The following is a 57,671-nucleotide window of genomic DNA, read 5'->3' as shown; positions in this document are numbered from 1 at the left end:
TCGACTGGCAGAGCAAGGTCGCGTTCAGCAAGAAGTTCACGCTGACCGCCGGTATCAAGAACCTGTTCGATATCGCGCCGCCGTTCACCATCCGCAACGCTGGCGGCGGTAACCAGGCCGGCTACGATGGCCGCTACGCCGACCCGCTGGGCCGCCAGTTCTACCTGGTAGGTTCCTACAAGTTCTAAGCCCCAGGCCAGCGGCTGAACGCCGCCGGCCTTGCCGCCCCGTCTTTTTCGGAAGACGGGGCTTTTTGCGTTCTGGGCGGCGACAACTGTGGCGTTAATGTAACGCTCTGTATCATCATGCAAGCAGATTAACGCCAGCGCTCCCGCACCAGCTTGTTGCATGCCCGCGACGCCGGCGCCGTACTTTCCCTTCTTTTTAAAACTTAAACAATGTTTTATTACTAAGCGTGCCGCATGCACCAAATTAGAGCGCTTTTCTGCGCGGAAATGGGGGGCAGTTGTCCAGGCCGAATCCGGCGTCTTTTTGTCCATTCATAAATGTTTGCAACATTGACAGTAAAGACGGGCAGATGCTTTGATGAAGAAGTGAAGAACAAATGGTTCTTTTCACAAGACACTGAAGACACTTGGGTGTTCATCGTTTTTACATGGGAGAGCAAGATAATGATGGTTGAAACAGTATTGGCGCGGTCGGTGCGTCTGATGTGCGCCGGCGGCCTGGCCTTGGGCATGCATGCGGCGATCGCGCAAACGAGCGACACCAGCAACATCGCCCGGGTCGAGATCACGGGTTCGTCGATCAAACGTATCGCCAAAGAAGGTTCGCTGCCGGTCCAAACGCTGACCCGCGCCGACATCGATCAAAGCGGCGCCAACAACGTGGCCGACCTGGTCGCGCAACTGCCGTCGATGCAGGGCTTCATCACTTCCTCGACCTCGGTCAATGGCGGCGGCAACGGCGTGCAGACCGCGTCGATCCACGCCATCGGCACCCAATACACGCTGGTGCTGCTGAACGGCCGCCGCATGGCGCCTTACGGCACCGGCAGCGCGGTCAACCTGGCCAGCATTCCGCTGTCGGCCGTCGAGCGCGTCGAGATCCTGACCGACGGCGCTTCGACCTTGTACGGCTCGGACGCGATCGCCGGCGTGGTCAACTTCATCCTGAAAAAGAATGTCCAGGACCTGACCATCGAAGCCAACTTCGACGCGCCGCAGAAATCCGGCGGCAAGAGCGGCAACATCGCGATCACCAAGGGCTTCGGCGACCTGGAAAACGACGGCTACAACGTGCTGCTGGCCTACAGCCACGACGAGCAGAAAGAACTGAACTCGATCCAGCGCGACTTCGCCAAGACCGGCGCCCGCCGCTTCACCGAGAAAGGCAAGCAGTACGCGACCTGGCAAACCAGTATCAACTCGACCCCGGCCAACGTTGAAGTGCTGAACCCGAAGCTCGAAATCGACGAGGTACTCAACACCGACCTGCTGAACAAGGGTTCCTGCACCCAGACCAACACCTTCTCGCGCGGCGGCGCCTGCCGTTTCGACTACCCGGCCACCGTGCAGCTGCTGCCTGAGCTCAAGCGCGACAGCCTGTTCGCATCGGGCAAACTGCGCCTCAACAAGGAGACCACGCTGTCCGGCGAACTGGTGCTGTCGAAGTTCGTCAGCACCGCGCGCTACGCGCCGGCCGCCCAGCCGCTGACGGTGTTCAGCACCGACCCGGTCACCGGCGTCAAGACCACCAACCCGAACTACATCGGCGCCTACAACGCGAGCATCGTGCCGCTGCTGGGCCGCGTGGGCGTCAACCCCGCCGACGTCAGCGACGCGCTGTGGTTCTACCGCGGCGCCGACGCCGGCGGCCGCACCGATGAATTCCGCACCGACGCCGCCCACCTCGTGCTGGGGATCGACAGCTCGTACGCCGGCTGGGATGTGGGCGCGTCCTTCACCCATTCGCAGAACAAGCAGACCGACGAGGCGCTGGCCGGCTACATGAGCGGCGACAAGTTCGAGGAGCTGGTCCGCACCGGCGCCTACAACCCCTTCGTCTCCAACAGCGGCGCCGCCGCCGTGCTGGCCCCGGCCGTGCTGCACCAGCAGCTGGGCGCGATCAAATCCAAGCTCGACGTGATCGGCGCGCACGCCTCGCGCGAAGTGTTCGAGCTGCCGGGCGGCGCCGCCTCGCTGGGCCTGGGCGCGGACTTCACCAAGCAAACCTACCAGGACACGCCATCGAAGATCGCCATGGGCCCGGGCCCGGGCAATCCGGGCTGGACCGACGTGGAAATCGGCGGCGGCACCGGCGCCCAGGCGCTCGACGCCAGCCGCACCAACTGGGGCGCGTTCGGCGAGCTGCTGATGCCGATCGCCAAAAACCTGGAGGCGACCACCGCCGTGCGCTACGACAGCTACTCCGCCGTCGACAAGCACAACCTGAGCTACGACTCCAACAACAAGCCCGCGCCTGCGGGCAAGGTCGGCGAGGACGTGGCCAAGGCCACCTACAAGCTGTCGGTGCGCTACACCCCGACCTCGCAACTGCTGCTGCGCAGCTCCTACGGTACCGGCTTCAAGGCGCCGACGATGAACAACATCGCCGACCCGCTGAAGAACGCCGGCTCGTCGAGCGCCTTCCCCTGCCCGGTCAAAACACCTGATCCGCGCGCGGTCTACTGCCGTCCCGGCTCGTCCGAGTACGCGCTGCTCGACGTCGGCAACCCGGCCACCGGCGCCGGCGCGCTGAAGGCGGAGGAATCCAAGCAGGCGACCGTCGGCTTCCGCCTGGAGCCGACCAGCATGCTGTCGTTCGGCCTGGACCTGTGGGACGTCAAGCTGAAGAACCAGATCCGCACCTACTCGCAGGACCAGCTGTACACCAAGCCTGAGCTGAACCAGTACATCGCGGTGTACGCCGACCCTATCCAGAAGAGCAATGTGCTGGTGGCGGTCCGCAAGCCGCTGAACCTGTCGACGGCGCACTTCCAGGGCCTGGACTGGGACACCACCTTCCGCGCCGCCACGCCTATCGGCAAGGCCAGCGTGAACTGGACCGGTACCTACATGCTGAAAGCGGAGCAGGATGTGCCGCTGGTCGGCACCGAGAAGAGCATCGGCCGCTTCAACTCCTACGACGACGTGGTGTTCCGCGTGGTGTCGAAAATGGTGTTCTCGCTGAAGACCTCGGAGAAGCTGACCAACTCGCTGACCGTCAACTACCGTTCCGGCTACCATGACAAGCCGCTGACGGCAGACGACGCCGCCGTGCGCGAGATCAAGGCCGACGGCAGCATCGGCGACCCGGTCGCCATGGTGCGCGACGTCAAGTCGTACACCACGGTCGATTACCAGCTCAAGGCCAACTACATCAAGAACCTGACCCTGACCGGCGGCATCAAAAACCTGCTGGACCAGGACCCACCGCTGTCCGTGCGTAACTCGGGCGGCGGCAACCAGGTCGGCTACGACGGTCGCTACACCGACCCGCTGGGCCGTACCTTCTACGTCAACGCTTCGTACAAGTTCTAACCGTAGCTGCGTAATTAGAGCATCCAGCCCCCGGCCTGCGCCGGGGGCTTTTTTATTAGAACTTGTAGTTGCCGGTCAGGTAGAACGAGCGTCCGGCCGGATCGGTGTAGCGGCCGTCGTAGCCCAGCTGGTTGCCGCCGCCGGCGTTCTGCAGGGTCAGCGGCGGATTGCGGTCGAACAGGTTCTTGATGCCACCGGTCAGCGTGAAGCGGCCGAAGTCATACTTGCCCTGCCAGTCGACGGTGGTGTAGGACGGCGTCCACAAGCCGCCGAAGGCCACTGAATCGCCCACGCTGCCGTCCGGGTTGACGGCGAAGACGGCCGTGTCCAGCGGATAGGCCTGGTCGTGGTAGCCCGACTTGTAGTGCGCCGTCAGGGTGTTGGTCAGCTTGCCGTTGGTCAGGCTCAGCGCCAGGTTGCTCTGCACGCGGAACACCACCGCGTTGTCCGGGCCGAAGCGGCCGAGGTCGGAATTGACGTCGCCGCCGGCCTGGGTGGTGTAGTTCTGCTTGAGCATATACGTGCCGGTCCAGGCCGCCTTCCAGTCGCCGAACGGCGACTTGTTGCGGTAGCTGAAGTCCCAGTCCACGCCGCGGTAATTGGCCACGCCGCCGTTGATCGGCGCCTGGATGTAGCCGATGGTGGTGTAGCCGGCCGGGTCGGGATAGGGATTGACGAACAGCCGCTGGTACTGCTGCGGATTGGCGAAGCCGACCTGCTCCGGCACGCCGGCCGACAGCACCTGGTTGCGGATCTGCACATTCCACAAATCCAGTCCCAGCGACAGGCCGCGCAGCGCTTCGATGCGGCCGCCGAAGGTCCATTGCTTGGATTTCTCCGGCTGCAAACCCTCGCTGCCGCTGGCGCCGTTCGGGCCGGTCAGCAGGTCGTACTGCGCCTGGCCGACCAGGCAGCCGGGCGAGCCGGGGAACGGGCAGGCATAGCTGCCGGCGGTGCTGCCGGAGAAGGTCGGCGCGCCGGCGATGTCGCTGATGTTGGGGGTCTTGAAGCCGGTGCCGTAGGCGGCGCGCAGCAGCAGCGACTCGACCGGGGTCCAGCGCGCGCTGACCTTGTAGGTGGCGGCGCTGAAGGAGTTGCCCACCTCGCCCGACGGCAGGCGCGGACGCAGGCCGCTGGCGTCGGCCAGCTTGGCGAAGATGTACTCGCTGTGGGTCTTGTCGTAGCTGTCGTAGCGGCCGGAGACGGTCGCCTCGAAGGTCTTCGCCAGCGGCAGCAGCACCTCGCCGTAGACGCCCCAGTTGTCGCGGCGGGCGTCGAACGGCACCTGGCCGTAGTTGCCGCCCACCGGATAGTTGGCCGAGGCCGGCTGGGTCACGTAGCCGGAGTTGGCCAGGATGGTCGGATGGTAGGCGATCTGGTAGTGCGTCTTGGAATAGTCGCCGCCCAGCGAGATGATGGAGCTGCCGCCCGGCAGGCTGAACAGGTCGTGCTGCGCGCCCGCGTGCAGCGTGTTCAGCCTGGAGGTGCTGGTCGAGAAGGTGGTGCCGTTGACCAACGCGCCGCGCAGCTGGTCGGCGCCGCTGCCCATCACCGGATCGTAGGCGCCGGAGGCGACCAGCGCGTTGAGCTTATCGAAGTCCGAGTAGCCGCCGGCCGCGTTGTCCTTGATCTTGTTTTGCGACAGGATCAGGCTGGCGTTGTAGTTCCAGCCCCAGGCGTTGCCGTCGACGCCGACGGCGAAGTGGCGGGCGTCGGTGACGTACTCGTCGGCGCGGCCGCCGATCAGCACCGAGCGGTAGCCCAGCGTGCCGTCGCCGGTCGGGTTCTCCAGGTTGTTGGCGTCCAGGTAGGGCTGGATGTAGCGCTGGTACAGCTGCGGGAAACGGTCGGTGGCATTGACGCCCATCGGCTGCGCCGACGGCGCGTACTGCGCGGTCATCGAATAGCTCGACAACACCAGTTCGCTCCACAGTTTGGTGTCCTCGTTGAGCTGCCAAGTGCCTTTCAGCAGGCCGCTGTCGCGCCGCGAACCGGGCACGTCCTCGACGGTGGCGCCATAGTTGAAGCGGCACTGCGTGCCCAGCGGACCGGCCAGCGGACCGCCGCAATTGCCGTTGGCGGCCAGGTAGGGATTGATCGCCACGCCGCTGGTCTCGACCGTGCCGGCCGAGCCGCGCGGCCGCACATTGAAGGTGATGTTGGCCGGTTCGGTGTTGCCGGTGCGCTGGTCGAACCAGTACTGCTTGCCGCCGCTGCCGAACTTGAAGAAGGCGCCCTGCGCCGAGAAGGGGCGCTGCAAGGCCGTCAGGCGTTGCTGCTCGTCGTGGCTGTAGGAAAACAGCAGGTTGAATTTGTCGGTGTCGAGATCGCCCCAGCCCTTGGTCAGGCCGGCGCTCGACCAGCGCCCGCCGGACTTGCGCGGCTGGCCATAGGTGGCGTAGGCCTCGCCCTTGGTCAGGTTCTTTTTCAGGATGAAGTTGACCACGCCGGCGATCGCGTCCGAGCCGTACAGCGCCGAGGCGCCGTCGCCGAGGATCTCGACCCGCTCCACCGCCTCCAGCGGGATGCTCTCGATGTTGACGGCGTAGCCGCCGCCCTGGCCGGTGCCGAGCAGGCTGGGCGCCAGGCGCTGGCCGTCCAGCAGCACCAGCGTGTACTTCGACGGCAGCGAGTGCAGCGCCGCCGTGGTGACGCCGGCGCCGCCGCCGTTGACCGAACTGGACGACGGCACGAAGCCCTGCATGGCCGGCAGCATCTGGATCAGCTCGGTCGCGGAGGTGGCGCCGCTCTGCTTGATGTCGGCGCTGGTCAGCACCTGCACCGGCAGCGCGCCTTCCTTGGCGATACGCTTGATCGACGAGCCGGTGATCTCGACCCGCTGCATGGGCTGCCGGTCGGCCACGCTGTCCTGCGCGATGGCCGGCAAGGCCAGCCAACCCAGGCCGGCAATGGCGCCGCCCGAAAACATCCATCGCAAGGAACGCGACAACACTCTTTCTTTAATCATGACTTACCTCCGCTCTTATTTTTGGCTACACCGGTCCCACGCCCGCCGCCGGGATGGCAACAGGTCGCTCTAAAAACAGGACAGGTGAATTAACGAAGGAAGGTGTTCAACGACACCCCCCATGCCTTATATAAAAACATGCGAGGAAGTTAAGGTCAATCGAACTTGTATCACATTCGGGGTTCTTACAACACTCTCGATCGCCATCCGCAAAAACAAAGGGACCCATATGGCGATTGGGTCCCTTTGTATCTCGAGTGTAACGGCGCGACGTTGTGTTACTTGGACGCGGCCTCGGCCGCCTGGGTGGCGAGGCGGCGCTGGCGCACGGCGGCGGCCAGGCCGTGCAGCACTTGCACGCTGCTGTCCCAGTCGATGCAGCCGTCGGTGACCGACTGACCGTAGGTCAATTCCTTGCCCGGCACCAGATCCTGGCGGCCCGCCACCAGGTGCGATTCGACCATCACACCGACGATGCGGTTGTCGCCGCCCGCCACCTGGAGGCCGATGTCGGCGCACACCGGCACCTGGTTTTCCGGCTTCTTCGAGCTGTTGGCGTGCGAAGCGTCGATCATCAGGCGCGCCGCCAGGCCGTGCGCGGCGATCGCCTTGCAGGCTTCGTCGACGCTGGCGGCGTCGTAGTTCGGCGCCTTGCCGCCGCGCAGGATGATGTGGCAATCCTCGTTGCCGTTGGTGGACACGATGGCCGAGTGGCCGCCCTTGGTCACCGACAGGAAATGGTGCGGCTGCGAAGCCGCCTTGATCGCCTCGACCGCGATCTTGACGTTGCCGTCGGTGCCGTTCTTGAAGCCGACCGGGCACGACAGGCCGGAAGCCAGTTCGCGGTGCACCTGCGATTCGGTGGTGCGGGCGCCGATCGCGCCCCAGCTGATCAGGTCGGCGATGTATTGCGGGCTGATCACGTCCAGGTATTCGGTGCCGGCCGGCAAGCCCAGTTCATTGATGTCGCGCAGCAATTCGCGCGCCATGCGCAGGCCGTCGTTGATGCGGAAGCTGCTGTCCATGTAGGGGTCGTTGATCATGCCCTTCCAGCCGACCGTGGTGCGCGGTTTTTCGAAGTAGACGCGCATCACGATCTCCAGGTCGCCCGCCAGTTCGCGGCGCAGCAGCACCAGCCGGCGCGCGTATTCCATCGCCGCCTTGGGATCGTGGATCGAACACGGGCCGACCACCACCATCAGGCGGTCGTCCTGGCCGTGCAGGATGCGGTGCAGCGCGACGCGGGCGTCGGCCACGGTCTGCTCGGCGTTTTCAACGCAGGCGAATTCGCGGATCAGGTGGGACGGCGGCGTTAATTCCTTCATTTCACGGATGCGCAAATCATCGGTACGGGGCATGCTGTTCTCCAGTTAATGAATCTAAAAGTCAGGGTAAAAAAAAACCGCCTCGGGAGGCGGTTTTTCAGGAATTTGCGGGAACTCGTCTTTGCTTCTACGTGCACCGGCCGCTACTCCACCGCCTCGAGGTTGGAATCGCTAAAGTAAAAATAGGTGGTAAAGAAGAAGCGGCTCATGATGGTGTTCCGAAAGTATTGGAATGACTATAACGCTATTGCTAACGGCTTGGCAAGTAGTTTATGGCTATAAGCTAATACGGGGGTCAAGTCTGACATTCGGACACGAGCTCTGCCGTAACATGCCGTTACGGCAGAGCTCGTGTCCGAATGTCAGACTTGACCCCCGTGGTTTTTAGGCGGTGCCGCCGACGGTCACGCCGTCGATCCGCAGGGTCGGCTGGCCGACGCCCACCGGCACGCTCTGGCCTTCCTTGCCGCACACCCCCACGCCCGGGTCCAGCCGCATGTCGTTGCCGATCATGGAGACGCGGTTCAGCACTTCCGGACCGTTGCCGATCAGGGTGGCGCCTTTGACCGGGTAGGTCACCTTGCCGTCTTCGATCATGTAGGCCTCGCTGGCCGAGAACACGAACTTGCCGTTGGTGATGTCGACCTGGCCGCCGCCGAAGTTGACCGCGTACAGGCCGTTCTTGACCGAGGCCAGGATTTCCGCCGGGTCCTGGTCGCCGCCCAGCATGTAGGTGTTGGTCATGCGCGGCATCGGCAGGTGGGCGAACGATTCGCGGCGGGCGTTGCCGGTCACCGGCATCTTCATCAGGCGCGCGTTCATGGTGTCCTGGATGTAGCCTTTCAGGATGCCGTCCTCGATCAGCGTGGTGCACTGGGTCGGGTTGCCTTCATCGTCGATGTTGAGCGAGCCGCGGCGGTCGGCCAGGGTGCCGTCGTCGACCACCGTCACGCCCTTGGCGGCGACGCGCTGGCCGATCATGCCGGAGAAGGTCGACGAACCCTTGCGGTTGAAGTCGCCCTCGAGGCCGTGGCCGATCGCCTCGTGCAGCAGGATGCCGGGCCAGCCCGGTCCCAGCACCACGGTCATCGGACCGGCCGGCGCCGGCCGCGCGTCCAGGTTGACCACCGCCGACTTGACGGCGTCGGCCGCGTATTCTTCCAGCAGCGCGTCGCTGAAGTAGCCGTAGTCGTAGCGGCCGCCGCCGCCGGACGAACCCATCTCGCGGCGGCCGTTCTGCTCGACGATCACCGTCAGCGACACCCGCACCAGCGGCCGGATGTCGGCCGCCAGCACGCCGTCGCTGCGCACCACCAGCACCACGTCGTATTCGCCGGCCAGGCTGGCCATCACCTGCACCACGCGCGGATCCTTGGCGCGCGCCATCTTCTCGACGCGCTCCAGCAGCTTGACCTTGGCGGTCGCGTCGAGCGAAGCGAGCGGATCGTTGGGCAGGTACAGCGAGCGGCCGCCGGTCGGCGTCATCGCGCCGGCCACCTTGATCTTGCCGGCGCCGGCGCGGGCGATGGTGCGCGTGGCCGAGGCCGCGTCCATCAGGGCCGCTTCCGAAATATCGTCCGAATAGGCGAAGGCGGTCTTGTCGCCCGAAACGGCGCGCACGCCGACCCCCTGGTCGATCGAGAAACTGCCGGTCTTGACGATGCCCTCTTCCAGGCTCCAGCCCTCGTTCTTGGTGAACTGGAAATACAGGTCGGCGTAGTCGACCTTGTGGGTGAACATCGAGCCCAGCGTTTTAAGCAACTTGGCTTCGTCCAGCCCGAACGGCGTCAGCAGGATGTCGCGCGCCACGGCAAGGGTGGACAGATTCGGTTCAAATGGCTTCATGATGGTGTCTTCTAATAGTGTGGTGCAATTGTAGCGGAGTTCCCCTGCGCCGTTTACATGGTTCTGTGCTTCAGCGCCGGCAGGCTCTGGCGCACGCTGTCCATGAACATCAGGTCGATGTCGCCGTGGACCACGCCCTCGCCCTCGGCCAGCACGCTCTTGACCGCGCCCCACGGGTCGATCAGCATGCTGTGGCCCCAGGTGCGGCGGCCGTTCGGATGGGTGCCGCCCTGCGCCGCCGCCAGCACATAGCACTGGTTTTCGATGGCGCGCGCGCGCAGCAGGATTTCCCAGTGCGCATGGCCGGTGGTGTAGGTGAACGCGGCCGGCACGACGATCAGCGACACCGGCCCCATGGCGCGGTACAGCTCGGGGAAGCGCAGGTCGTAGCAGACCGACATGCCGACCTTGCCGAACGGCGCCTCGAACACGCCGACATGCCGGCCCGGCACGATGGTCTTCGATTCATTGTAGGACTCGGTGCCCTTGCTGAAGCCGAACAAATGGATCTTGTCGTAGCGGCCCACGTGCTCGCCCTGCGGGTTGTAGACCAGCGTGGTGTTGATGACTTTTTCCGGATCCTCGGAGGCCAACGGCAGGGTGCCGCCGATCAGCCAGATCTCCAGCTCGCGCGCCAGCGCGGACATGAAGTCCTGGATAGGCCCCTGGCCCAGCGGCTCGGCGACGGCGACCTTGTCGCTGTCCTGCAAGCCCATGATGGCCCAGTACTCCGGCAGCAGCACCACGGTGGCGCCGGTCGCGGCGGCCTGCCTGACCAGGCGGCGCGCGCTGGCGATATTTTCCGTCACGGACGGCGAGGAAATCATTTGTACTGCGGCGACTGTATTCATGGCTATCCCATTCAATTTAGTGCATGCCCTTGGCGGCGGGCGGCGGTTCAACTTTGGATGCGTCGAGCTTGGTCACCACCGGCGCCTTCCATGGGCCGGTGACCTGCATATGATAGGTCAATGCCTTCATCACCGGCGCACTCAGGAACAGCTGCGCCAGGAAACTGCCCAGGCCGATCACCGGATTGACGGCCAGCGCGTACACCAGCGGCGCCGTGCCCAGATTCACTTCCGGTATCACCACCACATGCAGGTTGGTGGTTTCGTTGGCGATGTCGGCGCTGCCGTCCATCAGCACGGTGGCGGCCACGCCGTGCATTTTCAAATTGTCGGTCTTGGCGATGCCGTGGTTGATGGCGGCGTTGGCGGTGATGCCGTCGAAGGCCAGGCCGTCCGAGAAAACGTCGTGGAAGTCCAGCTTGAGCAGGCGCGGCAAGGCTTGCAGGCTGAGCACGCCGAGCAGCTTGGCGGCGCCCGGGTCCTGCTTCAGGAACTGGCCTTTTTCCACGTTGAGCTTGATGTCGCCGGACAGGCTGGGCAGGTCCAGCGAATACGGCAGGCCCTTCCAGGCGATGTCGCCGTTGAGCGTGCCCTTGCCGTTGCGCAGCGTGCCGACGAAGCCGAAGCGGTCCAGCAGCTTGCCGGCGTCGGCGATGTCGAGATTGAAGTTCAGGCTGGTGGTGTGGACGCCGTCCCTGGTGACCCATTTGCCGGTGCCCTTGAGCTCGCCGTCCGGGTTGGCCAGCGACAGCTTGCCGACCCGCCATTCGCGGGCGCTCGGCAACTGCGCGTTGCTCGCCTGCAGCTCCAGCCGGCCCAGCTGCTTGTTGAACAGTTCGAAGCGGTCGACCACCACGTCCAGCGCCGGAATGGTGGCGGCCGCGCTCTTGCCGTCCAGCAGATCCAGCACATCCTTCGAGGCCGATTCCGGGATCACCAGCGACGACAGGCGCGCCGTCACCTTGCCCAGGCCCTGGCCGGTGGACGGCTCGCTCCAGGTCACATAGCCGTTGGCCTGGCTGGAATCGACGCTGGCCTGCCACACCGCTTTCTGCCGGCTGACGCCGACCACCACGTTCTCCAGCTTGCGGTCGCCGATCACCAGCTCGCCGGCGCGCGCGGCGATGGTGTCGGGCATCACGTATTGGGCGACATCGACGGCGTCGGCGGCGTCGGGCGCGGCGGCCGGCTCGGCCTGGCCGGCGATCTCGCCGCCGAAGTCCAGCCAGGCGTCGACGTTCAGCGCGCGCAGGCTGAGGTTGAAGGCCATGCCGCTGTCCGGCTCCGGCGCCGGCGCGTTGACGCCGATGCCGCCGCGCACCAGCTTCCACGGCGTCTTGCCGATTTTCTGGCGCTGGTAGCGCGCGTTGATGTTGCCGCCGAGGGCGATGCGCATCTCGTCGTGCACGGCGCCGGCGGCGTCCGGCGTCAGCGCGCTGGTGAGCACGAAGCGCACCGGCAGCGCATCCGGCGCGGCCTTTTTGAGCGGCGCCGGCAGTTCGATGCCGAGGCCGTTCAGCGTGGAGTCCACCGCCACCACCACCTGGTGCTCGCGCGCCGTGATCGTGCCGGTGTAGCGGGTGCCGCCCGAGAAGTGGCTGGACAGGCGCTGCATGGCCGGCATCGGATAGGTCTTGCGGAAACCTTCGGCCGTCATCGCGCCGGCCAGCTTGACGACGATGGCGTTGTCCTTCTGGCTGCCGCCGCTGATGCTGACCGGCCCGCCGAGGAAGTTGCCCGACAGCTGGTTCAGGTTGACGCCGTGCTCGTTGAACTCGATCTTGCCCTGCGACGCCAGCACCGGCGGCAGGTCGTTCATCAGCACGATGTCGTTGTTGGCCAGTTGCAGCGCGCCCTGCACCTTGGCGTCTATCATGTGCGACAGTGGCAGGCGCAGGCTCAGCGCCAGCTTGGCGTTGCCGCTGGCCTGGGTTTCGTCGGTGAAGTGCGAGATCCATTCGAGCACCGGGCTGACGCCCATGTACTTGAGGAATTCCTGCATCGGCCCGGCGGCGTTGCCGTCGATCTCCAGCATCGCATCGTGGAGCGTCAGGTCGGGGATCACCGCCTTCACGCCGGCCAGCGCGACGCCGGCGGTGGTGGCGGTGTCGCCGTGGATTTCCATGCGGGCGCGGTCGAACACGAAGCTACCCTTGATGTGCTCGGCCTGCGGCCACAGCGGCAGCGGCTTGCCGTCCTTGCCCAGCTCCTTGCCGTCGTGCAGGAAATTGCCCGGCGAATAATTGAGCTTGCCCTCGGTCAGCTTGCCGGCCACGCGGAATTCGCCGCGCGCCTTGTCGGCGCCCGTGTCGCCGTGGAAGGGGAAGTGCGCCAGGTCGCCGCGCAGGCGCAGCGTGACGTCGCTGGCGACGCCGCCTTCGAGCGCGCCGGTCAGCCAGGCGCGCAGGTCGTGCGGCGTCTGCAGCGGCAGATAGTAGTCGATACGGTTCAGCTGGAAGCCGTTCAGCGTGCCGCTCAGGTCGACCTGGCCGGCGCCCTTGCCGGCCAGCGGCATCCTGTGCGAGCCTTGCAGGGTGCCGCTCAGGCCGTTTTGCAGGAAGTCCATGCTGTCGATCTGGAACAGCAACTGGTGGTCCGGCTCGAACGACCAGCGCGCCTTCAGGTTCAGGCGGTCGAACGGCATCGTCGCTTCGCTGAAGTAGTCCGGCATCTGCAGCACCAGTTGGGTCGAAGCCAGGTTGAAGCTGCCGCCCTTTTCGGTGGCGTCGATGGCGCCGCTCAGGTTGTCGAAGCCGGGGATGGCGGGCAAGGCGGCGCTGGCCGGCGACCTGGCGGTTTTCGGCTGCGCCGGGCGCGGCGGCTGCGGCTTCAGGCCCAGGCCGGCCAGCTCGCCCTTGACGCGGTAGGACTGCAAGGCCGGATAGCTGCCCTGCCATTCGGCGGAAAAGTTTTGCAGCAGGCCGCGCGGCGCGAAATCGGCCAGCAGCTTGCGCTGGTGCTCGCTCAGCGGCAGGCGCTCGGCCAGGCCGGCCATGGTTTGCAGGTCCAGCTGGCGGGCGCGGATTTCATAGCGCTCCGGCTTGGCGCCGCTGGCGACGGTGTAGTGTTCGGACAACGAGGTCGGCGCCATCAGCAGGCCGTCGCTGGTGGTCAAGGTCAGCTTGGTCAGCTCGACGCTGTGGCCCAGCGCGCCGAAACGCGGCCGCACGGCGCCCTGCTTGAGCAGCGGCGCGTTGGCCGGCAGCTCTTCGCGGGCGGCGATGCGGCCGCTGAGCTGGCGCAGGTCCAGCAGCGGCAGTTCCTTGCCGAGCACGGCGGAAACATCGCGCAGGTCGACGTCGGCGGTAAAGCCGGTCACGCGCGACTGCTCGATGCCGACCCAGGCGCGCAGCGAACCGCCGCCGCTGTTGAGCTCGAACGGGAAGTCCAGCCAGGGCTTCCACGCCAGCAAATCGGTGCCGCGCACGTCGGCATACAGCTCGCCCTTCCACATCGACAGGTTGGACACGCGCGCGCCGAAGGCGGGATGGCTGAAGTCGGCGCGCAGGTCGAGCGGCGCGGCCAGCGTGGCCGGCGGCGTCGCCTTCAGCGCCAGCTGGTGATGCAGCCACTGGTTGCGCAGCAGGATGCTGACGCCGTCCAGCGCCAGCGGCGGCGCGCCGCGCTGCAGGTCGGTCCATTGCAGGCGGCCTTCGCGGATGACGATTTCGCGCTGCGACAGCAGCCAGTCGGCGCCGCGGCCGTCGCTCGGCTGGCGCGGGTCGATGTAGATGCCGGCCACCAGCAGGCGGCCGTCGGCTTCGCGCCGCAGCTCGAGGTCGGGCCGCACCAGCTCCAGCGATTCGAAGCGCACCGCGCCGGCCAGCACGCTCCACCACGACAGGGTGGCCGACACGCTCGGCAGGGTCAGCGCCTGCCGGCCGCGCTGGTCGTGCAGCACCACGTCGCCCAGGAACAGGTTGGGACGCAGGCCGGTCCAGGAAGCGTAGATGCGGGAAATGGTGACGCGGTTGCCGACCGCGCCGCTGGCCAGGCGCTCGATATCGCCCTTGTAGTGGTCGATATTCGGCAGCACCAGGTAGCGCAGCGTCAGGAACAGGATGGCGAAGGCGAAATACAGCAGCAGGAACAGCTTCAGCGTGAAGCCCAGCACATGATGGCTGGCCAGGTTGCAGATGCGATAGGCGGCACGCAGCCGGTGCCAGCGCGCGGCCAACGGCCCCTCGTCTGTCACAGTCCCCTCTTCTGGTTTTTGCATCAATAAGCTAATAAATCAGGCCATGCGTCAAATAAATCGCTAAACTCGGTTTCAAGCTTTTATGCCTGCGCAGCAATTCTACCGCATCACCTGTGCTAGCCAGCGCCGCCTAGCGCGGCTGTGCACCGGTTTTACGTGCAATATATGCTGTTACCCATGCTGTTACCGACTAACTGTTCCAGGAAACACGTTGCCCATGATTGCACCAACCGCGTCTCGTTTTTACCAGCGCTGGCTGGCCGCCGCTTCCGACCGCGCCGCCAAGGCTGATGATTTAGCGCAATTATCGCTTGCCCAGATTAATCTTGCTGATTATTTAGCAAAAGAAGCCGCCAACGTGCCGGCAGGCGCCCCGCCGCTGCCGCTGGTGCGCGCCATGCGCCGCCTGCGCAATCTGCTGGTGTGCGTGCTGATCCGCCGCGACCTGGAAGGCAAGGCCAACCTGGCCGAGGTGGTGGAGGCCATGACCCGCTTCGCCGATTTCGCCATCCAGCAGCACATGGTCGAGATTTACGCGGAAATGACGGCGACGCACGGCGTGCCGATCGGCCGCGATTCCGGCCTGGCGCAGGAGCTGATGGTGCTGGGCATGGGCAAGCAAGGCGGCGGCGAACTGAATGTCTCGTCCGACATCGACCTGATCTTCGTCTACCCCGAGGACGGCGACACCGCCGCCGGAGCGGGCCAGCGCAGCCTGTCCAACCACGAGTTCTTCATCCGCCTGGGCAAGAAGCTGATCGCGGCTTTATCGGAGATAACGGAAGATGGCTACACGTTCCGCGTCGATATGGCCTTGCGACCGAACGGCGGCTCCGGCCCGCTGGCCGCCAGCCTGAGCATGGTGGAGCAATACCTGATCGTCCAGGGCCGCGAATGGGAGCGCTACGCCTGGGTCAAGGCGCGCGCCGTGACCGGCCGCCCCGAGGACATCGCCGCGCTCGACGCCATTGTGCGGCCGTTCGTGTTCCGCCGCTACCTGGACTTCGGCGTGATCGACGCCATCCGCAATATGCACGCGCAGATCCGCGCCGAGGTCAACCGCCAGGAGCGGCTGCACCCGGACCGCAGCAACAACGTCAAGCTGGGCCGCGGCGGCATCCGCGAGATCGAGTTCCTGGCGCAGGTGTTCCAGCTGATACGGGGCGGCCGCGACGCCGCCCTGCGCGACCGCTCGACCCGCACCACGCTGCGCATCATCGCCGAGAAGGGCCTGCTAAGCCACGCCATCGTCTATCAACTGCTGGCTTCCTACACCTTCCTGCGCAACCTGGAGCACCGCCTGCAATACCTGGACGACGCCCAGACCCACACCCTGCCGGCCAACGACGCCGACCGCCTGCTGGTGGCGCAGATGATGGGCCTGGCCGACACCGCCACCCTGCTGACCCAGATCGAGGCCCACCGCCAGTTCGTCGCCGGCCAGTTCGATGAAATGTTCTCGGACAAGACCAGCGGCGGCGACCACGACATCAATCCGCAGTCCAGCAACGAGTGCGCCGATCCCGACAACCGCGAAGCGATGGTGTCGCGCTTCGCCGCGCTGGGATTCGACGATCCCGAGGGCGCGGCCAAGCGCCTGATCTCGACCTGGCAGGCGCCGCGCCTGCAGTCGCTGCCGGAAGCCAGCCGCAACCGCCTGCTGGGACTGGTCAACGCGGCGCTGCCGCTGATCGTCCAGTGCTCGCTGGAATCGAGCGGCGGCAACCAGCAGGCCACGCTGGGCCGGCTGCTGGATTTCCTGGAGGCAATCGCGCGCCGTTCGGCCTATCTGTCGCTGCTGACCGAGTATCCGCACACGCTGGCGCGGGTGATCCGCATGGTGCACGCCAGCGGCTGGGCCGCGCAATTCCTCAGCCAGCACCCGATCCTGCTCGACGAGCTGCTGGACGACCGGGTGCGCAACGCCGTGTTCGACCCGGTGGCGCTGGCGGCCGACCTGGAAATCCAGCTGGCCGCGGCGCCCGGCGACACCGAGCGGCAGATGGATATCCTGCGCGAAATCCATCACGCCCAGCTGTTCCACCTGCTGGCCCAGGACCTGGCCGGCGACCTGACGGTGGAAAAGCTGGCCGACCACCTGTCGGCGCTGGCCGACACCATCGTCGCCGCCGCCATCAAGGCGATCTGGCAGATGGTGGCCACGCGCCACCGCGAGGTGCCGCAGTTCGCGGTGATCGCGTACGGCAAGCTGGGCGGCAAGGAGCTGGGCTATGTGTCCGACCTCGACGTGATCTTCCTGTACCACGACAGCGACCAGGAGGCGCCGGCCCAGTACGCCAAGCTGGCGCAGCGCTTTATTACCTGGATGACATCGCACACTTCGGCCGGCATCCTGTTCGACATCGATACCGCGCTGCGTCCGGACGGCGCCAGCGGCATGCTGGTGTCGAGCGTGTCGGCGTTCGAGAAATACCAGAGCAGCTCGGCCTGGGTGTGGGAGCACCAGGCGCTGACCCGCGCCCGCTTCTGCGCCGGCGACGCGGCGATCGGCGCGCGCTTCGAGGAAATCCGCGAGGCGGTGCTGCGCAAGGAACGTCCGGCCGACGGTCCGCTGAAGCAGGAAGTCATTGCAATGCGGAAACGCATGGTCGACGCCAAGCCGAATCACAGCGAGCTGTTCGACCTGAAACAGGATCCGGGCGGCATGATCGACATCGAGTTCATCGTCCAGTTCCTGGTCCTGCAACACGCGGCGGCCTACCCGCAGCTGACCGCCAACTACGGCAATATTGCACTTTTGAAAATGTGCGGCGAGCTGGGTTTGATCGACGCCGGACTGGCGGCGCGGGTCGGCGACGCCTACCGGCAGTTGCGCAAGTTACAACACCAGCTGCGCCTGCAAGGCCAGGACCTGGCGCGGGTCGATCCGCAATTGGTGGCGGTCCACGCGGCCCAGGTATTGGAATTATGGCGTAGTATCTTTGAAGACAACGTTGCCATATAACAACGAACCCTTGGTTCAATTGCCTCGTCTGTGATTTAAAGCCGGCAACTACAGTAATATTGAAATCCACAACAGCAGAGCGCCCAGCGCCATCGCAGTTTTATTCAAAGGAGAAATGATATGAAAGCATTATTCGGTGCCGCGGCGTTAAGCCTAAGCATGTTTGCAATGTCATCGACCGCTGTGGCCGCCGACAAGGGAACGCCTGACGAAGCGGTCGCCATGGTAAAGAAAGCGGTGGCCCTGGTTAAATCCGACGGCAAAGAAAAGGCTTTCGCCGCGATTTCCGATCCGGCCAATACGGATTTCCACGACCGCGATCTGTATATTTATGTGTACGATTTAAATGGGGTCGCCTTAGCCCACGGTAATAATCCCAAGATGGTCGGCAAACCTTTGATTACCCTCAAGGATAATGAAGGCAAACCGATGATTAAAGAAATGGTCGACCTCGCCAAATCCAAGGGCAAGGGCTGGGTGGATTTCAAATGGCCGAATCCGGTCACCAAGGCGGTGGAAGCCAAATCCGGCTATATCGAAAAAGTCGACGACATGTTGGTCGGCTCCGGCATTTACAAATAAAGGCAGCAACGCGACGCGACAACCGGGACGATGTCCCGGTTTTTTTTCGCCTTGATTCTGCGATCGTGCCAAAAATTGGCGCGTAAACGCCAAAAACGAGCTTATAGCCTGGGAAACTCTTCGGCAGCCTGGTCAGTCTTTCAGCGGCGATATTCCACAATAACCGCGACACACCCAAAGAGTTGGACCATGAACAATGAAACGATGATCGCCGGCTCAATTCGCCTGCCGTGCAAATATTAAACTCGGCGGATACTGCCGCGTCCGGCGTCACCAATCCGCAGGATCTTTTTGCAAAAGAATTCGACGATGGGCACGTCGACTATTCGCCGCGCCAATTCAAATTGCCAGACATCGAGCGCCGGCGTTTGCACGTTGTGTTTATGAAACCTCGGCGATTCCCGCACTCTGGTATTAATGAATGAGCGCCGCGTTGTCTCCCGCGTGCATGGAGATACTGCGGTCGATCTCAACGCCATACCCACGGACTTTATCGACCGGGTGGAATTATTAACCGACGGCGCCTTCGCCACTTATGGCTCCGATGCCGTGGTCGACGTGGTCAATGTCATTCAGAAGAGAAACTTTAACGGCACGCTACGCGACGCGCAAACCGGCCGCAGCAGCGAAGGCGACGACTTTAAAAAGAAACTGGCACTGACTTTCGACACCACCAGCGCCGACGGCGCCAGCAACGTCATGGTTATTCCGTAGAATCAAAATGGCGCGACCGGTTTCCACCGTTCGGCCTAGCGCCAGAGCCTCGTGCCGACCAAGCCTTACTGTTTGCCACCAAATGCAACTGGACGTTCAACGACAGCCACAGCGTATTTTTCGAAGGCACTGATGCCTCGCCTAAGGCAGATTTCTTCCGCTCCGCCAAGCGATCCTAGAGATTTTGATCCACATCAATCATTTTTTAGATCGATCTCCGTAGCATGGACAGCGGTTTCCATCGCATCCATTACGATCCGGAGTTCTACCATGGGCAAACTGCATCCATGTCTAATGGCGCTATGTGCATACGCCGTCCTGTTGCCGCCAGCAGTGTCCAGTGCTGCCGCGCAGGAGACCGACGCTGCCATGCCTGGCAAAACCGAGGATAGCCGCACCGTGGCCAAGAAGCCGGTGCCGCCGCATAATCACATGCGCGAGGCCAAGGGCATGTCCATACCCGCGAAGCAGTTGCAAGCGGACCAGAGCGCCATGCCAGTCACCGATAAGGGCGGCGCCGCCCCCGTTCCGGGCGCCAATCAAAAGGCATTGACCAAGAAAAGACCAGGTCCGCACAGCCACCAGCAAGACGGCAAGGGCATGTACCTGCCCGACAAGAGGTAAGCGTCGTGCTGCGGCGCAATCTGCGTGCAGTCGTGTCCATTCAGCCGTCCTGGCGCTTGCCAAGCATATTGCTCGTTGGCACGCTGCTGGCGGCTTGTGTCGGCACCCCGGGTAGCGGCGAGTATGGCGCCCAACAGCAACTGAAAACTGTTGGACGACAATACCGTCCCGGCGGCGTCCGTCTTGTGCTGCCGTCACTCAACGCGAACGGGCAATTCGAACAGTTCGTACTGTACGCCATACTCAACGATCCGCAGGTGGAAGCTGCCTTTCACGCCTGGGCGGCCTCCGTGCATCGTATTACCGTTGAACGTTCACGGCCCGACCCTCGCCTGACACTGCAGGCAAGCATCGCGGACATGGATTTAATGGCGTTGATGGCAGGTGTCATGACTGACGCCCCCGGCGCGGGGAAGCGCGCCGCCGCAGCCGACATCGCTACCGCGGAAAGCCAAGCGAAGTATTCTTCCTTCGAAGCAAGCGTCCTGCAGAGCGCGTTCGCTGTGCGGAAGGTTCGGTATCAGCTTGACGCCCTTGACACAAGAATCATGCTTGTGAGCAAGATGGCACGCCTGCTTGCGCAGCTGGAAAAACTGGCGCTGACGCAAAACGAAGTGGGACGGGCGCCCATGCAAGACGTACTGCAGGCGCGCATCGAACGCGAGCGCCTGACATCCGACATCGCCAATCTGTCCGATTCGCGTGATGCCTTGTTGGCACAGTTCAAGGCATCAATGGGCATGATCGCGAGCGTCGACGCGCCACCATTGCCGGCGATGCCCCCCCCTTACCCACCCGCACTGACCGCCGCGCGCCTGCTCGAGCTGGCGCTTGGCAACAATCCGCGTCTGAAGCTCATGCAAGCGGAAGTTGCGGCGGCTGAAGGATCGCTGCGGCTGGCACGCAAGTCGGCGAAACCTGATTTCAGCGCCGGCATCGAGGTCGATTGGAAATCCAGCCCCATCATGCTGCAGCCATCGCTGGCAGTCAGCTTGCCGCTCTGGCGCGACAAAACCAAGGCGCAGATCGCCGCAGCGCAGGCAGGCAAAGCCGAGGCCGACGCGCGCCTTTCTGCCGAACAGATTTCGCTGGCCGTCGAAGTGGCGGAAAAAATGTACATGGCGAGCGAAGCCACGCGCCAACTAGCACTGCTTGGCGGTAGTTTACCTCACATGGCGAGCGACGCCCTGACACTGGCGCAGTCGGCCTACTCAGGCGGGAAGTCCGACTTCAACAGCGTCATCAATGCACAAAAAATGCTGCTTGATCTACAACTTTCGCATAGCGAGGCAAGTCTCCAGCGCGAACTGGCGCTGGCCGAACTGTCCCTGCTGGTCGTGGCCACTGTGCCTGCCGGTGCCGCTTTTCGCAAGGCAATGCCATGAAATTTAGAACGATGGTCATCGGGTCCGCCGGGATCCTTTTACTGATGTTGCTGGGTGCGCTGCTCGCCATTTCATTCACCAGCGGGAAGCCCGCGGCGATACCCGAGACTCGCCTCTCTGCCCCGCCGGTGCCGGCCGGCATGCTGCAACTGTCGGATCATGCGCGCGCGATGGCCAGTGTCGACACGGTGCTGGTCGGCAAGCGACCTGTCGCGCGACTGCTTCATGCCGTCGGCAAAGTCAACTACAACGAAACCGCGCTGGCCACCATCAGCGCGCGGGTGGACGGCTATGCCGAACGCCTGTTCGTCGACTATACCGGCGTCGAGGTGAAAGCAGGGGCGCCGCTGGTGGAAATCTACAGCCCGGATTTGGTCGTGGCGCAGCAGGAAATGCTGGTTGCTCTCGACAGCACAAACAGTGCCAGCCTGGTCGAATCGGCCACCCGCAAGTTGCTGCGCTGGGGCTTGACACAGCGTCAGGTCGACGAACTGGTCAGCACGCGCAAGGTACATGAGCGCCTGACGCTGTTCTCCCCGGTGGCGGGAACGGTCATCGAAAAGGTCGTCCAGCAAAAGGCGATGATCAAGCCAGGCGAGGTGTTGTACCGTCTCGCCAACCTCGATTCGGTATGGGTCTACCTGGACCTGTACGAAAACGAACTGGCCGCGTTGCAGGCCGGACAAACAGTCGAGATCAGGGCCGAGGCGCTACCTGGCAAGGTATTCGGTGGCAAGGTACGATTCATTAATCCCGTGCTCAGCGAGGAGTCACGTACGGTCAAGTTGGTCGTCGCGATCGACAACGCCGGCAAATTGCTCAAGCCCGGAATGTATGTCAATGCCACAATCCAGACGGATTCACCTGGCGCCGGCAAGGCCGCCAACTTGCAACTGACGGTGCCGCTTACCGCAGTACTCGACAGTGGAACGCGCAAGATCGTCTATGTGGAAAAGGGGCGCAGTCAGTTCGTCGCAGTGGAAGTGATAACCGGTGAACGCACCGACGACGCTTATCCGGTCATCCGTGGTTTGAACGAAGGCGATCGGGTAGTCACACGCGGGAATTTCCTCCTCGACAGCCAATTCCAAATCCGTGGATTGCCCAGTCTGTTTTACAAGGAAGGCGCCGCGCCTGCGGCGGGACACCAGCACGGCGGCTCGGCCACGCCATCCTCGCCTTCGGCTCCCGCGCCAGCGCCAGCGCCAGCGCCGCAGCATCAGGGGCACTAGGCCACACATATGATCGACGCTCTCATAAAATGGTGCCTGAGCCACGTTTTCATTGTGTTGCTGGCAGTCGGCGCAACTATCGCCGGCGGCTACTACGCGCTGCAGGAAACGCGCGTCGATGCCATCCCTGACATTGGCGAAAAGCAGGTAATCGTCTTCGCCGACTGGCCCGGCCGATCGCCGCAGGACGTCGACAACCAGGTGACATACCCGCTCACGACCAGCCTGACCGGCACGCCCGGCGTCAAAAGCATCCGTTCGATGTCCGGTTTTGGTTTCGCGATGGTGTTCGTGGTATTCAAGGACGACGTCGATTACTACTGGGCACGTTCGCGCGTACTCGAACGCATGAACGTGGCCCAGCAGCGGCTGCCGGCCGGGGTGACGCCGGTGTTGGGCCCCGACGCCACGGCCCTCGGCCAGGTGTTGTGGTACACGGTCGAGGCGGAAGGGTTCGACCTGGCGGAGTTGCGCTCGATCCAGGACTGGTTTGTACGCTATCAGCTCAACTCGGTCGAAGGTGTGAGTGAGGTCGCCAGCATCGGCGGCCACGTCAAACAATATCAGATCGATGTCGATCCCGCCAAGCTGCGGGCGCACCGGGTGACGTTGATGGATGTCTACGAAGCGGTGCGCAAGTCGAACATTGACGTCGGCGCTAAAGTGCTGGAAAAGAACGGCGTTGAATTCTTCATCCGCGGAATCGGCTTCATCAAATCGCCCGACGACCTGGGCAAGGTCGTGATCAGGCAGGAAAAAGGAACGCCGATCCAGGTCCGGCATGTGGCCACCGTGCAGCTGGGTCCTGAATTCCGGCGCGGTGCGCTCGACAAGGCCGGGGTCGAGGCGGTGGGCGGCGTGGTGTTGATGCGCTATGGCGAAAATCCGCTGCAAGTGGTGGAACAGGTCAAACGCAAGATCGCCCAGCTCGAACCGGGACTGCCCCAGAAGGTTCTGGCGGACGGGCGCAGCTCCAAGGTGAGAATTGTGCCGTTCTATGACCGCACCGACATCGTCAACCAGACCGTCGCGACGCTCAAGGACGCGCTGCTGGAAGAGTCGCTGATGGCAAGCGCCATCATCTTCATCTTCCTGCTGCATTTGCGCAGCACCGTTTCAGTTGTGCTCACGCTGCCGCTGTCGGTGGCCATGTGTTTCATGCTGATGTATGGCTTCGGAGTGGACGCCAACATCATGTCGCTGGCCGGCCTTGCCATTGCGATCGGCGACGTCGGCGACATGGGTATCATCATGACCGAGAACATCTACCGCCACGTCGCCAGCGGTGACAAGGAAAAAAGCCATTTCCAGCGAATTTACGATGGCGCCAGCGAAGTGGGAGGCGCCATCTTCACCGCCGTTTCGAATACGCTGGTGTCGTTCATCCCGGTGTTCTTCCTGGCCGGCCAGGAAGGACTGCTGTTCCGTCCACTGGCCTACACCAAGACTTTCGCCATCGGCGCTGCGGTGATCCTGGCGCTGACCGTGGTGCCGGTCGTGTGCTACTTGCTGTTTCGGCCCGCGACCTGGTCGCGGCGCAGCATCTGGACCGGCGCCGCCGCGATCGGCGTGGCCGGCATGTTCGCGGTGCACGCGCTGTTCATGTGGAGCATGCCCGGCAGTCACTACAGCGGCTGGCCGATGGCGCTGGTGGCGGGGCTGGTCGTCATGCTGGCCCTGGTGCGCATGACACGGGAACGTTTTTTGCCGCTTGAGCAAAATCCGGTATCGCGGGCAATCGCCAGCGTCTATACGCCGGTGCTGCGGGCGATCCTTGATCACAAAATGGCGTTCCTCGCCGTGCCCGTGCTGATCCTGGCGGCCGGCACGAGTATCTGGCTCGGCGCCGGCGCGGTCCTGGCGCCGCTCGGGTGGGTCATTAACAGTGTCGCAGGCGCGCCGGATCGTCCCGTGGTCGAATTTGGCCAGTTGCGCTGGCAAACGTTCAGCCAGGCTGGCGCCGGCGAAACCAGCCGTTTGCTTTGGCGGCGCCAGTCCCCCGACGAGCAGGCACAGGAAGCGCGGCGCGGCATAGTCATCCTGGCCGAGCGCCGGGTGATGGTCGGCATAGGCCGTGAATTCATGCCTCCGCTCGACGAGGGCGCCTTTCTCTATATGCCGTCGCTATTGCCGCAGGCGGGTCTGGGGCCGGCGCTGGAGGTGAGCGCGCGCCAGGACCAGGCGATTGCCAGCGTGCCGGAAGTCGAATCGGTTGTGGGCAAGCTGGGGCGGGCGGAGTCCGCACTCGATCCTGCCCCCATCGGCATGATGGAGAGCATGATCATCTTGAAACCGGAAACGCGCTGGCGCAGGATACCCGTGACGCGCTGGTTTAGTGACTGGCCAGCGTCGCTGAAGGCGCCGCTGGCGTGGATCTGGCCGGAGCAGCGAGCCATCACCAAGGGCGAGATCCTCACCGAACTGCAGGCAAGAACGGCGATGCCGGGGGTGTTGCCAACCTTCCTGCAGCCGATCCAGACCCGTCTGATCATGCTGCAGACCGGCTTCCGGGCCATGATGGGCGTTAAGATATACGGCGGCGACCTCAAAGAAATCGGCCGTATCGGTCTGCAGATTGAAAAGTTGCTGGCACAGGTGCCGGGCGCGACCGACATTGTGGCGGACCGCATTATCGGCAAGCCTTACCTGGAATTTGAGATCGATCGCGACCGAATTGCACGCTACGGCGTCAATATACGGGACGTCCAGGACGTTATCGAAATCGCCATTGGCGGCATGAATATCATGGAATCGGTCGAGGGTCGCGAGCGCTATCCGATCCGGGTTCGCTATATGCGCGAACTGCGCGAAGACTTGCCTGAATTGGAAAAAATCCTCGTCCCCACTTCCTCCGACGCGCAAATTCCGCTAAGCCAGGTGGTAACCATCAAGAGTGTTCTGGGCGCGCAGGAAATCAAGGGGGAGCGCGGACTGCTGGTGGGCTACGTAACGATGAACACGCGCGACCGCGACGAGGTCAGCGTGGTGGAGGATGCCGAAGCGCTCCTGCAGGCGGCCGTGGGCGACGGCCGCTTGAAGCTGCCGCCAGGCTATTACTGGGAATGGAGCGGGCAATTTGAAAATCAGGTTCGCGCCACCGAACGCATGCGCATCCTGGTTCCGCTGTGCCTGCTGATCATGTTCGTCATGCTGTATCTTGGATTTAAGCGCTGGTGGATCGCGCCCGTCATCTTCTTTGGCATCATGGTCTCGGCCGCAGGCGGCTTCATCATGCTGGCCTGGTGGGGCGTCAACCTGTCGATCGCGGTGTGGGTTGGATTCCTGGTTCTGTTCGGGGTGGTCGACGACGACGGCGTGATCATGTCAACCCACCTGGAAAACCGCTTCGACAACGCCAGCTTCGCTTCCATCCAGGAAATGCGCAATGCGGTGGTCGAAGTCGGGTTGAAGCGGATCCGTCCGGCATTGATGACAATCGCCACGACCGTCTTCGGCTTGCTGCCGATCTTCTGGGCCACCGGCCGCGGTGCCGATGTCATGCAGCCGATGGCGATCCCGTCTGTGGGGGGCATGGTGGTCAGCCTGTGCGTGACCATCTATATTGCACCCTGCCTCTTTTGCGCAGTCGAAGAATGGAAGTGGCGCCGCGCGCAGCGAACAATGGCAAAGGAGTTACGGCATGAAGTCTGACACAGCATGGCACAGTCTGCCTGCCGAAGCGGCGCTGAAGCGCTACGCATCAAGCGAGGCCGGTCTGACTGCTGCCGACGCGACCAAGCGCTTGCGCCAGGACGGCCCTAACCAGTTGCGCGCAGAGGGTGGCGTTAGTGCCCTTCGCCTGTTGCTGGGCCAGTTCAAGAGCATCATCATCTGGATCCTCATTGCCGCCGGTGTCATTTCGGGTTTGATTGGGGAACCGGTCGACGCGCTGGCGATCCTGTTGATCGTGGTCTTGAACGCGGTCATCGGCTTCTACCAGGAGTACAGCGCCGAGAAATCGATCGCAGCGCTCAAGAAAATGCTGGCCCCCATGTCCAAGGTACGCCGCGACGGCCGCCTGATGGCGATCCCGGCGCGCGATGTCGTCACCGGCGACTTACTTGCGCTCGAGGCGGGCGATCTGGTCGGCGCAGACGCGCGTTTGCTTTCGGCGGCCAGCCTCAAGTGCGTGGAGTCGGCGCTTACCGGCGAGTCCGAGGCGGCGGCAAAACTGAGCACGGCGCTGGCGACGGGCGACATACCGCTGGGTGATCGCAGCAACATGGTATTTGCCGGCACGATGGTGGTGGCCGGCACGGGCCTGGCGGTGGTCGTTTCGACAGGCATGGCCACCGAACTCGGCCAAATCGCTGCCATGCTGGAAGAAAACGCAGGGAACGAAACGACGCCTTTGCAGCGCCAACTCGACGTCGTGGGGCGTATCCTTGCCTGGGCCGCCCTCGGGACTGTCGGCTTGCTGTTCCTGCTTGGCATGTTGCGAGGGACCGCCCTGCTCGAACTGACCATGTCCGCCATCAGCCTGGCGGTGGCCGCCGTTCCGGAAGGCTTGCCCGCGGTCGTCACGGTGGCGCTTTCGCTGGGAGTGTTGCGCATGGCGCGCCGGCGGGCGTTGGTGCGCAGGCTCCCGGCGGTTGAGACGCTAGGGGCCACCACCGTGATCTGCACCGACAAGACGGGCACGCTGACGGCCGGCCAGATGACGGTACGCGCCTTGTACGTGGCGGGACGGCGTTACCGGGTCACAGGCGATGGCTACGGGCCCGAAGGCACGGTCCAGGTTGAAGGAACGCCTCCGGTCGCGCAACGCGCGTCGGCCTTGCTGGACCTGGCGACCGTACTGCTGGGCTGTAACAATGCCCAACTGAGCCGGCAGGAAGGCCAATGGAGTGTGATCGGTGACCCCACAGAAGGTGCGATGCTGGTGGCCGGCGCCAAGGCCGGTGCCGATCGCGCGCACATTGAAAAAACGTCACCCAAGCACCATGAAATTCCGTTCGACTCGGACCGCAAGCGTAGCACCGTGATCCGAACCCTGCCCGGCCAGACGCTGCGCGCCTATACCAATGGCGCACCCGATGTGCTGCTGGCCTTGTGCACCTGCATTCTTGAGGACAGCGGCGTGCGTCCGATGACGGCTACCGACCGTGAGCGCATCGCGACTGAAAATGCCGCGCTGGCCGGACAAGGGCTGCGCGTACTCGGATCGGCCTGGCGTGACCTCGCTGTCGCTGCGCCAGCCGAACTGAGCGGACCCGTTGTCGAGGCCGACCTTGTGTTCATTGGACTGACCGGCATGTACGACCCGCCAAGGCCAGAAGCCAAAGACGCTGTGGCGCGCTGCCACGCCGCCGGCATCCGGGTGGTAATGATCACGGGAGACCATCCGCGCACGGCAATGGCGATCGCGCGTGAGCTTGGTATCGCGGGTGCCGCCGACCTTGCGCTCGCCGGGGGCGACCTGGACCGGTTTGACGAAGCCGAACTGCGTTTGCAGGCGCCACAAATCGCGGTGTACGCACGCGTCAGCGCCGCCCACAAGCTGCGCATCGTCGGCGCCTGGAAGGCCAATGGCGCAGTCGTGGCAATGACCGGGGACGGCGTCAATGACGCACCCGCGATCCAGGGCGCCGATATTGGCATCGCAATGGGCAAGTCAGGAACCGAGGTCACCAAGCAAGCGGCCGACATGATCGTTACCGACGACAATTTCGCCTCAATAGTTGCGGCCGTTGAGGAAGGCCGCGGCGTCTATGACAACATTCGCAAGACCCTACAGTACCTGCTGGCGGGTAATGCCGGCGAACTGTTGCTCATGACGGCCTGCGTCGCCACCGGCCTGCCGGCGCCGCTGCTGCCGATACACCTGTTATGGATCAATCTCGTCACCGATGGCCTCCCGGCCTTGTGCCTGGCCACCGATCCCATCGAAAAGGATGTGATGCAGCGTCCGCCGCGCCCGCGCGATGAACGCATAACCAACAATAGCTTCGTCCTGACGATGCTGCTGACAGCGACCCTGAGCGCCGGCGTTGCCATGGCAGTGTATCTGCACATGCTGCGCGTGAGCGGCGTGGAAGTGGCGCGCACGTATGCGTTCACCGTGCTGGTGTTTGCCGAACTCCTGCGTTCGTTCGGCGCGCGCAGCGAAACGCGGCCGCTCTGGCGCATTTCGCTCAGGACGAATATGGTGCTCGTAGGGGTCGTCATCTTGACCTTCGGCTTGCAGGTCTGGAGTCATCACAACCAAGGGCTCGGTCGCTTGCTGAAGACACACTATGTGCCTTTGGCGGACTGTTTGATACTCTTGGCCATCGGTGCAATTCCACTGGTCCTGCTGGAAGGCGTCAAGCTGTTGCAGCGGACGCGGGAACACCGAGTGTAGAACGCCGGCATGGCGCGGTACGCCGCGTGCGGGCAAGCCCAAATAGCGAATTCACGGCCATTTTGACGTGGATCAAATAATTTTTTACTCCAACGCAATAGCATGGTTGCATGCCCATCGTTATAGCAAGTAGTTTCGTGGGTGTTTTCGAGCCGTGGCCACCGTACTGGTCCGTTGCAGCAAAACCAAACGATCGGGAGAAGAATCATGCGTATCAAACTAGCCTTTGCCGGAATGCTTTTCATCGGACTCGTCGGATGTACGACGGTGGGGCCGGCCGCCAACGACATACCGGCAAACATAGCCACGGCCACCACGCCAGGCGATCACCAGAAGATCGCTGACTACTTCACACAAAAGGCGGTCGACTACGACGCCGAAGCGGCCCGGCATGAGTCGATGGCACGTTCCTACTATGGTCGCCCAAAGGGGGATTCGGGGTCGATGGCCTCGCATTGCCGCGCCCTGCGCGACCAGTTTGCCTCCGCGGCAAAAATGGCCCGCGCGCTAGCGCAGGAACATCGCCAAGTTGCAGCCAACGGTGGCAAGTAGCGCACAGCCGGGGGAGGCTGCGCGGCACGCATCCCGGCGATCGGCACGGACTACTGCAGATCAGGCGTAGCAAGGCCTGCTGAACGCCGTCGCCTGCCGCAGCGTTGCCGCAGGCACCTTCGCGCCCGCCAAGATCTTCCCGCCGTTAAGCGCGCGCGGGACTGTCTGCATTGGGCCGAAACCGCAACCAGTTGTTCAAGGAGCTACGAGAAATTACGGCTTGATCAATTGTGCTCCATCCGGGCGCAGTTCTGCAACAGGCAGACGCAAAGTTTACCGGGTAACGCCAGATTAAAGAGCGTCAGGATACATGCGCACCGTCGCCTTCTGAAAATGACGAGGCGATCGGCCGGCGCTACTACCCGGGCTTGCGCCTCGCGTTGTAGCATAAAAAGAACAGCAACGTTATTTTTTTAGTTATTTTGTCATTTTATGTTTACAAATATACCAACGACCCAATACATTAGCAGATCGGAAAAAATGTTTTTCCGGCAAGTAGCAATGCTAATGAAAAATGGAGGAGTTGGTAATGATCAAGGAAACAACGTTGTCCCGTTCGGTACGCATGATCTGCGTGGGCGGACTGGCGCTCGGCTTACAAGCCGCCCACGCCCAAGAAGCTGCCGTACAAAAAGTCGAAATCACCGGTTCGCGCATTTCGGCCCCTGGCGCCGACTCGCCGTCGCCGCTGCAACTGCTGTCGTCGGCCGACATCGCTGCCTCCGGCGCCGCCAACCTGCAAGAACTGCTGCTGAAAAACCCTACCCTGGGTACGCCGGTTCTGAGCCGCACCAATTCCAATTTCCTGACTTCCGGCGGCGGCGTATCGACCGTCAACCTGCGCAATCTGGGCGATTCCCGCACCCTGGTGCTGGTCAACGGCCGCCGCTTCGTCTCCGGCGTGCCGGGCGACAGCGCAGTCGACCTGAACACCATTCCAACCGACTTCATCGAACGCGTCGAACTGCTGACCGGCGGCGCCTCGGCCACCTACGGCTCGGACGCCGTGGCCGGCGTGGTCAACATCATTCTCAAGCGCAACTTCAACGGCCTGGCGGTCGATGCGCAGACCGGACGCAGCAGCAAGGGCGACGACTTCAAGAAGAAACTGTCGCTGACCTTCGGCACCACCAGCGCCGACGGCGCCAGCAACGTGATGGGCCATTTCGGCTACTCCAAGCAGGGCGCCGTGATGAGCCGCGACCGCGACATCTCCAAGATCGACCAAACCAGCAAGATGGTCGAGACCGGCGAAGCCAATGATGCCTTCCTTGCCGTCAGCCCGCGCTACTCGGGCATCGCGCCGCAGGGCCGCTTCTTCTTCGACAAGGACGCCGCCGGCAAGAGCGGCAGCTACACCTACGACAAAGACGGCAAGGTCATTCCATGGGACGGCAACGGCGACAACGGCCCGGCCACCGGCTTCAACCGCTCGTACTACCGCGCCATCGCCGTGCCGACCGAGCGTTTCCTGCTTGCCACCACCGGCAACCACACCTTCAACGACAACCTCAGCGCCTTCTTCGAGGGTAACTTCGCGTCGAGCAAAACCCGCACCAACATCGAGCCGTTCGCGATGCAGTCGCTCGACGTCTTCAAGGCCGGCGCCGGCAAGACCCCGGCCGAGACCCTGGTCAACGGCGTCGCCGTGCGCAATCCGCTGGTGCCGCAATACCTGTACGACCGCATCACCGACACCGACGGCGACGGCTTGAAGGACTACGTCTTCAGCCGCCGCCTGGCCGAAGTGGGCAGCCGCACCGCCGGCGCCGACCGTGACACCTTCCGCCTGGCTACCGGCCTGAAGGGCACGTTCAAAGAGTGGAACTGGGACACCTACATCGCCTACGGCCGCACCAAGGAATCGCAGTCGTCGAGCGGCCAGGTCAACGTGCTGAACGTGCGTAACGCGCTGGCCGCGATTACCGACACCAAGGACGACAACCACAACGGCAGCACCACCGACGCCATCTGCTCCGACGCCAACGCCCGCTCCCAGGGTTGCGTACCGCTCAATGTGTTCGGCCTGAACACCATTTCGCCGGAAGCGCTGAAATACATCAACGCCCCAGGCTCGCTGGCCACCTCGGTGACCCAGAAACTGGTCGGCGCTTCGGTCAACGGCGAGATCTTCGACCTGCCAGCCGGCAAGATCGGCGTGGCGGCCGGCTTCGAATGGCGCGGCGAATCGTCGAGCTCGGTGCCGGATGCGCTGACCCAGGCCGGCCTGAACGCCGGCAACGCCCTGCCCGCCGTCGAAGGCGATTTCCATGTGCGTGAATTCTTCGTCGAAACCCGCGTACCGGTGCTGAAAGATGCACCGTTCGCCAAGGCGCTGACCTTGAACGGCGCCTTCCGCAACGGTCACTACTCGAGCGTAGGCAACACCAACAGCTGGAACCTGGGCCTCGAATGGCAGCCGGTTGCGGACGTGAAATTCCGCGGCACGCGCGCGCTGTCGACCCGTGCGCCGAACATCAACGAGCTGTACTCGCCGCCGGCGCAAACCTTCCCGAGCGTGACCGACCCATGCGAGAAAGTGACCGCGACCTCGGTCGGCACCAAGGATGACGCCTGCCGCGCCGCCACCGGCGTGATGGCCAACATCGCCGCCAACGGCAAGTTCACCCTGACCCAGCCGGACCGGCAAGGCGTGAGCGGCTATACCAGCGGCAATCCTGGCCTGCATGCTGAAAAAGGCCGTTCGACCACCATCGGCGTGGTGATCACCCCGCGCTCGATCCCGATGCTGAACAAGTTCACCTTCACCGCCGACTACTTCAACATCAAGATCTCGGACGCGATCAGCTACAATGGCCGCGACTATACGCTCGACCAGTGCTACAACCAGGGCAACCAGAACTACTGCAAATTCATCACGCGCCGTAGCGTGGGCGGCGGCGCTATCAGCACCGGCGCACTGCAGTACATCAACAGCACTGCTGGCAACAGCGGCGGCACCGCCACCGAGGGCATCGATTTGACGACCTCGTGGTCCGACAAAGTCGGCCCTGGCCGCCTGAGCGCCAACGTCGCCTACACCTACCTGAAGAACTACTGGGATATTCCTCAGCAAGGCGCCGACAAGGACTACTCGGTCGGTGAAGTCGGCTACGCACGCAACAAGGCCGTCATCAACCTGGCCTACAAATGGCGCGATTTCGGCATCACCTCGACCACCAGCTACACCGGCCGTTCGCGCCTGGACGACCAGTTCCTGAGCGCCTACGACCTGGCGCCGGATGCGGTGATGATCGGTTCGCGCACCATCAACGACTTCCAGCTGACCTGGTCGCCGATCAAGAAGTGGGAAGTTTACCTGGGCATCAACAACGCCTTTGACGTCAAGGCCCCGCGCATCCTGACCGGCCTGAACGGCAACACCACTGGCGCGGAAACCAACGCCAGCGTGTACGACCCGATCGGCCGCCGCGCCTACCTGGGCGTGCGCGGTACGCTGTAATCGTTCGACGCACACAAAAAAAACCCTGCGCGGCGCAAGCTGCGCAGGGTTTTTTTTATCTGTCGCCCTAGCGGGCGAAACTATGCGCCAGGCCGGTGCTATCCGGCTACAAAACGAAAAAGCCTCCATCTGCACTGAACGCGATCTAAATCGCGTTCAGGCGGATGGAGGCTTGTTACTTGAAGACCCGAATTACTTCGCGGTCATCAGTGCAACGGTGGTGTCCAGCATGCGGTTCGAGAAACCCCACTCGTTGTCGTACCACGACGATACCTTGACCAGGCGGCCCGACACTTTGGTCAGGGTCGAGTCGAAGTTCGACGAGGCAGGATTGTGGTTGAAGTCGATCGATACCAGCGGCTCGGTCTGGTAGGTCAGCACTTCCTTCAACGCGCCTTCGGCGGCGGCCTTCATCAGCGCATTGACTTCGTCCACGGTCGTGTCGCGCTTGGCGATGAACGACAGGTCGACCAGCGAGACGTTGATGGTCGGCACGCGGATCGCGAAACCGTCCAACTTGCCGTTCAGCTCAGGCAGCACCAGGCCAACCGCGGCGGCGGCGCCGGTCTTGGTCGGGATCATGCTCATGGTGGCCGAACGGGCGCGGCGCAGGTCTTCATGCATCACGTCCGACAGTACCTGGTCGTTGGTGTAGGCGTGAATCGTCGTCATCAGGCCGGTTTCCACGCCGATCGCGTCGTTCAGCGGCTTGACCAGCGGGGCCAGGCAGTTGGTGGTGCACGAGGCGTTCGAGATCACGGTGTCGGTGGACTTCAGCACGTGCTGGTTAACGCCGTACACGATGGTGGCGTCGACGTCCTTGCCGCCTGGTGCCGAGATGATGACTTTCTTGGCGCCGCCCTTCAGGTGAGCCGAGGCTTTCTCTTTGGTGGTGAAGAAGCCGGTGCACTCCAGCACCACGTCCACGCCCAGATCGCCCCATGGGATTTCCGCCGGGTTGCGCTGCGCGAATACGCGGATCACGTCGCCGTTCACGATCATGTTGTCGCCGTCGACCGTCACGGTGCCGGGGAACTTGCCGTGGGCGGTGTCGTAGCGGGTCAGGTGGGCGTTCGATTTGGCATCGCCCAGGTCGTTGATCGCAACGATCTGGATGTCTTGTTTCTTGCCGCCTTCGTAGAAAGCGCGCAGCACATTGCGGCCGATGCGGCCGTAGCCATTGATTGCAACTTTGATCGTCATACTATGCTCCTGATTAGAAAAATAGGTGATGCAACAAGCAATTATAGATTATGCAATGACAGATTTGACTTTCACCACGACGTTTTCCACCGTGAAGCCGAAGTGCTTGAACAGCACGCCTGCCGGGGCCGATTCACCGAAGGTATCGATGCCGACCACAGCGCCTTCCAGGCCGACGTATTTGTACCAGAAATCGGTCACGCCGGCTTCGATTGCCACCCGTGGCAAGCCTTTGGTCAACACGCTGGCCTTGTAAGCGGCGTCTTGACGGTCAAATACATCGGTCGACGGCATCGACACCACGCGTGCAGCGATGCCTTCCGCGGCCAGCGCCGAAGCGGCGGCCACGGCCAGCTCGACTTCCGAACCGGTGGCGATCAGCGTGACCTTGGCGCCGGCCACTTCGCTCAGCACGTAGCCGCCGCGGGCGACGTCGGCGATCTGTTGGGCAGTGCGTTCCTGGTACGGCAGGTTCTGGCGCGAGAAGATCAGGGTCGATGGACCGTTCTTGCGCTTGACCGCCTCGCCCCATGCGACCATAGCTTCGACGGTGTCGCACGGACGCCAGTTGTCCAGGTTGGGGATCAGACGCATCGACGAAACGTGCTCGACCGACTGGTGGGTCGGGCCGTCTTCGCCCAGGCCGATCGAATCGTGGGTGAACACGAAGATCGAGCGCAGCTTCATCAGCGCGGCCATGCGCAGCGCGTTGCGGCTGTAGTCGGAGAAGGTCAGGAAGGTGGCGCCGAACGGGATGTAGCCGCCGTGCAGCGTGACGCCGTTCATGATCGCCGACATGCCGAACTCGCGCACGCCGTAGTTGACGTGGTTGCCCGGCTTGCCGGAACGCAGCGCGACGCACTCTTTCCAATTGGTCAGGTTGGAGCCGGTCAGGTCGGCCGAGCCGCCCAGGAATTCCGGCAGCACCGGCGCCAGCGCCTGGATGGCGTTCTGGCTGGCCTTGCGGGTGGCGATGTTTTCTTTCTTGTCGACGCAGGCGGCGATGCCGGCCGCCAGGGTGGCGTCGAACGCGGCTGGCAGGTCGCCGGCCATGCGGCGGCTCAGTTCAGCGGCTTCGGCCGGGAATTGCTTGCCGTAGGCGGCGAACGTCGCGGCCCACTCGGCTTCCAGCTTGGCGCCGGCGGCCTTGGCGTCCCAGGCGGCGTAGACGTCGGCCGGGATCTCGAACGGCGCGGCGCTCCAGCCGATGTATTCGCGGACGGCGGCGATTTCCTTGTCGCCCAGCGCGGCGCCGTGCACTTTGTCGCCGCCTTGCAGGTTGGGCGAACCCTTGCCGATCACGGTCTTGCAGCAGATCAGCGTCGGCTTGCTGGCGGTCTTGGCGGCGGCGATGGCGGCCGAGACGGCGGCGACATCGTGGCCGTCGACGGCGCGGATCACGTTCCAGCCGTAGGCTTCGAAGCGGGCCGGGGTGTCGTCGGTGAACCAGCCTTCGACCTTGCCGTCGATCGAGATGCCGTTGTCGTCGTACAGCGCGATCAGCTTGTTCAGGCCCAGGGTGCCGGCCAGCGCGCACACTTCGTGCGAGATGCCTTCCATCAGGCAGCCGTCGCCGACGAAGGCGTAGGTGTAGTGGTTGACGATGTCAAAGCCAGGCTTGTTGAACTCCGCGCCCAGCAGGTATTCGGACAGCGCCATGCCGACCGCGTTGGCGATGCCCTGGCCCAGCGGACCGGTGGTGGTTTCCACGCCGGGCGTGACGTCGACTTCCGGGTGGCCCGGGGTTTTCGAATGCATCTGGCGGAAGGACTTGATGTCGTCCATGCTCAGCGCGTAGCCGGACAGGTGCAGCAGCGCGTAGTGCAGCATCGAGCCGTGGCCGTTGGACAGCAGGAAACGGTCGCGGTTCACCCATTTCGGATTGGCCGGGTTGTGGCTGTAATGGCCACTCCACAGCGCGACAGCGATTTCGGCCATGCCCATCGGCATGCCTGGGTGGCCGGAATTGGCCTTCTGGACGGCGTCCATTGCCAGCGCGCGGATCGCGTTAGCCATTTGGGTGGTTGGGAGCGTAGAAGTCATCGGTGGTCTATCACGAAAGTATGGAAACTGGGGGCAATGGGATGCTGCTGTCGTTGCTACTGTCTGTGCTGCACTCTTGCTGAACCCATTATTTTACCAGACCGAGGCGTCCACCATTTAAAATTGCGGAACTCAAACCGACCGGATCCGCGCATGCCCCGCTTTTATATCTCCCAGCCTTTGGCCATCGGCCAGCTCGTCAGCCTGCCCGAGGCGGTCGCCCACCACATCCAGGTGCTGCGCCTGGCGCCGGGCGAGCTGGTCACGCTGTTCAACGGCCAGGGCGGCGAATACAGCGCCACCCTGAGCGACATCGGCAAACGCCACGTCAGCGTCGAGGTCAAGACGCACCAGCCGCGCGAGGTCGAGCTGCCGTTCGGCATCACGCTGGCGCAGGCCCTGCCCGAGGCCAGTAAGATGGACTGGATCATCGAAAAGGCGATCGAGCTGGGCGTGTCCGGCGTGCAGCCGCTGGCGGCGCAGCGCTGCGTGGTGCGGCTGTCGGCCGAACGGGCGGAAAAGAAGATGGCGCACTGGCAAGGCATCATCGAGTCGGCCTCCGAGCAGAGCGGCCGCAACCGCCTGGCCCAGCTGGCGCCGCTGCAAGACTACAAGCAATGGATCACCCAGCAGGACATGCACCGCCGCATCATCCTGACGCCGCGCGCCGAACAGTCGCTGGCCGACTGGGCGCGCCACCAGAGCCCGCAGGCGGTGACCCTGGTGATCGGCCCCGAGGGCGGCCTCAGCGACGCCGAGGAAAACCTGGCGATCCAGCACGGCGCCCTGCCGCTGGCCATGGGCCCGCGCATCCTGCGCACCGAGACCGCCGGCCTGTCGGCCGCCGCCATCTTGGGCGGGCTGTGGGGCGGCATGTAACAAAATGCGGCAAACAGTATGCAAAGTGACGCGTGGCACCAACAGTTGATCTGGTTTCATGCGCGCTTTGCTGCCGGGCGTGTTATTGGCGGTCTATAATTTCTTTGCAGGCAACAAAGCTTCCCTGCAACCCGTCGATGACAAGAAATGATTACCTCCAAGCCCAATCCGCATACGGCGCAGCCTGAAGTCGCCATCCTGGAGGCGGCAGCGATCAAGGCCACCCAGGCCGGCCAGGAAGAGGAAGCCGGCCGCATGTGGGCGCGCATCCTGGAACTGCAACCGGCCCATCCCCTGGCGCTGACCTCGCTGGGCAAGCGCGCCTTCCGCTACGGCGACCACGCCACCGCGCGCCGCGCCTTCGAGCGCCTGGTGCGCGCCTATCCCGACGATCCGCAGAACTGGGTCAACCTGGCGTTGGCCTGCCAGGGCCAGAAGGACGAGGCGGCCGAAGAGACGGCCATCCACAACGCGCTGGTGGCCGATCCGTCCGACATGGTGGCGCTGATCCTGCGCGCCAACCTGCTGGAACGCCAGGGCAAGACCCACCAGTCGGCCTCGGTGTACGGCGCGGTGGCCTCGGTGGCGCCGCCGGTCGAACGGCTCGACGCCGGCATGCGCAGCGCCGTCGAGCACGCGATGCAATATGTCGAGCGCTACCAGGCCGACTATGGCCGCTTCCTCGACAACTTCCTTGAACAGCAATACCAGCGGCACGCCGGCGAAGACCTGAGCCGCTTCCGCGAATCGATCGACCTGATGGTGGGCCGCAAGCGCCGCTACGAATCGAAATCGATGCGCTACCACTATCCCGGCCTGGTGCCGCAAGCCTTCCTGCCGCGCGCCGAGTTTCCTTGGCTGGACGCGATCGAGGCCGGCACCGACGCCATCCGCGACGAATTCCTGCAGGTGCTGCAAACCGAGGATGGCTTCGCGCCCTACCTGACCTACCCGGACGACGTGCCGCACAACCAGTTCGCGGAACTGAACAATTCGCCGCGCTGGAGCGCCTTCCACCTGCTCAAGGACGGTTTGCCGGTGGCCGACAACGCCGCCAGGTGCCCGCGCACGATGGCGCTGCTGGGCGGGGCGCCGCAGCCGGACCAGCCCGGCCGCACGCCGACCGCGATGTTTTCGCTGCTCAAGCCGAAGACGCGCATCCCGGCCCACGTCGGCGTCAGCAACGCGCGCCTGGTCACGCACCTGCCGCTGATCGTGCCGCCGGGCTGCGGCTTCCGGGTCGGCAATGAAACGCGCAGCTGGCAAGCAGGCCAGGCCTGGGTATTCGATGATACCATCGAGCACGAGGCGTGGAATGACAGCGACAAGCTGCGCGTGGTGCTGATTTTCGACATCTGGCATCCGCAGCTGACGCTGGCGGAACGCGCCATGATCACCGAAATGACCCGCGCCATCCACGCCTTCAAGAGCGCCGATGGCGGTTTTGAACTATAGGCGATGACAGCACACAATCCGAACGCGGCGGCGGCACGCACCCACTTTGAGCAACTCACCCGCGGCGGCCAGGGCGGGCCGCAAGCCTGGTTCGGATTGGCGCAAGCCTGCCAGGCGCTGGGCGACATCAAGGCGGCGCTGGCCGCCCTCGAGCACGCGCTGGACGCCGCGCCCGACAATCTGCAACTATTGCTGGTCAAGGGCGACTTGCTGGCGGCCGACGGCAACGCCGTCTCGGCCGTGGCGTTCTACCGCACCGCGCTGAAGGCGGCGCCACCGGAGGCCGAGCTGCCGCCGTCGCTGCGCGCGCAGCTGGCGCGCGCGCGCGCCGCCTGCGCGCAGCACGCGGCCCAGTTCGAAGGCCAGCTGATGCAGCGGCTGCGCCAGGCCGGCCTGGCCGACGACGCCGACAGCGCCCGCTTCAACCAGTCGCTCGACCTGCTGCTCGGACGCAAGCAAATCTTCCTGCAGCAGCCGCGCCTGTACTACTTCCCCGGCCTGGCGCAAACCCAGTTCTTCGAGCGCGCCGACTTCCCGTGGCTGGACCAGGTCGAGGCGGCCACCGACGAGATCCGCGCCGAGCTGCTGCAAGTGCTGCAGGACGACAACGCCTTCGAGCCCTACCTCAAGCCCGACCCCGGGCTGCCCGCGCTCAACCGCGGCGGCATGCACAACAACCGCGACTGGAGCGCCTTCTATTTGTGGCGCAACGGCGAATTGGTGGCGGAAAACGCCGCGCGCTGCCCGAAAACGCTGGCCGCGCTGGCCCAGGTGCCGATGACCCAGGTGGCGGGACGCGCGCCCACCGTGCTGTTCTCGATGATGCGCCCCGGCGCCCACATCCCGCCGCACACCGGCATCCTCAACACCCGCCTGATCTGCCACCTGCCGCTGATCGTGCCGCCCGGCTGCTCGCTTCGGGTCGGCAACGAGACGCGCAGCTGGCAGGAAGGCAAGGCCTGGGTGTTCGACGACAGCATCGAGCACGAGGCCTGGAACACCAGCGACCAGACGCGCGTGATCCTGCTGTTCGAGGCCTGGCGGCCGGAGCTCACCGAAAAAGAGCGCACGCTGGTGAGCGCGATGCTGGGCGCCATCGACGCCGGCAGCGACTGGGAAACCTGAAAAAAAAAGCGTAAAAAAAAGCGGCGGGTCGTGAGACCCGCCGCTTTTTACTTCGTGACGCCGATTAGAACTTGGCGGTCAGATTCATGAACAGCTTGCGACCCAGCGCATCGTACATCGATGGGAAGGTGTTGCCGTTACCCTGGCCGGTACCATACTTCGAGGTGATCGGCGGATCGCGGTCGAACATATTGTTCATACCGGCGGTAATGCTGATCTTCTTGTTGAAGTAGTAGGTGCCTGCCAGATCGAAGTAGTTGGCCGAAGCGAAGTGCGATTCAGCCGCACGCGGGGTGCCGGTCAGGTGCTCATTGCTGCTGGTGGTTTCGATGTCCACGCCCTGGAAGTAGCGCCAGGTCAAAGCCAGGTCGACACTCCATGGGGTGTTCCAGTTGCCACGCAGCTTGTGACGCCATTTCGGACGAGGCTGGCCGCACTTGCCGGCGCCGTTGTACAGGCCTGCGCAATCGTAGGCGCCTTCACCCGGCAGCTCTTCCACTTCATACGACTTCAGCTTGGTGCCGTTCATGGTCAGGCCCATGGTGCCGAGGTTGCCCACGCGCTGGCCATAGCTGAAGCCCAGATCGATACCCGAAGTCTTGATCGAACCGATGTTGGTGTTGGTGCCAACGATGTTCGCCGAATTCAGCAACCACAGGGTCCCCTGCGAGTCGCGATGGACCTGCGAGCAGAACGCCGCATCGCCGGTGTCCAGACACTTGTTCAGCGTGGTTTCCGGGCTGACGATGCTGATGGTGTCCTGCACCTTGATGTCGAAGTAATCGACGGTCACGGTCAGGTTTTTCATCGGCGTGATCACCAGACCCAGGGTGTTCGACTTCGAACGCTCTGGCTTCAGCTGGGTGTTACCACCAGCCAGGTAGTTGTACTGGCCGGCAGGGCTGCCCTGGATGTGGCCATACTGCGCAGCGCTGACACCGGTGCGAGCGCACTCGGCCGCTGTGCGGTCTGGCGTGGCGCCGCCGCATGGATCCGAGTCCATGTCGAACAGGTTGTTGCCGGCTGGGGTGAACATTTCGTTGATGTTCGGTGCACGGACCGCCTTCTGGTGCGAACCGCGGACCTTCACCATCGACACTGGCTGCCATTCCAGGCCAATACCGTAGGTGTTGGCGCTGACGCCGGTGTCGATCTTGGTGTGGCGGAACGACAGGTTGGTTGCCAGCATTTCGGCAAACGGTTTGTTTTCCAGCAGAGGCAGGCGCACCTCGCCGAACACGTCCTTGACCACATAGCGGCCTTTCACTGGCTTCACAGGACCGCCGGAGCCGTCCAGGTCGAAGTTTTGCGAAGGACCGTCAGGACGCAGTTCCAACGCCTCGACGCGACGCTCCAGGCCGACGGACACGCCGACGCCTTGCGAGTTGCCAGGAATTTTGATGCCGTATTCGCCCAAGTCGGCCGCGATGTTGGCGCCCTGGATCTGCTGTTCGGTCTGACCGAAGCTCTGGCCTGGAATCTGGATGTAGTCCAGCATTTCCTTGGTCACGCCGCCCACTTTCCAGACGTTGTAAGGTACGCAAGCCGGGTCGGAACCGTTGACGAACGAAGCGCACTGCGCGACGCCGTTCACGTTGACCACGTCCATGGCCTTGGCCGCTTTGGACTTCGAGAAATAGTTATCCGAGCTGCCGGCAAAGCGTACTTTGGAGGTCTGCGCGAAGATGTCGTACTGCCAAGGGCCGATTTCGCCCTTGACGCCCGCCAGCATGCGGTAGGAAGTGTTGGTGAAGACCGAGTCACGGCCGCCGCCTTCGACGTTACGACGCTGGATAATCACGTCGTTGCTGCTGCCTGGCGCGGAGACGTCCAGCGCGGCCTTCATCTCTGGGGTCAGGAACGGATTGTCGTTCTTGACGGTGTAGACGCTGCCGAACATGCCGCCCGGAGCGACCTGCGCATCGCTGCGGTCATCATGGAAGGAGAAGTCGGCGTAGACACGGGCTTTCTCGTTGACGTCGTAATGGATGTTTGCAGCAACGCCATAACGCTCGTCCGGACGGGTCAGGTAGTTGGTTGGGCCGAAGTTGTAGGCGTCGGTCGCATCCACGTAGGAACGTGGCGTACCGCCGGCGGTGGTGGTGTAGATCTTGCCGCCGTTAGGGTGCAGCGCGTCCGGCAGGGCGCCATTGGTGAAGCGGCCGGTGGCGTTGGTGCTGGAACCGCCGCAGGCGAAGCCCGCAGCCGAAACGCTCAGCGAGCAAGCGGTGAAATCACGCGCGGCTTGCAGCAGCGCGTCGTCGCGTTTGTAGCTGAAGAACAGGGTGGCGTTACCCTTGTTGTCGGCGAAGTTGCTACCGATCAGCAGCGAGGCGTCGCGCGAACGGCCGTCCAGGCCGACGTTGCCAGGCACCGAGAACTGACCCGGGTTGCCGGCGGCGCGCTTGGCGACCAAGGCGCTCACACCAGCGGTGCCCTGCTGCTTGTGGTTGTAGCCGCTGCCGTTGATTTCGACCGACACGCCTTCGAAGCGGTCGTTCATGATGAAGTTGACCACACCCGCGACCGCATCGGCGCCGTACACGGCGCCGGCGCCGCCGGACAGTACTTCGATACGTTTGATCAGGGGAGCTGGAATCTGGTTCAAGTCGGCTGCTGGCGAGCTCGGGGTACCGGCTGGCAGACGGTGGCCATTGACCAGCACCAGGGTACGGTTGGAACCCAGGCCGCGCAAGTCGACCTGGGCGGTACCGGTCGCGCCGTTGGAGACCGAGCCGGACTGCGATGCGAACACCTGTGGCAAGTTGTTCAGCAGGCTTTCGACGTTGCGCAGACCATCGATCTTGATGTCTTTCGAACCCAGCACGGTAATCGGGCTGGTGCCCTCGGTGTTCAGCGTAGGGATACGCGAACCGGTCACCTCAACTTTTTGCAAAGGCTGGTCCGCTGCCTGCTGCGCGGACGCCGCATGCATACCCAGCGCCATCCCGCTGATGAACATCACGCGGATCGAGCGAGACAATACTGTTTCCTTGATCATTATATTGTATTCCTTGGTGTGTTTTATTAGAACGTTTAACGGCATCTTTTGGATAGCAACTAAAAACGACCCATTTCTTTGTTTAACCTCTACCGACTGAGAATAGTCTGGATAAAACTATTCATTCACCGGCTACTGCACTTTCTCTGCCCCAGGTAAAGATCGGCGCTTGCGTCATCGTTGATGAAATAAAGCCAAACTTTTCCGCTGTTCATAAAAACATAGCAACTCGGCTATTGTCAATGAACCTTACACAGTCCCGGCGGGCGGACGGAAGGCGGCGGTTTCAGCGCACCGGCGTGGTGCGCTGCGGCAAAGCGTGGCAGCAAAGATTCATGCGGATGCATTTCGATCAACATTTTAGGTTGTCTCGTTCATACAACATCGCACTACGACGTGCTGCGGATCGATCGAGAACGTTTCCAAAAATACATTTTTAATTTCCTATCAAATAACGGAATGATCGCAAAAAAACAACAAACCGCTGAACTTGCACCATTTCCCGTCCTGCTGCGGCAGGTCGCCTGCAAGTACACCAAAATTTTCAACCGTCAAGCCACAACCGGCGAAAATCAATGGAAAACCGGGACTTACCAGAACAAAGCCCATCCAATATGCCAAGGCCTACGGGTTTTTCATCGCTGGCGATGCGCCAAAAAATTTCCATTTTGAAACAAAAATGCACCAGATCCCGCATCGAAAGCGGCGTCGGCCCGTTTTGGTGCTAGTCGTCTTTTCACAACAGAATCTCAGTTTGTTCATTTGTAAATAATTACCAACCAACAACACTCGACGCCCCGCAGATTGCTTGCGGGGCTCGCGGACGCTGTCGCCATTAGTTCCGAATTATTTATAAATAGTCATTCCAATTCTGAAGTTTAAATAACGGCTGAATAAACAAATAGAATAAGAAACCAGCCACGATAAATACCCCAGCTAATATCAATGCTGCGGCATTAATCACCGGGCGGCAATGGCGCTGGCCCGCCGATCTGAATATCCCACCGGTCCCGCCCCAACATTTTATATTCGGCGCGCGGCGATGCCGCGCCTCGCCGGGCGAACGCAGCCGGCATGGCTGCATTTGGCGGCCATTGCGGGTAAAATACGGGGTTTTACGGGCCGATCCGGGGCAGCACGCCGCCGCGCCGGCCCCACTATCATGGCGCCTAGACAGCGCCCTCTCAGGAAGCCATCCATGTTGCGATTAAACGAAGTCAAACTCCCGCTGAACCACGCCGAAGCCGACCTGCCGGCCGCCATCCTGGCGCGCCTGGACATCGCCGCCGACGCCTTGCTCGGCTACACGGTATTCAAACGCAGCTACGACGCCCGCAAGAAGACCGCGATCGTGCTGATCTATTCGCTCGACGTCGAGGTCAAGGAAGAGGCAGCGCTGCTCAAACGCCTGCAGCACGACGTCCACCTGATGCCGTCGCCGGACACCTCCTATAAGTTCGTCGCCCACGGCGAGCAGCTGGCCGGCCACGACCGGAACCCGCGTCCGGTGGTGATCGGCACCGGCCCGTGCGGCCTGTTCGCGGCGTTGATCCTGGCGCAGATGGGCTTGCGTCCCATCATTCTCGAACGCGGCAAGGAAGTGCGCGAACGCACGGTCGACACCTTCGGCTTCTGGCGCAAGCGCGAGCTCAATCCCGAGTCCAACGTGCAGTTCGGCGAAGGCGGCGCCGGCACCTTCTCGGACGGTAAGCTGTACAGCCAGATCAAGGACCCCAAGCATTACGGCCGCAAGGTGCTGACCGAGTTCGTCAAGGCCGGCGCGCCGGCGGAAATCATCTACGTCAGCAAGCCGCACATCGGCACCTTCCGCCTGGTCAAGATGGTCGAGCAGATGCGCGCCAACATCGAACAGATGGGCGGCGAGTACCGCTTTGAAAACAAGGTGGTCGACATCGAGATCGAGCCAGGCCCGGACGGCGGCCAGGTGCGCGGCCTGACGCTCGAGAGCGGCGAGAAGATCGTCACCAACCACGTGGTGCTGGCGGTCGGCCACAGCGCGCGCGACACCTTTGAAATGCTGTACCGGCGCGGCGTCTACATCGAGGCCAAGCCGTTCTCGATCGGCTTCCGGGTCGAGCATCCGCAATCGCTGATCGACGCCTGCCGCTTCGGCCCCAACGCCGGCCACCCGATCCTCGGCGCCGCCGACTACAAGCTGGTGCACCACGCCTCCAACGGCCGCGCCGTGTACAGTTTCTGCATGTGCCCGGGCGGCACGGTGGTGGCGGCCGCGTCCGAACCGGGCCGCGTGGTCACCAACGGCATGAGCCAGTATTCGCGCAATGAGCGCAACGCCAACAGCGCCATCGTGGTCAGCATCTCGCCGGAGGTCGACTACCCGGGCCACCCGCTGGCCGGCATCGAGTTCCAGCGCCGGCTGGAGGAAAAGGCGTTTGAACTGGGCGGCGGCACCTACAATGCGCCGGGCCAGCTGATGGGCGACTTTGTCGCCGGCCGCGCCTCGACCGAGTTCGGCAGCGTGGTGCCGTCGTACAAGCCGGGCGTGCACCTGACCGACCTGGCGACCATCCTGCCGGAGTTCGCCGTGAGCGCGCTGCGCGAAGCCTTCCCGGCCTTCGACAAGCAGGTCAAGGGCTACTTCAAGCACGATGCCGTGCTGACCGGGCTGGAGACGCGCACCTCGTCGCCGATCCGCATCAAGCGCCGCGACGACACGCTGCAAAGCCTGAACACGCGCGGCCTGTTCCCGGCCGGCGAAGGCGCCGGCTACGCCGGCGGCATCCTGTCGGCCGGCGTCGACGGCATCAAGGTGGCCGAGGCGGTGGCGCTGTCGATGGCCGCCGACCAGCAGCCTTAGTCCGCGTCCCGGACCGGCAGCCGCAGCGTGATGCGGCAACCGGCCGGGCTGGGCTCGACCGAGGCCTTGCCGCCCATCTGGTGCATGATGGTGTAGACGATATGCATGCCCAAGCCTGAGCCGCCCTGCCCGCGCTTGGTGGTGAAGAACGGTTCAAACAAGCGCTCCCGCACTTCCGCCGTCAGGCCTACGCCGTCGTCGCCATACTCCAGCAACAGCCAGCCGGCCTCCGCCCCGCCGCCGATGCGCGCGGCCAGCCTGACCAGGCCGGGGCCGCCGTTCGGATAGGCGTGCTTGGCGCTGTTCATCAACAGGTTGGACAGCACCTGCGACCAGCGCCCCGGATCGAGCCGCACGCGCAGCGCCGGCGCGATATCCAGCTCGACCGCAATGCCGACCTTGCGCAGCTCCGGGCCGTGCGCCGACACCACGCTCTGCGCATGCTCCAGCAGCGCCACCGCGCAGACGTTCAGGCTGCCCTGGTCCACCGCCAGCTGCTTGAAGTTGCCGATCAGGTCGGCGGCGCGCAGCAGGTTGCGCTCGACCAGCAAGGCCGCCTCCCGCATGCGCCCGGCGGTGGCCACCAGCGCGGAACGGCTGACGCGCTCGCTCCCCACGCACTTGACCAGCTCGGCCGCATAGCTGCTCAGCGTGGAGGCCGCCGTCACCGCAACGCCGATCGGCGTGTTGACCTCGTGCGCCACGCCGGCCACCAGCGCCCCCAGCGCCGCCATTTTTTCCTGCTCGATCAGCGTGGCCTGCGCCGCCAGCAGCGCCTCGGTGCGTTGCTGCACCTTGTGCTCCAACATCCGCTCGCGCTCCTGGTGTTGCAGCTCGGCGGCGCCGCGCGCGGCGAAGATCGATAGCAGCGACAGCGCCAGCAGGCGCTTGTCCTCGGAAATGGGCTTGGTGTCGATGGCCGACAGGATGCCCAGCGTATCCCCTTCGGTATCGATCATCGGCATGCCGATATAGCTTTCGGCCCGCATGTCGACCAGCAAGGTGTCCTTCGGATAGTCGGCCTGGATGCCGCAGGCGTGGAAACACATGCTCTGGTCGGTGACATCCTGGCAGGGCGTGTGCAGCAGGCTGTACTCCATGTTCGGCAGGTAGTCGGCGCCGCCCCACACGGCCAGCGTGCGGATGCCCTCCTGGCCGTCGGCCATGGCGATCACCCGGCCGGCGATGACATAGGTGACGTCGAGCGCCTGCGCCAGGTCGCGCACCAGGATGCGCAAAAAGTCGTCGCCGCGGGCGCGCGCGGTCGAGGCAGTGATCGAACGCAGCGCCGCCTCGGCCAGCAGCCGTCCGTCCTCGACGCCGAACAGACGCGGCGCGGCCCCTTGTCCGTCCAACAACTTGTCATCGCACATCGTACCCCCGGTCACATGAACTTGGTTGAACGTTTCAAGCCTGATTATCACAATTCGGCTATTAACCACCAAATACTTTGTATTTTTGTGTAAATAAGTCGTCTTTTTTTGAAATTACCGTAAAAAGTGTTGTTTATTTCAGTGTTGTTACAGAGTGTCAATTGACCTTGCCGGACTCAAGTGGTCTGATGACCGCCTTGAATAATCTATAGATGGATTATTCATTATGAAATTTTCAATGACAAAGTAATATGCCGTAACCTCGCTAGGAGTTCAAGCAATGATGATGGAAACTGTAATTTCGCGTTCACTGCGCCTGATGTTTTCGGGCAGCGCTGCACTGATCGGTGCAGGCCTGCTGGCCCAGCCAGTATTTGCACAGGATACCCCTGTCGTACAACGCGTGGAAATCACCGGTTCGTCGGTTAAGCGTGTCGACGCTGAAACCTCGCTGCCGGTACAAGTGGTCACCAAGGCGGACATCGCCCGCACCGGCGCCACCAGCACCGAAGAACTGTTGCAGTCGATCTCCGCCTTCTCCTCGGCGGGCGGCACCAGCAACGCCACCGGCGCCGGCACTTCGACCGGCGGCCTGTCGTCGATCTCGCTGCGCGGCCTGGGCTCGACCCGCACCCTGGTGCTGGTCAACGGCCGTCGCCTGGCGGCGTTCGCCGGCAGCGACGGCGCCTCCGTCAACGTCAACGTCATCCCGCTGGCCGCCATCGAGCGCGTCGAAGTGCTGAAGGATGGCGCGTCCGGCGTGTACGGCAGCGATGCCGTGGCCGGCGTGGTCAACTTCATCCTGTCCAAGCGCACCGAAGGCGTGGAAATCACCGGCGGCTACGGCTCCCCATCGAACAGCGGCGGCGGCCAGAACAGCAAAGCCTCGATCACCGGCGGCTTCAACACCGACAAGCTGAACGTGGTGGCCTCGGGCTCCTACGAAAAAGAAAAGGCCCTGTTCGGCCGTGACCGCGACTACGCGGCCACCTCGACCAAGCTGCCTTACTACAACGGCACCGCGACCGGCCTGGGCAACATCCAGGGTTCGTTCACGCCAGGCAAAGGTCCTGACGCCGGCTTCAGCTCGGGCGGTTCGGGCTACGGCAATCCGCTGGCGATCGGCGACCAGTGCGGCACCATCAAGATGGGCACGCTGCAAGGCGGCGCCAAGGGTTCGCCTTACTGCTACTACGACAGCGGCCCGGACGTCGGCCTGACGCCCGATCGCGAACTGTTCAACTTCACCGGCAACCTGACCTACCAGCTCAACGACCAGCACCAGCTGTTCGGCGACGTGCTGTACTCGCAGAGCAAAGTCACCCAGACCTACCAGGCTTCGCCGGCGCGCGCCAGCTTCTTCGAGACCGACGGCGAGTTCGCCAAGCAAGGCGTGGACGCGGCACTGCTGCTCTACCCAAGCAACCCGGTCTACCAGTCGATCGCCGTGCCTTACCTGCAAAGCCAGGGCTACTCCTCGCTGATCGGCAAGCCATTGTCGATCACCTCGCGCGTGTTCGACTTCGGCCCACGCCAGAACGTCGACACCGCCAAGCAGGCGCGCGCGGTCGTCGGCGCCAAGGGCACCATCGGCGCGGTCGACTATGAAGTGGCGCTGAGCCACAACGAGTCCAAGCTGAACAGCGCGGTCACCACCGGCTACTTCTCGCAAGTGGCGTACGCCAAGATCATCAACGCCAGCAACTGGAATCCATGGGCGGCTGGCGGCGTGCAGACCGGCGCCCTGGCCGACCAGCTGAAAGGCGCAGCCTTCAGCGGCGACTTCCTGGCCGCAAAATCGACCAGCGATTCCTTCGACGCCAAGATCACCGGCGACTTCTGGACCATCGCCGGCATCACCCCGCAGTACGCGGTGGGCGCGCAGTCGCGCAAAGAGAACTACACCACCAGCCCTAGCGCGGCCTACCAGTCGGGCGACATCTCCGGCCTGGGCGGCTCGGTCGTGCCTATCGACCGCGACCGTACCGTGAACTCGGCGTTCGGCGAACTGAGCATTCCGCTGACGAAGACGCTGGAAGCCAACCTGGCGGTGCGCGACGACCATTACGACGACGTCGGCAATTCGGCCAACTGGAAGGGCAATGTCCGTTGGCAGCCGACCAAGACCTTCCTGCTGCGCGGTTCGTACGGCACCGGCTTCCGCGCACCGTCGCTGGTCGACCTGTGGACGCCGCAGACGCTGGGCACCTCCGAGCAGTTCAACGACCCGGCGACCAAGCAAACCGGCCTGCAGGTCAATGCGCTGACCGGCGGCAATCCCAACCTGAAGCCGGAGAAGTCGAAGCAGTACTCGTTCGGCGCCGTATGGCAGCCGGTGTCGACCGCCAGCATCGGCGTGGACTTCTTCAACATCAACATCCGCGACATCCTGGCGACGCCGTCGGCACAAGAGATCGTGTCGCGCTTCCGCGCCGGCGACCCAGCCTACGCAGGCCTGGTGACCCTGAACGGCAACGACATCGTCAGCATCCGTTCGACGCTGGCCAACACCGGCAACGCCAACGTGCAGGGCCTGGACCTGACGGCCAACTGGAAGGACAACTTCAGCTTCGGCAAGCTGGAAGCCAACCTGAACGGTACCTACATGGATACCTTCGACCAGACCAGCCCGGGCGGCGACGTTTCGCACAAAGTCGGCACCATCGTCGACGGTTCCGGCAACCCGGTGATCGGCGCGCAAAACGGCGGCGTGATCCTGCGCTGGAAGCATCAGCTGGCCGGCACCTGGAGCAAAGGTCCATGGTCGACCACCCTGGTGCAGAACTATCGCAGCGGCTACCAGGTTGGCCACGACCTGAACGACAACAAAGTGTTCATCTCGTCGGAAGCCATCTACGACGCCAACGTCACCTTCCGCGGCATCAAGAACCTGACCCTGGCGCTGGGCGTGAAGAACCTGTTCGACAAGCAGCCTGACACGATTGGCACCGCCGTGACCAATCAGTTCCAGTCCGGCTACGACATCAACCAGTACGATCCACGCGGCCGCTTCGTCTACGTGACCGCTGGCTACAAGTTCAAGTAATCAGTTAAAACGCCCCGTGTGCGCATGCGACGCTCAAGCTCGTCGCACGGCCACACGGGGCGTTTTTTCGTTTACAACCAGCCGGATTTCTTGAAGCGCCGGTGCAGGTACACGCATACGCCCACCATCACCAACACCGCCATCGGATAGCCGTACTTCCATTCCAGCTCCGGCATGAACTTGAAGTTCATGCCCCACAATCCGGCAAACGCCGTGACGATCGCAAAGATCGCCGCCCACGCCGCCAGCCGCTTGTTCACTTCGCTCTCCTCGATCGCCACCATCGACAGGTTGACCTGGATCGCCGTGGCGATGGTGTCGCGGATGCCGTCGAGCGAGGCGCTGATGCGGTGCAAATGGTCATGCACATCGCGGAAGTATTCCTGCGTGTCCTGGCACATGGCCGGCACGCGGCCGCCGTGCAAACGCCCCACCGCCTCCATCAGCGGCGACACCACATGGCGCACGATGGTCACCTTGCGCTTGAGCTCGTACAGCCGCTGGATGTTGTCGCGCTGCTTGCCCTGGCTGAAGATCAGCTCCTCGATTTTTTCCAGCTCCGTTTCCAGCATGTCGAGCACCGGGAAGTAGCGGTCCACCACCGCGTCCATCAGCGCGTACAGCACGAAGGCCGGGCCGAGGCGCAACATGTGCTGCTCCTTCTCCGCCCGCGCGCGCACGCCGAGGAAGCCCTGCTGGCTGTGGCCGTCGCGCGCCGACAGCACGTAGTTGTCGCCGACGAAAATGTCCACCTCGCCGACCGCCACATCGCCGTCGCGGCACTCGATGGTCTTGACCACCACGAACAGCGAATCGCCGTACTCCTCGATCTTGGGGCGCTGGTGGCCGCGCCGCGCATCTTCCACCGCCAGCTCGTGCAGGCCGAACTCCTCCTGCATGACCGCCAGCTCGTCCGGCTGGGCGTCGCGCAGGGCGACCCAGACAAAGGTTTCCGGCTTCTCGATGTAGTCGCTGATCTCCTCGACCGGAATGTCGTCCAGCTTCTGGCCGTCCTGATAGGCCACACAATTAATCAACATACTGTTTCCATAAAAAAAAAGCTCCTGGCCTCATCAGCCAAGAGCTTACCTTAATCCAGCGCGCGGGCGCCGCTATCAATCGTCCTTGGCGCCGTCGATGCCGAGTTCGGCGATCTTGCGGGTGATGGTGTTGCGGCCTATGCCCAGCCGCACCGCCGCGTCGTTCTTGCGGCCATGCGTGTGCTTGAGCGCGGTGCGGATCAGCGCCGACTCGAACTGCCGGCCCAGCACCGCCATCACTTCCTGCTGTCCGCCGCTGAGCATGCTGGCGGCCTGCGCTTCCAGCAAGCCCAGCCACGCATCCGGCGCGCCGGCCGCCGCCGACGCCTGCGCGCCGCCACCGCCACCGTCGGCCAGCGGGATCGGCATCACCGTGCCGTGGTGCTGGATCGTCGCATAGCTCTCGGCCGGGGCCGGCGCGTGGCCTTGCTCCTGGGTCAGCTCCAGCGGCAAATCCTTCACTTCCACCGTCTGGCCCGGCGCCATCACGGTGATCCAGTTGCACAGGTTTTCCAGCTGGCGCACATTGCCCGGCAAATCCAGGCCGCTGAGGAATTGCAAGGTGGAATCGCTCATGCGCTTGGCCTCCACGCCCAGCTGCTTGGCGCTCTGCACCAGGAAGTGGCGCACCAAAATAGGGATGTCCTCGCGCCGCTCCCTCAAACTGGGCAGGCGCAGGCGGATCACGTTGAGGCGGTGATACAAGTCTTCGCGGAACAAACCCTCGCGCACGCGCTGCTCCAGGTTCTGGTGGGTGGCGGTGATCACCCGCACATTGGCCTTCAGCGGCTGGTGGCCGCCGACGCGGTAGAAGTGGCCGTCCGACAGCACGCGCAGCAAGCGCGTCTGCAAATCGAAGGGCATGTCGCCGATCTCGTCGAGGAACAGCGTGCCGTTCTCGGCCTGCTCGAAGCGGCCGCGGCGCGTGGTCTGGGCGCCGGTGAAGGCGCCGCGCTCGTGGCCGAACAGTTCGGACTCCAGCAAGTCTTTCGGGATCGCCGCGGTGTTGAGCGCGATGAAGGGCTGGGCCGCGCGCGGGCTGTGCTTGTGCAGCGCGCGCGCCACCAGCTCCTTGCCCGAGCCCGATTCGCCGGTGATCAGCACCGTCACATTCGATTGCGACAGGCGGCCGATGGCGCGGAACACTTCCTGCATCGCCGGCGCCTGGCCGAGGATTTCCGGGGTTTCCGACGGCCCCGATTCGACGCTGGTCTCGCGCAGGCTCTCGTCCAGCGCGCGGCGGATCAGCTCGACGGCCTTGTCGATGTCGAAGGGCTTGGCCAGGTATTCAAAGGCGCCGCCCTGGAAGGCCGCGACGGCCGAATCCAGGTCGGAGAAGGCGGTGATGATGATGACCGGCAGGCCGGGGAAGCGCGACTTCACCTGTTGCAGCAGGTCGAGGCCGGAGTCGCCCGGCATGCGGATGTCGGACACCAGCACCTGCGGCGTCTCGAACTCCAGCGCGGCGATGGCGTCGCGCGCGTTGGCAAAACTCTTGGTGGCCAGGTTTTCCCGGGCCAGTGCTTTTTCCAGTACCCAGCGGATCGATTCGTCGTCGTCTACTATCCAGATTGGCTTCATGTGTTGTGTGTATCCCGCAATATGGATCGTCAATCAAGGGACCCGGCATCCGCCCCTGCCCGCCTGGGCTTATGGCAATGGCAGCAGGATGCGGAAGTCCGTATATCCAGGCCGGCTCTCGCACTCGATCACACCCATGTGCTGCTGCACAAAGGTCTGCGCAAGGGTCAAGCCCAAACCGCTGCCGCCTTCCCTGCCCGATACCAGGGGATAGAAAATCCGGTCGCGGATCTGGGGTGCGATGCCCGGTCCATTGTCAATGATATGCAAGTCTAATGCCAGCCCGTAGCGGACCTTGGCCAGGGTGACTTGCCGCGCCACGCGCGTCTTGAAAACGATCTCCGCGTCGCCGGCGTTGATGCGGCCGGCCAGCGCCTGGGCGGCGTTGTGCGCGATGTTGAGTACGGTCTGGATCAGCTGCTCCTTGTCGCCGCGGAACTCGGGGATCGAGGCGTCGTAGTCGCGCAGGATCGTCAGGCCGGACGGGAACTCGGCCAGCATCAGGCTGCGCACCCGCTCCAGCACTTCGTGGATGTTGACGTCGCCGACGATGTGCGGCCGGCGGTGCGGCGCCAGCAGGCGGTCGACCAGCGTCTGCAGCCGGTCCGCTTCCTTGATGATGACCTGGGTGTACTCGCGCAACTGGCCGGCGTGCAGCGCCGGTAGCTCCATCTCCAGCAACTGCGCGGCGCCGCGGATGCCGCCCAGCGGGTTCTTGATTTCATGCGCCAGGTTGCGGATCAGCTCCTTGTTGACCTGGCTCTGGTCGAGGATGCGCTCCTCGCGGTCCAGCTTGAGGTGCTGCAGGTGCTCGCGCAGCTCGATCAGGATGTGGCCGGGTGGGTCGTCCAGCGCCGAGACGATGCTGTGCACATGCAGCGCTTCGCGCCCGGCGCGCTCCAGCATCAGGTCCTGGCGCAGGTCGGAGAACTTGTGCTCGCGCGCCTGGTTGCAGATGTTGTCGAGCTCGCCGGGGTTGAGGAACTGCGCGCTCAGCGTCTGGCGCGACAGCGCCTTGAGCGAGCTCTCCAGCAGATTCTCGGCGGCCGCGTTGGCGTAGACGAACTGGCCGTCGGCGTCCAGCAGCACCACGGCCGAAGCCAGCAGCTCCAGGCCCGCCAGTGCCGGCGGGCGGTGCTTGCCGGCGGTAAGACTAGTAAGGCTCATAGTAAACTCGTCATCGGATATTCGCGATCTCACGTTTCAAGGCTTCGATATTCTTTTCCGAGCGGCCGATGTTGTCGCGCATGCCGGCCACCCGTTCCTGGTACTTGGCGTAGTTGCGCTCGTCGCCGCGCCGTTCCGGCTCGCCGTTGTTGAACTCCTTGCGCAGCTCCGCCAGTCTTTGCGTCTCGTTCTTCAACTCTTCTTCCAGGATGCCGCGGCGGTCGGCGTCGCGCGCGCGCTGCTCGGCGCCGTCGACGCGCGGAAAGTCGCCCGGCGTGCTGACCGGCGCCGGCACGTTGCCGCTGCGCGCGGGCGCGGCCTGGCGGCGCGGCGGCGCCGGAATCACGATGCCCGGCAAGTCCATGGACTTGCAATAGCCGCCGCGGTTGATGTCGGTGTACTCGATGCTGCCGTTGGGCGCGACGCACTTGTAGATCTGCGCCTGGGCCGCACCGCAGCACAGCAGCGTCATGATCGTCAGCCCCGCACATCGTTTGATACTAGTTGTCATTCGTAATCCGTGGGTGGAACTATCCATCCCGAATATACAACATCCAAAGAAAAACGCGGGGAAAGCTCTGCTCGCCCCGCGTTTTTTGCTTCACTACAAGCACCGGCGCCGCCGGCGCGTTGCCATTACAGCGAGTAGTACATGTCGAACTCGGCAGGGTGAGTCGTCATGCGCATGCGCTGGACGTCCTGCATTTTCAGTTCGATGTAAGCGTCGATCATGGAATCGCTGAACACGCCGCCACGGGTCAGGAACTCGCGGTCTTTGTTCAGGTTGTCCAGGGCTTCTTCCAGCGAAGCGCACACGGTCGGGATCAGTGCGTCTTCTTCCGGCGGCAGGTGGTACAGATCTTTCGATGCTGCCTCGCCCGGGTGGATCTTGTTGGCGATACCGTCCAGGCCGGCCATCAGCAGCGCTGCGAAGCACAGGTAGACGTTGGCCAGTGGATCCGGGAAGCGGGTTTCGATACGGCGGCCCTTGGGATTGGCCACGTGCGGAATACGGATCGAAGCCGAACGGTTCTTGGCCGAGTACGCCAGTTTCACTGGAGCTTCGTAGCCTGGAACCAGACGCTTGTACGAGTTGGTGCCTGGGTTGGTGATCGCGTTCAGCGCCTTGGCGTGCTTGATGATGCCGCCGATGTAGTACAGCGCGGTGTCGGACAGGCCGGCATAGCCGTCGCCGGCGAACAGGTTGACGCCGTCTTTCCAGATCGACTGGTGCACGTGCATGCCGGAACCGTTGTCGCCAACGATAGGCTTAGGCATGAAGGTGGCGGTCTTGCCATAGCTGTGGGCCACGTTCCAGACCACGTATTTCAGGTTCTGGGTCCAGTCGGCGCGCTCGACCAGGGTCGAGAACTTGGTGCCGATTTCGTTCTGGCCGGCGCCGGCCACTTCGTGGTGGTGCACTTCGACCGGGATGCCCAGCGATTCCAGGATCAGGCACATTTCCGAACGCATGTCCTGGAAGCTGTCCACTGGCGGCACTGGGAAGTAGCCGCCCTTGACGGTAGGACGATGGCCGGTGTTGCCGCCTTCGAGCTTCTCGCCGGTGGTCCACGATGCTTCTTCCGAATCGATCTTGACGAAGCAGCCGGACATGTCGATCTTCCAGCGCACGCTGTCGAAGATGAAGAACTCCGGCTCTGGGCCGAAGTAGGCGGTGTCGCCCATGCCGGACGATTTCAGGTAGGCTTCAGCGCGCTTGGCGATGGAGCGTGGATCGCGGTCGTAACCCTTGCCGTCGGCCGGTTCGATGACGTCGCACTGCATGAACAGCGTGGTCTCTTCCATGAACGGGTCGATGTTCGCGGTGTTTGGATCTGGCAGCAGTATCATGTCCGAAGCTTCGATGCCTTTCCAGCCGGCGATCGAGGAACCGTCGAATGCGTGGCCCGATTCGAACTTGTCGATGTCGAAGTGCGACACAGGCACGGTGACGTGCTGTTCTTTACCACGGGTGTCGGCGAAACGGAAATCAACGAATTTGACTTCGTTTTCCTGGACCATTTTCAGAACTTCTGCGGCTGTCATTGCCATGCGTATCTCCTAAAGGAATGTGGGACTCGTGCGCTCTTGGTAAGCAGTATCCGTGCCAGCTTAAAACTGATCAGCTTATGTCGATAGCGTCTTTGAACTTGCTGGCAAAATGAATCTAAAATTCGCCGGCCGTCCAAAGTGCCGCTATTTGAGGCAGCTCAATACCGCACCAACAAAGTGCATGTTCGAGATATTGCACCTGTTTTGTGCATTTTTGGAGGATTCCTGAAAAATGCACGGCTTTGGTGCGTCTGCGTGTGGTGCGGGCGCAGGAGGCCTATAATAAACTCAAACTTATTTCTGGGACACGATATGAGCAAAATAGACGATATTCTTGCGCTGGCCCGCAGCCGCAGCAAAGACTGGCCCTATGCCGGCGCCGTGACGCCGCAGGAAGCCTATGAACTGATCGGCGCCGACAACGCGGTCAAGCTGGTCGACGTGCGCACCCATGCGGAGCGCGACTGGGTCGGCCGGGTGGCGATACCGGAGGCCCAACATGGTGCGGTCCAGTGGAGCTTGTATCCGGGCGGGATCGCCAACCATGAGTTCATCGAAGAGTTGAACTCGGTGGCGCGCAAGGACCAGGTGATCTTGTTCCTGTGCCGCTCGGGCGTGCGCTCGCGCAGCGCGGCCAAGCTGGCCACCGAACACGGCTACCAGCACTGCTACGACATCCTGGAAGGCTTCGAGGGCGACAAGGACGAGCACGGCCACCGCAAGCACGTCAGCGGCTGGTGCAAGGCAGAGCTTCCCTGGACCGGGGCCTAGACCGCCACCGCCTCATCCGGGGTGGGCGCCGACTCGCCCATCAGGAACTGGATACGCTTGCGCACGAACTGTATGTGGCTGCGCAAGCCGTACAAGCCGTCCGCGAACGATAGCGGGATCGATACCTGGTTGACCAGGTCCTCGATCTCGTTCAGGCGCACCAGCTGGGCCTCGTAGACCTGCATGCGGGTATCCTCCGGCGCCTCCTCCACCGCCTGCTCCACCGCGCGCAGCTGGCCGTACCAGCGGTACACGCGCGAACGGATGCGCCACACATACAGCGGCGGCACCACCTTGGACAGCGGCAGTATCAACGCGCCCAGCGCCACCACCACGACCCACATGCGGTCGAAGAAATTCGCCAGCCAGAACGTCATATAGCGTTGCAGCAGCGGCGGACCGCTCTTGTAGTACTTGGCCGCCTCGGCGTCCACCGGGATCTCGGTGTACTTGGCCGACGGGAACTGGCCCTGCTGCGAGAACCAGCCGGCGCCGCTGTGGATGTTGGCCGCCGCCTGCACGAACAGGTCGGTCAGCGCCGGATGCAGGTCGTCGCGCGCCACCAGCGTGGCGGTCGGGGCGATCAGGTTGTAGTCCTCGGCCGGGATGTCGCGGCCCAGGTCGACGATCCCCTGCGGCAGCACCACGTGGCTCAGGAAGGGTAGCTTGCGGGCGTAGGCTTCCGCCTGGTTGAAGTTGAACAGCTTGATGCCCGGCGTTTGCAGCAGCATCTGGATCAGCGGCGCTTCCGGGGCCGAGGTGAACACCAGGCCGTCGATGCGGCCTTCCAGCAATTCCACCGTGGCCGGCGTGTTGGCCAGCGAGAAACGCTCCACTTCGCCCTTCTCGACGCCGTTCAGCTCCAGCACCTGGCGGAACAGGCGCGGGGCGCCGGCGCCCTTGGGGCCGTAGTTGATTTTCTTGCCCCTCAGCTGGGTCAGCTGGGTGATGGGCGGCTTGCCCTTGGTCTCGCGCAGGAACAGCCACAGCGGCTCGACAAACAGGCTGCCCAGCGAGGTCAGGCCTTCGCGTTCGGCCGCTTCCTCGTTGGTGGAGCCGCTCTGCACGAAGGCGATGTCGACTTCGCCGGCCTTGAGGCGCTTGAGGTTTTCGCCGGAACCGGCGGACGGCACCAGCGTCACCTTGACGCCGTGCTTGGCCAGCGCGGCCGCGTATTTCTTGCCGAATTCGGCGTAGGCGCTGTTTTCCTGGCCGGTGGCCAGGCGCACCGTGCGCGGCGGCGCCGGATCCACCAGCCAGTAAGCCAGCAGGCAAACGCCGGCGATCAGGGCGACGGTGGGAGCGGCGGCGACAAACAAGTCCCGCATGGAGAACTGCGTGAACTTGAGGATTTTGGACATGTGGTGGCGTATCGGTTTCATGGGCTGGTACATTGCCTACAAATCAATCCGGGGTCAAGTCTGACATTCGGACACGAGCTCTGCCGTAACAAGCGTTACGGCAGAGCTCGTGTCCGAATGTCAGACTTCGTATATTGAGCATACCGCATCTCCGTCGGATAATAAGGAGGTAGGTGCGGCCAGGC

General features: G+C 63.4%; 34 protein-coding genes (1 of these 34 running past the window's edge). 19 read left to right on the top strand and 15 right to left on the bottom strand.

The window, feature by feature from the left end:
* Window positions 1-188, top strand: partial view of a TonB-dependent receptor domain-containing protein gene (locus AC1RMD_RS24275; RefSeq protein WP_492930208.1) — the 3' portion only. Its footprint begins 2,656 nt before the window's first position; the window shows 188 of its 2,844 coding nt (coding positions 2,657-2,844); its start codon lies off the left edge, out of view; its stop codon occupies window positions 186-188.
* A gap of 444 nt (window positions 189-632) precedes the next feature.
* Window positions 633-3,503, top strand: coding sequence for a TonB-dependent receptor (locus AC1RMD_RS24270; RefSeq protein WP_492930206.1), 2,871 nt, complete (start codon window positions 633-635; stop codon window positions 3,501-3,503).
* Between the two features lie 55 nt (window positions 3,504-3,558).
* Here the strand turns inward: AC1RMD_RS24270 and AC1RMD_RS24265 are convergent, their stop codons facing one another.
* The 5 genes from AC1RMD_RS24265 to AC1RMD_RS24245 form a co-directional block, all read right to left on the bottom strand.
* Window positions 3,559-6,471: a TonB-dependent receptor domain-containing protein gene (locus tag AC1RMD_RS24265; RefSeq protein ID WP_492930204.1), complete on the bottom strand. Its 2,913-nt coding sequence runs from the start codon at window positions 6,469-6,471 to the stop codon at window positions 3,559-3,561.
* A gap of 278 nt (window positions 6,472-6,749) precedes the next feature.
* Complete coding sequence (aroG, locus tag AC1RMD_RS24260; protein WP_492930202.1) at window positions 6,750-7,829, bottom strand: 3-deoxy-7-phosphoheptulonate synthase AroG; 1,080 nt, start codon at window positions 7,827-7,829, stop codon at window positions 6,750-6,752.
* A gap of 351 nt (window positions 7,830-8,180) precedes the next feature.
* Entirely contained in the window at window positions 8,181-9,641 is a 1,461-nt protein-coding gene (gene tldD / locus AC1RMD_RS24255) for a metalloprotease TldD (RefSeq protein WP_492930200.1), read from the bottom strand.
* A 53-nt stretch (window positions 9,642-9,694) separates the two neighbouring features.
* Complete coding sequence (locus AC1RMD_RS24250; RefSeq protein ID WP_492930198.1) at window positions 9,695-10,492, bottom strand: carbon-nitrogen hydrolase family protein; 798 nt, start codon at window positions 10,490-10,492, stop codon at window positions 9,695-9,697.
* 16 nt (window positions 10,493-10,508) lie between these two features.
* Window positions 10,509-14,711 (bottom strand): YhdP family protein, encoded by a 4,203-nt coding sequence (locus AC1RMD_RS24245; RefSeq protein ID WP_492930196.1) that lies wholly within the window; start codon window positions 14,709-14,711, stop codon window positions 10,509-10,511.
* A 196-nt stretch (window positions 14,712-14,907) separates the two neighbouring features.
* On the opposite strand from AC1RMD_RS24245, the gene glnE reads away from it, so the two are divergent.
* The 10 genes from glnE to AC1RMD_RS24195 all read left to right on the top strand — a co-directional run bounded on the left by glnE (window position 14,908) and on the right by AC1RMD_RS24195 (window position 32,550).
* Complete coding sequence (gene glnE, locus AC1RMD_RS24240; protein WP_492930194.1) at window positions 14,908-17,655, top strand: bifunctional [glutamate--ammonia ligase]-adenylyl-L-tyrosine phosphorylase/[glutamate--ammonia-ligase] adenylyltransferase; 2,748 nt, start codon at window positions 14,908-14,910, stop codon at window positions 17,653-17,655.
* Window positions 17,656-17,775: 120 nt separating this feature from the next.
* Window positions 17,776-18,237, top strand: a complete 462-nt coding sequence (locus tag AC1RMD_RS24235) for a cache domain-containing protein (RefSeq protein ID WP_492930192.1) — start codon at window positions 17,776-17,778, stop codon at window positions 18,235-18,237.
* Between the two features lie 417 nt (window positions 18,238-18,654).
* Complete coding sequence (locus tag AC1RMD_RS24230; RefSeq protein ID WP_492930190.1) at window positions 18,655-18,951, top strand: hypothetical protein; 297 nt, start codon at window positions 18,655-18,657, stop codon at window positions 18,949-18,951.
* A gap of 270 nt (window positions 18,952-19,221) precedes the next feature.
* Complete coding sequence (locus AC1RMD_RS24225; RefSeq protein WP_492930188.1) at window positions 19,222-19,575, top strand: hypothetical protein; 354 nt, start codon at window positions 19,222-19,224, stop codon at window positions 19,573-19,575.
* A gap of 5 nt (window positions 19,576-19,580) precedes the next feature.
* Complete coding sequence (locus tag AC1RMD_RS24220; protein WP_492930186.1) at window positions 19,581-20,960, top strand: TolC family protein; 1,380 nt, start codon at window positions 19,581-19,583, stop codon at window positions 20,958-20,960.
* Complete coding sequence (locus tag AC1RMD_RS24215; RefSeq protein WP_492930184.1) at window positions 20,957-22,192, top strand: efflux RND transporter periplasmic adaptor subunit; 1,236 nt, start codon at window positions 20,957-20,959, stop codon at window positions 22,190-22,192. The genes AC1RMD_RS24220 and AC1RMD_RS24215 overlap by 4 nt, the downstream gene beginning before the upstream one ends.
* A 9-nt stretch (window positions 22,193-22,201) precedes the next feature.
* Window positions 22,202-25,843, top strand: a complete 3,642-nt coding sequence (locus AC1RMD_RS24210) for an efflux RND transporter permease subunit (protein ID WP_492930182.1) — start codon at window positions 22,202-22,204, stop codon at window positions 25,841-25,843.
* Window positions 25,833-28,535, top strand: a complete 2,703-nt coding sequence (locus AC1RMD_RS24205) for a cation-translocating P-type ATPase (RefSeq protein ID WP_492930180.1) — start codon at window positions 25,833-25,835, stop codon at window positions 28,533-28,535. The genes AC1RMD_RS24210 and AC1RMD_RS24205 overlap by 11 nt, the downstream gene beginning before the upstream one ends.
* A gap of 207 nt (window positions 28,536-28,742) precedes the next feature.
* On the top strand, window positions 28,743-29,087 hold the full coding sequence (locus AC1RMD_RS24200; RefSeq protein WP_492930178.1) for a hypothetical protein: 345 nt from the start codon (window positions 28,743-28,745) through the stop codon (window positions 29,085-29,087).
* A 529-nt stretch (window positions 29,088-29,616) separates the two neighbouring features.
* Window positions 29,617-32,550: a TonB-dependent receptor plug domain-containing protein gene (locus AC1RMD_RS24195; RefSeq protein WP_492930176.1), complete on the top strand. Its 2,934-nt coding sequence runs from the start codon at window positions 29,617-29,619 to the stop codon at window positions 32,548-32,550.
* Between the two features lie 192 nt (window positions 32,551-32,742).
* Here the strand turns inward: AC1RMD_RS24195 and gap are convergent, their stop codons facing one another.
* Window positions 32,743-33,753, bottom strand: coding sequence for a type I glyceraldehyde-3-phosphate dehydrogenase (gene gap / locus AC1RMD_RS24190; RefSeq protein ID WP_166105476.1), 1,011 nt, complete (start codon window positions 33,751-33,753; stop codon window positions 32,743-32,745).
* Window positions 33,754-33,801: 48 nt separating this feature from the next.
* Window positions 33,802-35,796, bottom strand: a complete 1,995-nt coding sequence (gene tkt / locus AC1RMD_RS24185; RefSeq protein WP_492930174.1) for a transketolase — start codon at window positions 35,794-35,796, stop codon at window positions 33,802-33,804.
* A 153-nt stretch (window positions 35,797-35,949) separates the two neighbouring features.
* On the opposite strand from tkt, the gene AC1RMD_RS24180 reads away from it, so the two are divergent.
* The 3 genes from AC1RMD_RS24180 to AC1RMD_RS24170 all read left to right on the top strand — a co-directional run bounded on the left by AC1RMD_RS24180 (window position 35,950) and on the right by AC1RMD_RS24170 (window position 39,255).
* Window positions 35,950-36,675, top strand: a complete 726-nt coding sequence (locus AC1RMD_RS24180; protein ID WP_492930172.1) for a 16S rRNA (uracil(1498)-N(3))-methyltransferase — start codon at window positions 35,950-35,952, stop codon at window positions 36,673-36,675.
* Between the two features lie 147 nt (window positions 36,676-36,822).
* Window positions 36,823-38,130, top strand: a complete 1,308-nt coding sequence (locus AC1RMD_RS24175) for an aspartyl/asparaginyl beta-hydroxylase domain-containing protein (RefSeq protein ID WP_492930170.1) — start codon at window positions 36,823-36,825, stop codon at window positions 38,128-38,130.
* A 3-nt stretch (window positions 38,131-38,133) separates the two neighbouring features.
* The gene (locus tag AC1RMD_RS24170) at window positions 38,134-39,255 is read left to right on the top strand and encodes an aspartyl/asparaginyl beta-hydroxylase domain-containing protein (RefSeq protein WP_492930168.1); all 1,122 of its coding nucleotides are present in this window, start codon (window positions 38,134-38,136) and stop codon (window positions 39,253-39,255) included.
* 64 nt (window positions 39,256-39,319) lie between these two features.
* Here AC1RMD_RS24170 and AC1RMD_RS24165 read toward each other — a convergent pair whose 3' ends face one another.
* The gene (locus AC1RMD_RS24165; protein WP_492930166.1) at window positions 39,320-42,238 is read right to left on the bottom strand and encodes a TonB-dependent receptor domain-containing protein; all 2,919 of its coding nucleotides are present in this window, start codon (window positions 42,236-42,238) and stop codon (window positions 39,320-39,322) included.
* 414 nt (window positions 42,239-42,652) lie between these two features.
* On the opposite strand from AC1RMD_RS24165, the gene AC1RMD_RS24160 reads away from it, so the two are divergent.
* Both AC1RMD_RS24160 and AC1RMD_RS24155 read left to right on the top strand, forming a co-directional pair.
* Window positions 42,653-42,928, top strand: a complete 276-nt coding sequence (locus tag AC1RMD_RS24160; protein WP_492930164.1) for a hypothetical protein — start codon at window positions 42,653-42,655, stop codon at window positions 42,926-42,928.
* A gap of 526 nt (window positions 42,929-43,454) precedes the next feature.
* Entirely contained in the window at window positions 43,455-45,095 is a 1,641-nt protein-coding gene (locus tag AC1RMD_RS24155; RefSeq protein WP_492930162.1) for an NAD(P)/FAD-dependent oxidoreductase, read from the top strand.
* Here the strand turns inward: AC1RMD_RS24155 and AC1RMD_RS24150 are convergent.
* A complete protein-coding gene (locus AC1RMD_RS24150; protein WP_492930160.1) occupies window positions 45,092-46,450 on the bottom strand; it encodes a sensor histidine kinase in 1,359 nt (452 codons plus the stop codon). The two genes, AC1RMD_RS24155 and AC1RMD_RS24150, sit on opposite strands and share 4 nt — an antisense overlap.
* A 298-nt stretch (window positions 46,451-46,748) precedes the next feature.
* On the opposite strand from AC1RMD_RS24150, the gene AC1RMD_RS24145 reads away from it, so the two are divergent.
* A complete protein-coding gene (locus AC1RMD_RS24145) occupies window positions 46,749-49,514 on the top strand; it encodes a TonB-dependent receptor (protein ID WP_492930158.1) in 2,766 nt (921 codons plus the stop codon).
* Between the two features lie 71 nt (window positions 49,515-49,585).
* Here the strand turns inward: AC1RMD_RS24145 and corA are convergent, their stop codons facing one another.
* The 5 genes from corA to glnA form a co-directional block, all read right to left on the bottom strand.
* Window positions 49,586-50,554, bottom strand: coding sequence for a magnesium/cobalt transporter CorA (corA, locus tag AC1RMD_RS24140; protein WP_492930156.1), 969 nt, complete (start codon window positions 50,552-50,554; stop codon window positions 49,586-49,588).
* Between the two features lie 75 nt (window positions 50,555-50,629).
* Complete coding sequence (gene ntrC, locus AC1RMD_RS24135) at window positions 50,630-52,135, bottom strand: nitrogen regulation protein NR(I) (protein ID WP_492930154.1); 1,506 nt, start codon at window positions 52,133-52,135, stop codon at window positions 50,630-50,632.
* Between the two features lie 69 nt (window positions 52,136-52,204).
* A complete protein-coding gene (glnL, locus tag AC1RMD_RS24130; protein WP_492930152.1) occupies window positions 52,205-53,302 on the bottom strand; it encodes a nitrogen regulation protein NR(II) in 1,098 nt (365 codons plus the stop codon).
* Window positions 53,303-53,312: 10 nt separating this feature from the next.
* Entirely contained in the window at window positions 53,313-53,813 is a 501-nt protein-coding gene (locus AC1RMD_RS24125; protein ID WP_492930150.1) for a DUF4124 domain-containing protein, read from the bottom strand.
* Window positions 53,814-53,938: 125 nt separating this feature from the next.
* Window positions 53,939-55,354, bottom strand: a complete 1,416-nt coding sequence (gene glnA / locus AC1RMD_RS24120; protein ID WP_026335076.1) for a type I glutamate--ammonia ligase — start codon at window positions 55,352-55,354, stop codon at window positions 53,939-53,941.
* 312 nt (window positions 55,355-55,666) lie between these two features.
* Here glnA and AC1RMD_RS24115 point away from each other — a divergent pair, with 312 nt between their 5' ends.
* The gene (locus AC1RMD_RS24115) at window positions 55,667-56,125 is read left to right on the top strand and encodes a rhodanese-like domain-containing protein (RefSeq protein ID WP_492930148.1); all 459 of its coding nucleotides are present in this window, start codon (window positions 55,667-55,669) and stop codon (window positions 56,123-56,125) included.
* Here the strand turns inward: AC1RMD_RS24115 and AC1RMD_RS24110 are convergent.
* On the bottom strand, window positions 56,122-57,486 hold the full coding sequence (locus AC1RMD_RS24110) for a TAXI family TRAP transporter solute-binding subunit (protein ID WP_492930146.1): 1,365 nt from the start codon (window positions 57,484-57,486) through the stop codon (window positions 56,122-56,124). The two genes, AC1RMD_RS24115 and AC1RMD_RS24110, sit on opposite strands and share 4 nt — an antisense overlap.
* Between the last annotated feature and the right edge of the window lie 185 nt (window positions 57,487-57,671).

Source organism: Duganella sp. GW822-FHT06D06 (assembly GCF_058799615.1).
Note: the sequence above shows the minus strand (reverse complement) of the source record. Positions and strands in the feature narration are given on the sequence as shown.

Coding starts and splice junctions, on each gene's coding strand:
- AC1RMD_RS24270 (WP_492930206.1), top strand. CDS start 633: ATGATGGTTGAAACAGTATTGGCGCGGTCGGTGCGTCTGATGTGCGCC.
- AC1RMD_RS24265 (WP_492930204.1), bottom strand. CDS start 6,471: ATGATTAAAGAAAGAGTGTTGTCGCGTTCCTTGCGATGGATGTTTTCG.
- aroG (WP_492930202.1), bottom strand. CDS start 7,829: ATGCCCCGTACCGATGATTTGCGCATCCGTGAAATGAAGGAATTAACG.
- tldD (WP_492930200.1), bottom strand. CDS start 9,641: ATGAAGCCATTTGAACCGAATCTGTCCACCCTTGCCGTGGCGCGCGAC.
- AC1RMD_RS24250 (WP_492930198.1), bottom strand. CDS start 10,492: ATGAATACAGTCGCCGCAGTACAAATGATTTCCTCGCCGTCCGTGACG.
- AC1RMD_RS24245 (WP_492930196.1), bottom strand. CDS start 14,711: ATGCAAAAACCAGAAGAGGGGACTGTGACAGACGAGGGGCCGTTGGCC.
- glnE (WP_492930194.1), top strand. CDS start 14,908: ATGATTGCACCAACCGCGTCTCGTTTTTACCAGCGCTGGCTGGCCGCC.
- AC1RMD_RS24235 (WP_492930192.1), top strand. CDS start 17,776: ATGAAAGCATTATTCGGTGCCGCGGCGTTAAGCCTAAGCATGTTTGCA.
- AC1RMD_RS24230 (WP_492930190.1), top strand. CDS start 18,655: ATGAATGAGCGCCGCGTTGTCTCCCGCGTGCATGGAGATACTGCGGTC.
- AC1RMD_RS24225 (WP_492930188.1), top strand. CDS start 19,222: ATGGGCAAACTGCATCCATGTCTAATGGCGCTATGTGCATACGCCGTC.
- AC1RMD_RS24215 (WP_492930184.1), top strand. CDS start 20,957: ATGAAATTTAGAACGATGGTCATCGGGTCCGCCGGGATCCTTTTACTG.
- AC1RMD_RS24210 (WP_492930182.1), top strand. CDS start 22,202: ATGATCGACGCTCTCATAAAATGGTGCCTGAGCCACGTTTTCATTGTG.
- AC1RMD_RS24205 (WP_492930180.1), top strand. CDS start 25,833: ATGAAGTCTGACACAGCATGGCACAGTCTGCCTGCCGAAGCGGCGCTG.
- AC1RMD_RS24200 (WP_492930178.1), top strand. CDS start 28,743: ATGCGTATCAAACTAGCCTTTGCCGGAATGCTTTTCATCGGACTCGTC.
- AC1RMD_RS24195 (WP_492930176.1), top strand. CDS start 29,617: ATGATCAAGGAAACAACGTTGTCCCGTTCGGTACGCATGATCTGCGTG.
- gap (WP_166105476.1), bottom strand. CDS start 33,753: ATGACGATCAAAGTTGCAATCAATGGCTACGGCCGCATCGGCCGCAAT.
- tkt (WP_492930174.1), bottom strand. CDS start 35,796: ATGACTTCTACGCTCCCAACCACCCAAATGGCTAACGCGATCCGCGCG.
- AC1RMD_RS24180 (WP_492930172.1), top strand. CDS start 35,950: ATGCCCCGCTTTTATATCTCCCAGCCTTTGGCCATCGGCCAGCTCGTC.
- AC1RMD_RS24175 (WP_492930170.1), top strand. CDS start 36,823: ATGATTACCTCCAAGCCCAATCCGCATACGGCGCAGCCTGAAGTCGCC.
- AC1RMD_RS24170 (WP_492930168.1), top strand. CDS start 38,134: ATGACAGCACACAATCCGAACGCGGCGGCGGCACGCACCCACTTTGAG.
- AC1RMD_RS24155 (WP_492930162.1), top strand. CDS start 43,455: ATGTTGCGATTAAACGAAGTCAAACTCCCGCTGAACCACGCCGAAGCC.
- AC1RMD_RS24145 (WP_492930158.1), top strand. CDS start 46,749: ATGATGATGGAAACTGTAATTTCGCGTTCACTGCGCCTGATGTTTTCG.
- corA (WP_492930156.1), bottom strand. CDS start 50,554: ATGTTGATTAATTGTGTGGCCTATCAGGACGGCCAGAAGCTGGACGAC.
- ntrC (WP_492930154.1), bottom strand. CDS start 52,135: ATGAAGCCAATCTGGATAGTAGACGACGACGAATCGATCCGCTGGGTA.
- glnL (WP_492930152.1), bottom strand. CDS start 53,302: ATGAGCCTTACTAGTCTTACCGCCGGCAAGCACCGCCCGCCGGCACTG.
- AC1RMD_RS24125 (WP_492930150.1), bottom strand. CDS start 53,813: ATGACAACTAGTATCAAACGATGTGCGGGGCTGACGATCATGACGCTG.
- glnA (WP_026335076.1), bottom strand. CDS start 55,354: ATGGCAATGACAGCCGCAGAAGTTCTGAAAATGGTCCAGGAAAACGAA.
- AC1RMD_RS24115 (WP_492930148.1), top strand. CDS start 55,667: ATGAGCAAAATAGACGATATTCTTGCGCTGGCCCGCAGCCGCAGCAAA.
- AC1RMD_RS24110 (WP_492930146.1), bottom strand. CDS start 57,486: ATGTCCAAAATCCTCAAGTTCACGCAGTTCTCCATGCGGGACTTGTTT.